The sequence below is a fragment of the Variovorax sp. BGA-UO-ETr-C22 genome (assembly GCF_059567965.1).
The window spans coordinates 1-54935 of the sequence record NZ_JCAQPA010000007.1; the positions used below are offsets into that span (position 1 = coordinate 1).

Consider the following 54935-nt stretch of genomic DNA (forward strand, 5'->3'; position numbering starts at 1 on the left):
GGAGGTCACAGAACAAGGCAAGACATACACTTATCCACAGTCGACCATTGCTGCGTCGGCTTCCACCCCTGGCTCACGATTCAAGCGGCGCGGTGGCTCAGTTCTACTTCGGCGCGGACAATCTTGAATTTCCAGAACCAGCGGCGGGAGCCCGACGCAGAGACTTCCAGGTAGAGGCCACCTGAATCGGTGTAGCGCGCCTGCTTCCGCTCGGGCGGACAGGTGGCATTCCGGCACTCGGCATCGGTCAATGGCATGAGGCTACCTCCAGGGGTGGGGGTACAAAACTGCCATCCCTGGGGGTTCAGGCGGCTTGTACCCCCTTTTGTACCCCCTCTTGGCGCTGGCAGCCACCAGATTTCAGTGTATGCCTCCGGACGCGATTCGCCCAGCTTCCCAATGAAAAAGGGCGTCCGGTGGATGAAACCGGACGCCCTTGGACGTTTTGTTGGTCGGTGTGAAAGGATTCGAACCTTCGACCCCTTGCACCCCATGCAAGTGCGCTACCAGGCTGCGCCACACACCGAAGCTCTCGATTATAGCGGGCTAAATTCAGTGTCCGACAGTCAGAAGCTCACGAATTTCAAAGAGTTCGCGGCGAAGGTGCAACAACTGCGACAGATCGACGCTCTGTGCAGCCGCCGCGGGCCCCGGTTCCTCGTGCACGGCAGCGTCGAATTCCTCCTGGCCGATCTCGATGGCCTCCAGGCCTTCGAGCGGCACTTCGCCTGCCTTGCGGCGGTCGCGCTCGCCCTGCGTGAGTTCCTGCAGCTTGTTGCGCGCACCGCTGATGGTGAAGCCCTGGTCGTAGAGCAGGTCGCGGATGCGGCGGATCATCAGCACCTCGTGGTGCTGGTAATAGCGGCGGTTGCCGCGCCGCTTCATCGGGCGAAGCTGCGTGAACTCCTGCTCCCAATAGCGCAGCACATGCGGCTTCACGCCGCAGAGCTCGCCGACCTCACCGATGGTGAAGTAGCGTTTGACGGGAATCGGCGGGAGCGTTTTCTCCATTGAAATCAAGACTGTGCGCGGGAAACCTCATAGATTACTCTACGCGGACGCACAGCACCAAGCACTATTCCGCGCCCAGGCTCCACTCGACTTCGGAAGTGCCGCCCTGCGGCTCGACGCTGCCCTGGATCTGCTCCTTGAGCTTGGCACTCGCATGGAAAGTGGCCACGCGGCGCTCGCCGATCGGAATGGCTTCGCCGGTGCGCGGGTTGCGCCCGGGTCGGGGCGCCTTCACGCGGATCTGGAAGTTGCCGAAGCCCGAGATCTTCACGTCCGTGCCTTCGATCAGGCTGCTGGCCACGAGCTCGAAGAACGCCTCCACCATGTCCTTCGATTCACGCTTGTTCAGGCCAATCTGCTCGAACAGCAGGTCGGCCAGGTGCGCCTTGGTGAGCGCCGGCGTTTCGAGGGCTTCGAGCGTGAATTCGGCGGCGTTCATCTTCATCCTCTCAAGCGGCCGCCCAGGGTGGCGCCCAGTTGTTCGACGATTGCACGGACAGCGGGTTCGACCTGCTCGTCCGTCAGCGTGGCGGCATCGCTCTGGAAGGTCAGGCGCACGGCCATGCTCTTCTCGCCCGGTGCCAGCGCACCCGGCGCTGCCACGGCGCCTTCGCGCAGGGGCTGCGGACGGTAGATGTCGAACAGCGTCGCATCGCGTAGCAGGCCCGAGGCGGACGCGCCCGCGCGGATGGCCTGCATCAGTGCGTCGTGCGACACCGCTTCGGCCACGACCACCGCGATGTCGCGCTCGACGGCCTGGTGCTTGGGCACCGGCTGCGCCACGGGCACGCGCCGCGCCGTGACGGCGTCGAGGTCGAGTTCGAACAGCACGGGCGCCTGGGTGAAGTCCCACTTCTGGCGCCAGCGCGGATGCAGCTCGCCGATGAAGCCGATGGCCTGGCCGTCGAGCAGCACGCGGGCCGAACGGCCGGGGTGCAGCGCGGGGTGCTCGGCCGCTTCGAAGGTCGGCACGCGCGGCGCGAGCAGCGCTTCGACATCACCCTTGACGTCGTAGAAATCGACACGCTGCGGCTTGCCGTCCCAGCGCGATGCCTCGGCATCGCCCCAGGCCAGGCCTGCCACGCGCATGGGCTGGTTCACGCCGCGCACGGTGCTGTCGGTGGTGACAACGCTGTCGTCGCGCAGGAACACGCGGCCCAGCTCGAACACGCGCACACGCGGTGCCTTGCGGTCGAGGTTGAACTTGAGCACCTGCAGCAGCGAGCCGAGCAGCGACGAGCGCATCACGCTCATCTGGCTGGCGATGGGGTTCAGCAGCTTGACCGGGTTGGCGTTGCCCGCCAGGTCCTGCTCCCAGTGCGCTTCGACAAAGCTGAAGTTGATGGTTTCCTGGTAACCCAGCGCTGCAACGCTGCGACGCACCGCGAAGCGGCTGCGCTGCACCTCGGGGCGCACGCGGGCCGTGATGGGCGCGAGCGGCGCGGTGGTCGGCAGGTTGTTGAAGCCGATCAGGCGCGCCACTTCTTCGATCAGGTCTTCCTCGATCAGCAGGTCGAAGCGGTGCGGCGGCGGCGTGACGGTCAGCGTGCCTTCGCCTTCGGTGATTTCGAAACCGAGGCGGTGGAGTGCGTCGGCGCATTGCGCCTGCGTCAGCGGCATGCCGATGACGCGCGCGGCGCGGGCCACGCGCAGCGTGACGGGTGCGGCTTCGGGCAGGCGCAAGGTCTGGTCGTCCATCTTGCCGGCTTCGCCGCCGCAGATCTCGACGACCAGTTGCGTGATGCGTTCGATGATCTGCACGGTGCGGCTCGGGTCGACGCCGCGCTCGTAGCGGTGGCCGGCGTCGGTCGAGAAGTTGAAGCGGCGCGAACGGCCCTGCACGGCCTCGGGCCACCAGAACGCGGCCTCGACGTAGATGTTGCGCGTGTCGTCGGTCACCGAGGTGGCGTCGCCGCCCATGATGCCGGCGAGCGACTCGACCTCGCGGTCGTCGGCGATCACGCCGACCTTTTCGTCGACGGTGATCGTCGTGCCGTTGAGCAGCTTGAGCTGTTCGCCCACCTTGCCCCAGCGCACCGTGAGGCCGCCGTGGATCTTGTCGAGGTCGAAGATGTGGCTGGGCTGGCCGTACTCGAACATCACGTAGTTCGAGATGTCGACCAGCGGCGTCACGCTGCGCTGGCCGCAGCGCGCGAGGCGCTCGACCATCCACGCGGGCGTGGCGACCTTGGTGTTCACGCCGCGCACGATGCGGCCCGAGAAGCGGCCGCACAGGTCAGGCGCCTCGACCTTGACGGGCAGCACATCGGAGAACGACGTGGCCACGGGTGCAATGGCCGGCGTCTTCAGCGGTGCGCCGGTGAGTGCGGCGAGTTCGCGCGCCACGCCGTACACGCTGAGGCCGTGCGCCAGGTTCGGCGTGAGCTTGAGCGTGAGCAGTGCGTCGTCGAGCTTGAGCACGTCGCGCACGTCGGCGCCGATGGGGGCGTCGGCGTCGAGTTCGAGCAGGCCGCCGTGGTCTTCGCTCAGCTTCAGCTCGCGCGCCGAGCACAGCATGCCCTGGCTCTCGACGCCGCGCAGCTTGCCCAGCTTGATGAGGAAGGGCTTGCCGTCTTCACCCGGCGGCAGTTCGGCACCGACGAGGGCGCACGGCACCTTGATGCCGACGCGCGCATTGGGCGCACCGCACACGATGTTCAGCAAGGCGCCCTGCCCCACGTCGACCTGGCACACACGCAGGCGATCGGCATTCGGGTGCTGCACGGCTTCCTTGATTTCGCCGACCACGATGCGCGTGAAAGGCGGCGCCACCGGACGGCGCTCTTCGACTTCGAAGCCGCCCATGGTGAGCGTTTCGGCCAGTGCGGCGCTGTCGAGGGGCGGGTTGCAGAACTCGCGCAGCCAGGATTCCGGGAATTGCATCTCTTCGATCTCGATCTGGTTTTTCTATCTGTGGAAAGGACGTGCTTACTGGAACTGCGAGAGAAAACGCAGGTCGCCGTCGAAGAACAGGCGCAGGTCGTTCACGCCGTAGCGCAGCATGGTGAGCCGGTCGGGGCCCATGCCGAAGGCAAAGCCGATGTAGCGCTCCGGGTCGAGGCCCATGTTGCGCACCACGTTCGGGTGCACCTGGCCCGAGCCGGCGACTTCGAGCCAGCGGCCGGCCAGCGGGCCGCTCGCGAACTGGATGTCGATTTCGGCGCTGGGCTCGGTGAACGGGAAGAAGCTCGGGCGGAAACGCAGCACGAGGTCGTCGCGCTCGAAGAAGGTGCGGCAGAAGTCGGTGAAGACGACCTTCAGGTCCTTGAAGCTGACGTTCTCGCCGAGCCACAGGCCTTCGCACTGGTGGAACATGGGCGAGTGGGTGGCATCGCTGTCGACACGGTAGGTGCGCCCGGGCGCGATCACGCGAATCTCGGGCGCCTTCACGGTGCCGGTGGTGTCGGCGGCAGCCGCGGCGAACTCGGCCGCGTACTTCTTGGTGTGCTGGTGGGCGTAGCGCACCTGCATCGGGCTGGTGTGCGGACGCAGGTTGTAGGGAATGCCGTCGTCGCCCTTGAGGTCGACGTAGAAGGTGTCCTGCATCGAACGCGCCGGGTGGTTCGGCGGGTTGTTGAGCGAGGTGAAGCTGTGCCAGTCGCTCTCGATCTCGGGGCCGTCGGCCACGTCGAAACCCATGCTCGAGAAGATCTCCTCGATGCGCTCCAGGGTACGGCTCACGGGGTGCAGTCCGCCGCCGGCGCGGTGGCGCCCGGGCAGGCTCACGTCGAGCGCTTCGGCGCGCAATTGCAGCGAGAGTTCTTCGTCGGCGAGTTGCTGGCGGCGATCGGTCAGTGCGGCCTCGATGGCCTGCTTGCCGACGTTGATCGCGGCGCCGCGGGACTTCTTCTCTTCGACACTCAGCGCGGCCATGCCCTTCATCAGCTCGGTGATGCGGCCCGACTTGCCAAGGAACTGGGCCTTGGCGTTTTCGAGCTCTGCGGGCGTTTTCGCTTCGGCGAAGGCGGTGCGTGCGGTGTCGACCAGGGAGTCCAACTCGTTCATAGCAACAAAAATCTTCGAGGGGAAATAAAAAAGAGCTGGAGCCTTTTCAAGCGCCAGCCCTTGAGCCGTGGGCGCAAGAAGCCGTCCGGAGACGGCAACCTGCTGTGCAAAATCAAGCAGCCAGCTTGGCCTTGACCTGCTCCACGATGCCGGCAAAAGCGGCCTTGTCGTGCACGGCGATGTCCGCAAGCATCTTGCGGTCGATCTCGATACCGGCCTTGCGGATGCCGTTGGCGAACTGGCTGTAGGTCAGGCCCAGTTCACGCGAGGCGGCGTTGATACGCGCGATCCACAGCTGACGGAACACGCGCTTCTTGGTACGGCGGTCACGGTAGGCATATTGCCCAGCCTTCATCACCGCCTGTTTGGCGACGCGGAAGACATTACCGCGGCGACCGCGGAAACCCTTGGCGAGTGCGAGAACTTTCTTGTGGCGGGCGCGAGCCGTTACACCACGTTTGACGCGAGGCATGTGTGTACTCCTTGTTCGTCTGAGTTAAATGCCACGACCGGGCAGCATGGCGGCGACAGAAACCATGTTGGTCTCATGCACTGCGACTGCACCACGCAGGTGACGCTTGTTCTTGGTGGTCTTCTTCGTCAAGATGTGACGCTTGAAGGCTTGACCGCGCTTGACGGTGCCACCGGGACGAACGCGGAAACGTTTTTTCGCGCTGCTCTTGGTCTTCATTTTGGGCATGTGAATGCTCCTTTAGTTTGTGCTCGTGAGGCGCCGCGGATACTCCACGGACTTGTTGGCCCCGAGACACTTCTTTATCTCGCCCCCGCCTGCACTTCTTTCGAAATGCGGGCCAGGGCGAAATCCCTTCAAAACCCGTCTACTGCAAATGCCTCAGGCGGTTGCCGTGGGCGCTGCTGCCGGCGCAGCATCTGCTGCCGGCTTCGGCGCCGCGCCGCCAACCTTCTTGCGGCCCGGAGCGATCATCATGATCATCTGACGGCCTTCCAGCTTCGGGAACTGCTCGACCATGATCGTGTCGCCCAGTTCGTCGCGAATGCGCTGCAGCAGAGCCAGACCGAGCTCCTGGTGCGTGATCTCGCGGCCGCGGAAGCGCAGCGTGATCTTGCATTTGTCGCCCTCTTCAAGAAAGCGCCTGATGTTGCGCATCTTGATGTTGTAGTCGCCATCGTCGGTACCGGGCCGGAACTTGATTTCCTTGACCTCGATGACCTTCTGCTTCGACTTCGCCTCGGCTGCCTTTTTCTGCTCGTGGTACTTGAACTTTCCGTACTCGATCAGGCGGCACACGGGCGGATTGGCCGCAGCAACGACCTCCACCAGATCCACGTCAGCCTCACCCGCAAGGCGCAAGGCTTCGGAAAGGCTCATGACACCCAATGGCTCGTTTTCCGGGCCGACCAGGCGGACTTCCGGGGCCATGATTTCCCGGTTCAGGCGGTGTTGGCGTTCCTCGCGGTGGCGGCGGTCGCGAAATGCAGTAGCGATGGTCAGAATCCTTCAAAGTTTGCTACAAAATCTGTAGCGATCGCCGCTCAGTCTTCGCGGACAGGCGGCACGAGATGGCAGAGAAACATATGGGGTGTTTCAGAGACAAATCAACGCTTGTCAGCAACGTCCTGGACGAGCCGTTGCGTGAACGATTCGAGGGACATTGCACCGAGGTCTTGATTGCCCCGGGCGCGCACTGCGACGGCACCTGCTTCCTTTTCCTTGTCACCCACGACGAGGATGTAAGGGAGCTTTTGCAACGAATGCTTCCGTATTTTATACGTAATCTTTTCGTTGTGCAGATCCAGCTGAACTCTAAGCCCTTGATTTTGCAGCGTTTTCGCAACTTGCGCAGCGTAGTCGGCCTGTCCTTCGCTGATATTGAGCACCGCCACCTGCACCGGAGCGAGCCATGCGGGCATGGCGCCTGAGTGGTGTTCGATGAGCATGCCGATGAAGCGCTCGAGGCTGCCGACGATGGCGCGGTGCAGCATCACCGGGTGGGCGCGACCGCTCGATTCCGTGACGTACTCGCCGCCCAGGCGCTCGGCCGTGTTGAAGTCGACCTGCATCGTGCCGCACTGCCAGTGGCGGCCGATGGCGTCGCGCAGCGTGTACTCGATCTTCGGGCCGTAGAAGGCGCCGTCGCCGGGCGAGATGACGAAGTCCACGCCCGAGCGGCGCAGCGACTCCATCACCGCGTGCTCGGCCTTGTCCCACAGTTCGTCGGAGCCCACGCGGTTTTCGGGCCGCGTCGCGACCTTGTAGAGGATGTCCGTGAAGCCGAAGTCGGCATAGACCTTCTGCAGCTGTGCCGTGTAGGCGATGCATTCGTCGAGGATCTGGTCTTCCGTGCAGAAGATGTGGCCGTCGTCCTGCGTGAAGCCGCGCACGCGCATGATGCCGTGCAGGGCGCCGCTGGGTTCATTGCGGTGGCACTGGCCGAACTCGCCGTAGCGCAACGGCAGGTCGCGGTAGCTGCGCAGGTCGCTCTTGAAGATCAGCACGTGGCCCGGGCAGTTCATCGGTTTGAGCGCGTATTCGCGCTTCTCCGACTCCGTCGTGAACATGTTGTCGCGGTAGTTCTGCCAGTGGCCCGTCTTCTCCCACAGGCTCTTGTCCAGGATCTGCGGGCCCTTCACTTCCCAGTAGCCCGTGTCGCGGTAGATGCCGCGCATGTACTGCTCGACCTGCTGCCAGACCGCCCAGCCCTTGGGGTGCCAGAACACCACGCCCGGCGCCACTTCGTCGATGTGGAACAGGTCGAGTTCCTTGCCCAGCTTGCGGTGGTCGCGCTTCTCGGCTTCCTCGATGCGCTGGATGTACTGGTCGAGCTGCTTCTTGTCGGCCCAGGCCGTGCCGTAGATGCGCTGCAGCTGCTCGTTCTTGGCGTCGCCGCGCCAGTAGGCGCCGGCCAGCTTCGTGAGCTTGAAGACCTTCAGGAAGCGCGTGTTCGGCACGTGCGGGCCGCGGCACATGTCGACGTATTCCTGGTGGTAGTACAGGCCCATGGCCTGCTCGTCGGGCATGTCTTCGACGAGGCGCAGCTTGTAGTCCTCGCCGCGCGACTTGAAGACCTCGATGACTTCCGCGCGCGGCGTCATCTTCTTGACCACGTCGTAGTCCTGCGCGATCAGCTCGCGCATGCGCGCCTCGATGGCGGCCATGTCCTCGGGCGTGAAGGGACGCTCGAACGAGATGTCGTAGTAGAAGCCTTCGTCGATCACCGGCCCGATCACCATCTTGGCCGTCGGGTACAGCTGCTTCACCGCATGGCCGACCAGGTGGGCCGTCGAGTGGCGGATGATCTCCAGACCCTCGTCGTCCTTGGGCGTGATGATCTGCAGCTTGGCATCGCGGTCGATGATGTCGCTGGCATCGACGAGCTTGCCGTCGATCTTGCCGGCCACCGTCATCTTGGCGAGGCCAGGGCCGATGGACTGGGCCACTTCGGCCACCGAAACCGGGCCGGGGAACTCGCGGCGCGAGTTGTCGGGGAGCGTGATCTGGATCATGTGAAAACCTCGGGGAGAAAAACAAAAAAGCGCGGTGGATGCCGCGCTTTGCTTGGTTGGTGCGCTGGAAAAACCAGCGAGCGCGGGGCTACCGGCCCTTTCCTTCGAAGAAGAAAAAGCCGCTGAATCCTTGCGGGGTAGTTCGCGGTGTCATAACCAAGGTGCCTTTCTCGCTCTTGTTGAGTGCAGAGTGGGCGATTCTAGCCGCTGCCCGCTTCAGCCGCGCGCCTCGAACAGGAGGCTGGAAACGCACTGCCCGACCAGCCCGTCGCGGTCGTGCAGCTGCCCGACGGCATAGCCCGTGCCCATCGGGCCCGCAAGCGTGAGGGCGTCGACCAGCATCCAATCGCCGCGCGGCGTCCGCCGCAGGTTGATCGTCAGGTCGGCATTGACGAAACCCAGCCGCGCCGGATGCGCCCACTGCGAGATGCCCGCCACGAGATCGGCCGCCGAAGCCACCTGGGCCAGCGGCGATGCGGCCTCGGCGTCGACCAGCGGCCGGCCCAGGCGCAACCATGCGGCAGCCGGGCCGGGCTCGAGGATCTGCCCGCGTGCCATGCGCACGTCCACGCCGGCAAAGAACGGGCTCATGCGGGACGCCGCCGCGGGAATGGGCGCGCCCTCTTCCGGCGGCGCGAACGTCGCGGCGACGAAGGCGTCCGCGGCCGGCAGTGCGGGCGTCTGCCCGCTGCGCAGCAACAAGGCGGTGCACCGCAGCATGGACTTGCCGTCCTGGACCATGTCGAACGCCACCGTGCGCGCCTTGGCGCCGTCGCGCAGCAGGGTGAATTCGAGCGTGATCGGCGCCCGGCTCGCCGGGCGCCAGAAATCGAAGCTCAACCGCGCCACCTCGCGGCCACGGCTTGCCTCGTGCGCCTGGAGCGCGCGCACGAGCAGCGCGGCGGTCGCGCTGCCCTGCAGAGCATCGGCGGACCACGGGCCGATGGCCGCCTCGGTGGGCACGAAGCGTTCGCCGTCGCTGACGAACACCGGGTCGCCGATAGGTGTCGTCATGGGCTGCACCTGCATGCTCACGACGCCGCGGCCGCCACGTTCTTGAGGCCGAGCACTTCGATCGGCTCGATCGAGGGCGGCCCGGCGAACAGCTCGGGCGCCTGTGCCATCAGGGCCTGGGCGATCGGGCCGGTCAGGTGGGCCTGGCGGCCGGCTTCGTCCTCGAACGCGTCGAACACACCGAAGGTGCTGGGCGACAGCCGCAGCGCAAACCAGATCGGCGTGGTCTTTTCCTCGCGCGCCATGGCCAGGCCGGCCTCGAGGAATTGCTGGACGGCGGCTTCCTTGCCGGGCTTGGCTTCGAGGCGGGCGAACAGTGCGAACTTGATCATGGGACATCTCCTGGGGTGGACAACAACGGCGCACGAGATTGCGCGGCGCTGGCATGGACTCTAGGCAAGCCCCGCCCTCTGGACCATTGGCTTTTTTGACATCTTTGGTATCGTTATTGCCATGAAACTCGATGTCCTCGCCCTCGACGGCGTGTTCGACTCCGGCCTGGCCACGGTGCTCGACGTCTTCACCACCGCGAACGAACTCGCCGCCATGCTGCAGCTCGACGTGGCGCCTTTCGACGTCACCATCGTGGGCACCCGCAAGCGCGTGCGCACCGCCCAGGGTTTCACCGTGCCGGTGACGCACACGCTGGCCGACACCGGCGCCGCCACCGACTGGCTCGTCGTCCCAGCGCTCGGCTGCAAGATGCCCGAGACGCTGGAGCCCGCCCTGCAACGCGCCGACGTCCGCGATGCCTGCGCGGCACTGCGCGCGCGCGCCGAAGACGGCGGCTGCATCGCCGCCGCGTGCATCGGCACCTTCGTGCTGGCGGAAGCCGGCGTGCTCGCGGGCCACAAGGCGACCACCACCTGGTGGCTGGCCACCCTCTTCCGGCAGCGCTACCCGGCGGTGCTGCTCGACGATTCGCGCATGCTGGTCAGTTCGGGGCCGCTCGTGACGGCGGGCGCGGCGCTGAGCCACGTCGACATGGCGCTGTGGCTGGTGCGCCAGGCCAGCCCCGAACTCGCGGCGCTGGTCGCGCGCTACCTCATCGTGGACTCGCGCCCCTCGCAGTCGGCCTACGTGATCTCCGACCACCTCTCGCATGCCGACCCGCTGGTAGAGCGCTTCGAACGCTGGGCGCGCGGGCGGCTGGCCGAGGGTTTCTCGCTCGACGAGGCGGCGCAGGCCGCGGGCACCAGCAAGCGCACGCTGGCCCGGCGCATGCAGCAGGTGCTGGGCAAGAGCCCGTTGTCGTACGTGCAGGACCTGCGCGTCGAACGCGCCGTGCACCTGCTCAAGACCAGCAACAAGAGCCTCGAGCAGATCGCGGGCATGGTCGGCTACGCGGACGGCGTCACCTTGCGCACGCTGCTGCGCCAGCGGCTGGGGCGCGGCGTGCGCGAGGTGCGTCTCGAAGCCTGAGCCTCGCCCGTCGAGCGCCCACGAAAAAGCCCGGCACGAGGCCGGGCTTGGGGGGCGACAGCGCCACGCGCCGTCACTCAGCGATCAACGAAGGCAGCTCAGTGGAACTGTTCTTCTTCGGTCGAACCGGTCAGCGCCTTCACGCTGGACGAGCCGCCCTGGATCACGGTGGTCACATCGTCGAAGTAGCCGGCGCCGACTTCCTGCTGGTGCGACACGAAGGTGTAGCCCTTGTCGCGTGCGGCGAACTCGGGTTCCTGCACCATGTTCACGTAGTGCTTCATGCCTTCGCCGTTGGCATACGCGTGGGCGAACTGGAAGGTGTTGAACCAGTTGATGTGGATGCCGGCCAGCGTGATGAACTGGTACTTGTAGCCCAGCGCCGACAGGTCTTCCTGGAACGAGGCGATCTGCTTGTCGTCCAGGTTCTTCTTCCAGTTGAACGACGGCGAGCAGTTGTACGACAGCAGCTTGCCGGGGCAGGCGGCGTGCACGGCTTGCGCGAATTCACGGGCGAAGCCGATGTCCGGCACGCCGGTTTCGCACCACACCAGGTCGGCGTACGGGGCGTAGGCGACGCCGCGGCTGATGGCTTGCTCCAGGCCGTTCTTGACGCGGTAAAAGCCTTCTTGCGTGCGCTCGCCGGTCAGGAAAGGCTTGTCGTTGGCGTCGTGGTCGGACGTGATCAGGTTCGCGGCTTCCGCATCGGTGCGGGCCAGGACGATGGTCGACACGCCCATGACGTCGGCGGCGAAACGCGCCGAGATCAGCTTCTCGCAGGCTTCCTGCGTCGGCACGAGCACCTTGCCGCCCATGTGACCGCACTTCTTGACGGCGGCCAGCTGGTCTTCGAAGTGCACGCCGGCAGCGCCCGACGCGATCATGTTCTTCATCAGTTCGAAGGCGTTCAGCACGCCGCCGAAGCCGGCTTCCGCGTCCGCGACGATCGGCAGGAAGTAGTCGATGAATTCCTTGTCGCCCGGGTTGATGCCGCGGCCCCACTGGATTTCGTCGGCGCGCTTGAAGGTGTTGTTGATGCGACGGACCATCGTCGGCACCGAGTCGTAGGCGTACAGCGACTGGTCGGGGTACATCGTTTCCGAGGTGTTGCCGTCGGCGGCGACTTGCCAGCCCGACAGGTACACGGCTTCGAGGCCAGCCTTGGCTTGCTGCATGGCTTGGCCAGCAGAGATCGCGCCGAAGGCGTTCACGTAGCCCTTCTTGGCACCGCCGTTGATCTTGGCCCAGAGCTTTTCAGCGCCGCGCTTGGCCAGCGTGTGCTCGATGGGGAGCGAACCGCGCAGGCGAACCACGTCGGCCGCGCTGTAGCCGCGCTTCACGCCCTTCCAGCGCGGGTTGGTGGCCCAGTCCTTTTCGAGGGCAGCAATTTGCTGTTCGCGGCTCAGTTGTTCGTTCAGGGTCTGGGGCATGGTCACTCCGTGAGGTTGATTGAAGGTTGGCGTTGCGGCCGTGGGGTTACTGTAATCCGATTGCGGACTCTTATGTCTTATAGAAGACATATTTTTGAACCAACAAAATCAACAACTTACAAAGATATTTCTCAATGAGAAATTATTTTTCTCATATCGAGAAAAAATATTGCGGCGCAGCAGTTCGAGTTTTCGCGATGCGGAATCACTCTTTCGGTTGTGAAAACGAACGCGCTTTGGCCGCGATGTCCGCCGCATGCGCGATCCAGTCGCCGCTGTCGATCACCCGACGGCCCGCGATGCGCGTCGGATGGATCTCGTAGACCAGGCAGTCGATCGATTGCGCGCCCACCGTCACGCGCACATTGCGCCGGATGTACTCGCCCGAATCGTCGTCGGCTACTTCCTCGAGCCGGTCGAGTTCGCGCTCGACCTCCGGTGCGATGCGATAGACCTCGCCCTTCACGTACCCTGCGCCGCCGAGCACCACGCCCGGGTACGCGCCCAGGTCGTACAGCGTGCCGGCGATGAAGGCCTCGCCGACGAACACTGGCGCCGGTCGGTAGCGCGCGATGTCGTTGCGCCCGCCGCGCCGCAGCGTGCCGTAGACAAGAACGTGGGGCATCATCGAATCCATCCGATCAACAACCAGCGCCCAGTCTATTGAACCCCGCCGCTTCCACCTCCGGCCGCCTCGTGGCCTACGGCTGCCTGGCCTTGAGCATGTCGCTCGTCGGCATCTACGTCGCCCTCTCCAAGCCGCTGGTGGCAGCCTTCCCCGTGCTGCTGCTGGCGTGGCTGCGCTTCGGCATCGCGGCCCTCGCGATGCCGCACTGGCTCCAGCGCACGCCCGAGGAACCACCCATGAGCGCACGCACGCGCGGGCTCGTGTTCCTCGAGTCCTTCCTCGGCAACTTCCTGTTCTCGATCTGCATGCTGTTCGGCGTGAGCCTCACCAGCGCGGTGTCGGCGGGCGTGATCATGGCGTCGATCCCCGCGGTGGTCGCGGTGGCCAGCTGGCTCTTCCTGCGCGAGCGCATCACGGTGCGCATCGGCCTGGCCATTGCCTGCGCGGCACTGGGCATCGGCCTGCTCGCGTTCACGCCGACGCATGCACCGACCGCCACCGGCAGCACGGCCGGTGCGCCGTCGATGCCCTGGCTGGGCAACCTGCTCGTGTTCTGCGCGGTGCTCTGCGAGGCCGCCTATGCGGTGATCGGCAAGTCGCTCACCGGCAAGCTGGGGCCCAAGCGCATCGCGTCGCTCATCAACCTGTGGGGCTTCGTGCTGTCGATGCCCTTCGGCATCTGGTTCGCGCTGCAGTTCGACTTCACCGCCGTGCGCTTCGGCACCTGGGCGCTGCTGGTCGTCTACGCACTGGCCGCCAGCATCTGGACCGTGTGGCTGTGGATGACCGGACTTCGCCACGTACCAGCGGCACAAGCGGGTGTCTTCACTGTGCTGCTGCCCGTCAGCGCGGCCCTCGTGGGCGTGCTCGTGCTCGGGGAAAACCTCACTTCGCCGCAGCTGCTTGCGTTCGCGATCGCCCTCGTGGGCGTGGTGCTGGCGACGTGGCCGGGGCGACGAACGTGAACAACGTCCCTTCTCCCCTCTGAAAAAACAACAGCTCCCAATGAAAAAAGCGCTTTTTCCCTTGGAAACGCGTTTTTTCTCATTTAGCATCCGCATTGCCACTGGAGACGCAAGTTTTTCATTGGTGAACGTTCAACCAAAAAAGGAAATCAACCATGGCAACTGCAAAGAAGGCTCCGGCCAAGAAAGCTCCGGCAAAGAAGGCCGCTCCCGCAAAGAAGGCTGCGGCTCCTGCAAAGAAGGCCGCACCGGCCAAGAAGGCAGCGGCGCCCGCCAAGAAGGCTGCTCCTGCAAAGAAGGCTGCACCGGCGAAGAAGGCTCCTGCAAAGAAGGCCGCTCCCGCCAAGAAGCGCACCCCCAACGCTGCGTTCATGAAGGCCCTGACCCCCAGCCCGGCCCTGGCCGCTGTGGTCGGTTCGACGCCTCTGCCGCGCACCGCTGTGGTGAGCAAGCTGTGGGACTACATCAAGAAGAACAACCTGCAAGACAAGGCCAACAAGCGCAACATCAACGCCGACGCCAAGCTGAAGGAAATCTTCGGCAAGGCCCAGGTTTCGATGTTCGAACTGGCTGCGCTGATTGGCAAGCACGTCAAGTAAGCGTTCGGGGGCCTCGTGCTCCTGAGTCAAAAAGCCCGCGTCATGCGGGCTTTTTTTTCGCCTGCAGCAAGCCCTCGCCCGCCTCGAAGAAGCGCGCGGGCGTGCAGCCGAAGTGCTTGCGGAAGGCCTCGATGAAGGCGCTCACCGAGCTGTAGCCCACCGTCAGCGCCACCGCCGTCACTGGCTCGCGCAGGCTCAGCAACTCCACGGCCTTCAGCAAACGCGCCTGCTGGCGCCATTGCGTGAAGCTCAGCCCGGTCTCGGCCGCGAAGCGGCGCGTGAGCGTGCGACGGGCCATGCCGATGCGATCGGCCCAGTCGTCGATGCCGTCGGCCAGCGCCGGTTCGTCTGCCAGCGCACGCGCCATCGCCACCAGCCGCGGGTCCTGCGGCATGGGCAGATGCAGCGACTCGCGCCCGCCGGCCGCCAGTTCGTCGACCAGCACGCCCACCAATCGCGCGCGGCGGGGCTCCAGCAGTGCGTCGGAGGGCGCCAGCGACATCAGCCGCGCCACCAGCTCTCGCACCAGTGGCGTGGCGGCAAAGACATGCGACCCCTCCGGCAAGGCCTGCGCCACCGACGCATCGATGTGCAGGTGCCATCCCGCCGTGGCCCCGAAGCTCTGCGCGGCATGGGCGCAGCGCGGCGCGATCCAGCCGATCCATCCTGGCGGCTGCACCCAGCGCCCAGCAGGCGTCTCGATGACCTGCAGGCCTTCGCGCAACGCGAACAGCTGGCCGGTCTCGTGTGCGTGGCAGCCCGTGACGCGCGGTGCCTCGTGCGCGTAGCGCCAGAGCGTGGCAGGCAATTCAGCCGCCATGGCTGGCCCGCACGCGGTATCGATTGGCCCCGCGCCGCAAGCCGGGGACAGCCCTGCTGCCTAGCATCGGATGCACCTCCACCCGACTCACCAAGGACCCGCCATGAAAGCGCAAGACATCATTCCCGACGGACAGGACTTCACCGTCATCGACGGCCACACCGTGCGCAAGGGCTCGGTCGGCGCCTTCCTCGCCAATGCGCGCGTGCTCGAAGACCCGAACGCCACGGCCGACGAACGCCGCGTCGCCCGCGACGACCTCGCGGCGCTGATTCCCACGCTCGACGCGCTCGGCCTGTTCGACGTCTTCGAACTGCGCTCGCCCGCGCTGCGCGACGAGGTGGCCCGCCATCGCGTGACGCTCAGCCCTGCGCCTGCTGCTTCGCCGCGCGCGTGATCAACGCCAGCGTGCCGCGCGTGGTGATCACTTCGGGGTCGAGCGGGATCTCGATCAGCGTGCCCGTGTCGGCCGCCAGCGCGCGCAGCAGCGCGGCCTCGAACTGCGCCGTCTCGGTGACGCGCTCGGCCGCGTAGCCGTAGGCGCGCGCCAGGCCGCAGAAGTCGGGGTTGCGCAGCGCGGTGCCGCTGGTGCGCTCGGGGTACTCGCGCTCCTGGTGCATGCGGATCGTGCCGAACATGCCGTTGTTGAGCAGCACGACGATGCTCTTGCCGCCGTGCTGCGAGGCCGTGGCCAGCTCCTGCCCGTTCATCAGAAAGTCGCCGTCGCCCGCGATGGTGAAGGCCACGCGCCCGGTGGCGATGCTCACGGCAATGCCGGCCGGCACGCCGTAGCCCATCGCGCCGCTGGTGGGCGCCAGCTGCGTCTTGGCGCCCTTGGCGAGTCCGTGGTAGCGGAAGTAGCGGTGCACCCAGCTCGCGAAGTTGCCGGCGCCGTTGGTGATGGCCGCATCCGCTGGCAGGTGCTTCTGCAGCAGCGCCACCACAGCGGCCATGTCGACCGCACCGCGCGGCGTCTCGGCCGGCATGCCGGCGAGCGCCTGCGGCTGCAGCCAGGCTTCGTAGTCCGCGTGAAGCTGCTGCGTCCAGGCCTCCCACGACAGCGAGGGCGGCGCGCTCAGCACCTCGAGGCTGCGCGCCGCGGCGCTCATGCCGGCGTTGATCGCCAGGTCGGCCTGGTAGACGCGGTTCAGTTCTTCGGCGCTCGCGTGGATGTGCACCAGCGTCTGCTTGGCCTTCGGCGCTTCGAGCAGCGTGTAGCCGCCGGTCGTCATCTCGCCCAGGCGCGGGCCGATGGCCAGGACCAGGTCGGCATCCTTCACGTGCTGCGCGAGCTTCGGGTTGATGGCAATGCCCACGTCGCCCGCGTACTGCGGGTGGTGGTTGTCGAAGGTGTCCTGGAAGCGGAAGGCGTTCGTCACCGGCAGACGCCAGTTCTCGGCGAAGCGCTGCAGCGCCTGCGCGGCCTGCGGCGTCCAGCCGCCGCCGCCGGCGATCAGCAGCGGGCGCTGCGACTTCAGCAGCAGCTCGCGCAGCGTGCGCAGCGCGCCCGGGTCGCTCCACGGCTGGACCGCCTCCACGCGCGCCAGCGGCCGTGCCGCCGTCTCGGTGCGCAGCATGTCCTCGGGCAGCACCAGCACGACCGGGCCCGGCCGGCCGTTCATCGCGGTGGCGAAGGCGCGCGCGATGTATTCGGGAATGCGGTCGGCGTCGTCGATGCGCTCCACGCGCTTGGCAAAGCCCTTGGTGCTCGGTCCGAAGAAGCTGGCGTAGTCCACTTCCTGGAAGGCCTCGCGGTCGCGGAAGTCGCTGCCGACGTCGCCCACGAACAGCACCATCGGCGTCGAATCCTGGAACGCGTTGTGCACGCCGATCGAGGCGTTGGTCGCGCCCGGCCCGCGCGTCACGAAGCACACGCCCGGGCGCCCCGTGAGCTTGCCGTGCGCCTCGGCCATGAAGGCCGCGCCGCCCTCCTGCCGGTTCACCACGAAGCGTGCGCGGTCGCGGTACGCATGGAAGCCGTCGAGCACCGCCAGGAAGCTCTCGCCCGGCACGCCGAAGGCGAGTTGCATGCCCTGTTCGACCAGGCACTCGACGATCAGGTGGCCCGCGGGTTGTGATGTACTCATGGAAAGTTCGAACCTCAGTTGCAAATGTCTCCGGCGATTATGTGTGCCTGCCTTCCACGCCTTGTCTTAATTCCCCAATTGGTTAAATTCGCGTCATGAAGGCCCCCAAGGACTCTTTGCCCGAAACGCTCGAGCCGCGCTCGCGCGACGCCGACCGCTCGCAACTGGCCATCCTCGCCTCGGCGCGCGACGAGTTCGCCGCACGCGGCCTGGCCGGTGCGCGCATGGACAGCATCGCCGAGCGCGCGGGCCTGAACAAGCGCCTCATCTACTACTACTTCGGCAGCAAGGACGACCTGTTCCTGGCCGTGCTGGAGCGCGTGTACGCCGACATCCGCGCCGCCGAGCAGCGCCTGCACCTGGACGAGATCGAGCCCGTCGAGGCGATCCGCCAGCTGGTGTCGTTCACCTGGCACTACTACCTGGAGCACCCCGAGTTCATCACGCTGCTCAACAGCGAGAACCTGCACGGCGCGGCGCACCTGAAGCGTTCCGACCGCATCCAGGAGATGAACTCGCCGCTGGTGCAGCTGCTCGACACCGTGCTGGAGCGCGGCAAGAAGGACAACCTCTTTCGCGCCGGCGTCGACCCGGTGCAGCTGTACATCTCGATCGCCTCGCTGTGCTACTTCTACCTCTCGAACAACCACACGCTGTCGGCCATCTTCGGGCGTGACCTGCGTGCCCCCAAGGCGATGGCGCAACGCCTCTCGCACATGACCGACCTCGTGCTGGGCTACGTCCTGCACTGAGCCTTCGGGCGCTGCAGGCACCCTTTTCCACGCCCCCGGGTTTTCACCAAGCAGCGTCGGTTGACGCTGCGGCGCAGCCGTTCCTACAATTCACTAATTCACTCAATGGTGAATTGATGACTCAAGAACTGCGGCCCGACCGCGCGGAGACAACCTTGAAGCAACTTGCACGCACCACCCTCCTGGCCTCGCTGACCTGCCTGGCCGCCCTGCTGCCGGGCCTGGCCGCAGCGCAGAACGGCTACCCCACCAAGCCGATCCGCGTGATCGTTCCGTTCGCCGCCGGCAGCACGACGGACATCATTGCCCGCGCCATCGCCGACAAGATGGGCACCAGCATGGGCCAGGCGCTGATCATCGAGAACCGCGGCGGCGCCAGCGGCACCATCGGCCAGCAGGCGGTGGCCACGGCCGCGCCCGACGGCTACACGGTGATGATCCATTCGTCGTCGCACACGGTGAGCCCGTCGACCTTCGCCAAGCTGCCCTTCGACACGGTGCACGACTTCGCGGGCGTCACGCCGATCTCGTCGCTGCCCAACGCGCTGGTCATCTCGCCCAGCAAGAACATCAAGACCCTGCCGCAGCTGCTGGCCGCCGCGCGCGCCAAGCCCGGCAGCATGAACTTCGCCTCGGCCGGCCAGGGCAGCGCCACGCACCTGAACGCCGAGAAGTTCAAGATGGCCGCGAAGATCGACGCGACCAACATCCCGTTCAAGGGATCGGGCGAGGCCGTCACCGAAGTGCTCTCGGGCCGCGTCGACTACTACTTCTCGCCCATCGCGCCCGTCATCGGCCAGATCAAGGAAGGCCAGCTGCTGGCGCTGGCCGTGGGCTCGCCCAAGCGCGCCGCCGCCCTGCCCGACGTGCCCACCACCACCGAGGCCGGCGTGCCCGGCTCCGAGTTCAACTTCTGGATCGGCATGATGGCGCCCGCCAAGACCCCGCGCGACGTCGTCAACCGCCTGCACGACGAGGTGGTCAAGGCCCTGGCCACGCCCGAGGTGAAGGAGCGTTTCCTCAAGCTGGGCGCCGACGCCTGGACGCTCAAGCCCGAGCAGTTCGACGCCTACATCAAGGACGAGATCACCAGCAACGCGCAGCTCGTGAAGGCCGCCGGCCTCGCGGTCCAGCAGTAACAGCAGACACGCCGAGGTCTCGCGCCGCGTCGTGCACGCGGGGCAGCCCGGCCTGCCCCCGGCGTTGCCACGCGCCACGCCGATCGAAGCCCCTTTCTCTTTTCCCCTGCATCTCCCCAAGGAACCCACGATGGCCATCCAACGTCTCGGAATCATCATGCACGGCGTCACCGGACGCATGGGCATGAACCAGCACCTGATCCGCTCCATCTGCGCCATCCGCGCCCAGGGCGGCGTGACGCTGTCGAACGGCGACAAGGTCATGCCCGACCCGATCCTCATCGGCCGCAACGCCGAGAAGATGGAAGCGCTCGCCAAGACCCACAACATCGCGCGCTGGGGCACCGACCTCGACCAGGCGCTCGCGAACAAGGACGACACCGTCTTCTTCGACGCCGGCACCACGCAGATGCGCCCCACGCTGCTGGCCAAGGCCATCCGCGCCGGCAAGCACGTGTACTGCGAGAAGCCGATCGCCACCAACCTCAACGAGGCCGTCGAGATCGCCCGCCTGGCCGACGAAGCCGGCAAGGCCACGGGCCTGAAGCACGGCGCGGTGCAGGACAAGCTCTTCCTGCCCGGCCTGCGCAAGCTCGACATGCTGCGCCGCGCGGGCTTCTTCGGCCGCATGCTCAGCGTTCGCCTGGAGTTCGGCTACTGGGTGTTCGAGGGCGACCTGCAGCCCATCCAGCGCCCGAGCTGGAACTACCGCAAGGAAGACGGCGGCGGCATGATCCTGGACATGATGTGCCACTGGCGCTACGTGCTGGACAACCTGTTCGGCGAGGTGAAGTCGGTGTCGTGCATCGGCGCCACGCACATCCCCACGCGCTGGGACGAAGCCGGCAAGCCCTACGAGGCCACCGCCGACGACGCGGCCTATGCCACCTGCGAACTCACGGGCCACAACGGCGAGCCGGTGATCGCGCAGCTCAACATGAGCTGGGCCACGCGCGTGCGCCGTGACGACCTCGTGACCTTCCACGTCGACGGCACCGACGGCTCGGCAGTGGCCGGCCTGTCGAGCTGCCGCGCCCAGTCGCGCGTGGCCACGCCGCGCCCGGTGTGGAACCCCGACGAGAAGCAGACGATGAACTTCTTCGACCAGTGGCAGGAAATTCCGGACTCGCAGGTCTACGACAACGGCTTCAAGATCCAGTGGGAACACTTCATCCGCCACGTGGTGGAAGACGCGCCCTACAAGTGGACGCTGCCCGAAGGCGCCAAGGGCGTGCAGCTGGTCGAAGCCGCGCTCGCGTCCTGGCAGGAGCGCCGCTGGATCGACGTGCCGCAGCTGAAGGTCTGAGGAAGAAGAAGACAAAGCCATGGCACTGTCGCTGACCCTCCCCACCGCGAGCGGCGCACTCGCGCCCTACGCCCTGCGCGGCACCGCGCCGGTCAAGCCCGAAGCGGGCGTCAAGTTCAACCGCATCGCCTACTCGGCCGCCCACGTCGTGGCCGACCCGCTCGCCGCCATCGATCCGTGGCTGCAATGCGCCGTCGACTGGGACACCACCATCGCCTACCGCCGCCACCTGTTCTCGCTGGGCCTGGGCGTGGCCGAGGCCATGGACACCGCGCAGCGCGGCATGGGCCTCGACTGGCCCACGTCGCTCGAACTGATCCGCCGCTCGCTCGATGCAGCGAAGGACGTGCCCGGCGCGCTCGTCGCCTCGGGCTGTGGCACCGACCACCTGAACATCGACGACGTGAAGAGCGTCGACGACGTGATCCGCGGCTACGAGGAGCAGATGGCCGCCATCGAGGCGCTCGGCGGCAAGCTGATCGTGATGGCGAGCCGCGCACTGGCCCGCGTGGCGAAGAGCCCCGCCGACTACGAGCGCGTGTACGACCGCATCCTGAGCCAGGCGAAGCAGCCCGTGGTGCTGCACTGGCTGGGCGACATGTTCGACCCGGCGCTCGCGGGCTACTGGGGCACGAAGGATGTCGATGCGGCGATGGACACCGCCATCGGCATCATCGCGGCGCACCCCGAAAAGGTCGACGGCATCAAGATCTCGCTGCTCGACAAGGACAAGGAAATCGCCATGCGCCGCCGCCTCCCGAAGGGCGTGCGCATGTACACGGGCGACGACTTCAACTACGCCGAGCTGATCGCCGGCGACGGCTTCGGCAGCGAGCCGACGCATGGCAAGAGCGATGCGCTGCTGGGCATCTTCGACGCCATCGCGCCCGCCGCGAGTGCCGCGCTGGGCGCACTGGCCCAGGGCAACAGCGAGAAGTTCCACGCGATCCTCGGCCCCACGGTGCCGCTGTCGCGCCACATCTTTGCGGCGCCCACGCGCTTCTACAAGACGGGCGTGGTGTTCATGGCCTGGCTCAACGGCCACCAGAAGCACTTCACGATGGTGGGCGGGCAGCAGAGCACGCGCTCGCTGCAGCACTTCGCTGAACTCTTCCGTCTCGCGGATGCAGCCAACCTGCTGGAGCAGCCGGAACTCGCGGTGCGGCGCATGAAGACGCTGCTGGCGCTGCACGGCGTGGAAGGCTGATGGCGACCATGCGCGATTTCTCGAAGAACCACGACTGGCTGTCGATCAACACGGCGACCATCCGCAAGCAGTCGGGCGCCGAGGTGCCGCTGGACCGCCTCATCGACCAGTGCGCCGAACGCGGCATCCGCGCCATCAGCCCATGGCGCGACCAGGTTGCGGCCGTCGGGCTCGACAAGGTGGCCAAGCAGTTGAAGGCGCACGGCATCGGCCTCTCGGGCTACTGCCGCGGCGGCTTCTTTCCCGCGCCCGACGCGGCCGGCCTGACGGCCGCGCTCGACGACAACCGCCGCGCCATCGACGAAGCGAAGACGCTGGACGCGCCCTGTCTTGTGCTCGTGGTCGGCGCCCTGCCCGGTGCGCTCGACGGCAAGGCGGCGTACAAGGACATCAGCCGCGCGCGCAATGAAGTGCGCGACGGCATCGCCGCCTCGCTCGACTACGCGCGCGAGGTCGGCATGCCGCTGGCCATCGAGCCCCTGCACCCGATGCAGGCGGCCGACCGCGCCTGCATCAACACACTCGAGCACGCGCTCGACCTGTGCGACGAACTCGATGCGGGCAAGACCGGCATGCTCGGCGTGGCGCTCGACATCTATCACGTGTGGTGGGACCCGAAGCTGCAGCAACAGATCGCTCGTGCCGGCCGCGAACGGCTGCTGGCGTACCACGTCTGCGACTGGCTCACGCCGACGCGCGACCTGCTCTCCGATCGCGGGATGATGGGTGACGGGGTTGTCGAGCTGAAGAAGATCCGCGGGTGGGTCGAGGATGCAGGCTTTGCGGGTTTCAGCGAGGTCGAGATCTTCTCGAACCTCGACTGGTGGCAGCGCCCCGGCGCCGAGACGCTCGACGTCTGCATCGAACGACACCGCAGCGCGGTCTGATCGATCCGGCCGAAGCGAAAGGCAGCCGCTTGTGCTGCAATCCGCCCCATGGCTGACCCCACCCTCGACGACCTGCGCCGCTACGCCGTCGCGCGCACCCTCTTCACGCCGACGACACTCCCCGCCGCCATCCGCAAGCTCGGCTTCGTGCAGGCCGACCCGATCCGCGCGCCCGCGCGGGCGCAAGACCTCACGCTGCGCCACCGCGTGAAGGACTACCGCGCGGGCGATCTCGAAAGCTGTTACGCGCGGCTCGCGATCGAGGAAGACTGCCTCGTCAACTACGGATTCCTGCCGCGCGAGCACCTGGCGCTGATGCATCCGCGCGAGGCCAAGAAAGCCTGGGACGCCGACACGCGCCGCAAGGCCGCCGACGTGCTGGCCTATGTGCGCGAGCACGGGCCGGTGCATCCGCGCCAGGTCGAGCAGCACTTCGCGCATGGCCGCATCCAGAACTACTGGGGCGGCTCCAGCAATGCGACCACGCACCTGCTCGACGGCATGCACTACCGCGGCCTGCTGCGCGTGGTGCGGCGCGACAGCGGCACGCGGGTCTACGAGGCCGTGAGCCATCCGCCCGCCGACGACAGCCCCGCAGGGCGCGCACAGCGCGCGGCGGCGCTCATCGAACTGGTGGTGCGCAAGTACGCGCCGCTGCCGGCCACGAGCCTGACCTACCTCGTGCGCCTGCTCGGCTATGGCGCCCCGCACCTGGCCGCGCAGACGCAGGCGGCGCTGCGGCTGGCGCGCGAGGAGCTGGCCAGTTGCCGCATCGACGGCACGACCTGGTACTGGCCTGCCGACGAGAACCCCGTCTCGCGCCGCCATGCACCCGACGACGCGGTGCGGCTGCTCGCGCCCTTCGACCCGGTGGTGTGGGACCGCCGCCGCTTCGAGCTGCTGTGGGGCTGGACGTACAAGTTCGAGGCCTACACGCCCGCGCCGAAACGGCAGTTCGGCTACTACGCGCTGCCGATGCTGTGGCACGACCGCGTGATCGGCTGGGCCAATGTGAGCGCGCCCGAAGGCCGCCTGCAGCCGGCCTTCGGTTATGCCGACGCGAAGAAGCCGCACGGCGCGCCCTTCCGCGCGGGCCTTGACGACGAACTGCACCGCATGACGCAGTTCCTCGCGGGCCGCTGACGCGGCCTTTTATAATCGCCCGCCTCAGCCAGCCGCCCGCGCCCGCCGCGAGCCCGCCAGCCGTCTTCGAAGGAACGAAGACGCAGCAGCCCGAGCGACGACACCCCCCGTCGTCGCCCCCGGCCACTGCCCCCACGACGCCGTAGACACACAACACCAGCCGGATGCGCTTTCCTTTCGGAATGCGCCACGGCACGCGCTCGTTCGTTTCCGTTTTTTTCGATCGCACCCGAGAAGCCATGGCGCGCCTGACCGCGCCGCAGCCACTCCCCCGCCCTAGACACGTCCGACACAGGACACAGGAGAAGCTGCACATGACACTCAAGAATCGTCGCCCCGGAACGCCGCGCACGCGGCGGGGCTATGCCACGCTCGCGGTCACCGCCGTGGCGCTCGCCGCCAGCGCACACGCCCACGCGCAAGAAGCCGCTGCTGCCGAAACGCGGCAGGCGCTGCCCACAGTCACCGTCTCGGGCGATGCCGGCGAGACCGCCACCGGCCCCGTGACGGGCTTCGTCGCCAGGCGCGGCAGCACGGCCACCAAGACCGACACGCCGCTGATCGAGACGCCGCAGGCCATCTCGGTCGTCACGCGCGACCAGATCGAAGCCCAGGGCGCGCTCACCCTGCGCGAGACCACCAACTACACGGCCGGCGTGGTGTCGAGCTACTTCGACAGCCGCGTGGATTCGTTCAAGGCCCGCGGTGGCGACGCCGTGCAGTACCTCGACGGCCTGCAACGCACCTACGGCACCTACAACGCCAGCCGGCCCGACCCGTACATGCTGGAGCGCGTGGAGCTGCTGCGCGGCCCTTCGTCGGTACTCTACGGCCAGGGCGGCATCGGCGGCGTGCTCAACCTCGTGTCGAAGCGTCCGCAGGCCGAGACGCAGCGCGAGGTGCAGCTGCAGCTGGGCAACAACGCGCGCAAGCAGATCGCCGCCGATTTCACCGGCTCGCTCGACCCCGAGAGCAAGTGGATGTACCGCCTCGTGGCCGTGAACCGCGACAGCGGCACGCAGGTCGACCACGTGTCGGACGACCGCATCGCGATCGCCCCCTCGCTCACCTGGCGCCCGAACGCCGACACCTCGCTCACGCTGCAGGCGTCCTACCAGAAGGACAAGAGCGGCTCGCTGATCGGCTTCTTCCCTTGGCAGGGCACGCTGCTGCCCTCGCTGTACGGCCGCATCCCGACCTCGACCTTCACCGGCGAGCCGGGCTTCGACCGCTTCGACACGCGCAGCACCTCGCTGGGCTACCTGTTCAGCCACCGCCTCAACGACACCTGGACGGTGCGCCAGAACCTGCGCTCGACCGAGAGCAAGGTCTGGTACAACACCTCGTACACCAGCTTCACGGCCAACCGCCTCACGGGCCGTCCGGCGCGCCCGGTGTTCAACGCCGACCAGCGCACCATCGAACGCGACCTGAGCAGCGACATCAACGGCGGCAAGATGCTGCTGCTCGACAACCAGGCCGAGGCGCACTTCAGGACCGGCGAGGTCGAGCACACGCTGCTGCTGGGCGCCGACTTCCAGCGCAACACCACCTCCAAACTCTCGGGCCGCGGCCGTGCGGGCGCGCTCGACGTGTACGCGCCGGTGTACGGCAACTACACGGCGCCGACCAGCTACACGCGCGCACCCGAGGTGGTGCAGAAGCAGGCCGGCCTGTACGTGCAGGACCAGGTCAAGTACGGCCGCTGGATCGGCCTGCTGGGCCTGCGCCATGACAAGGCCACCACCGACACCGAAGGCCGCCCCGCCGCGGCGGCCGACGACAAGGCCACCACCAAGCGCGCCGGCCTGGTCTACCTGGCCGACGGCGGCTGGGCGCCGTACCTGAGCTATGCCGAATCGTTCCTGCCGCTGGGCGGCGTCGACACGTCGAACAACCCCTTCAAGCCGCAGCGCGGCAAGCAGTGGGAAGCCGGCGTGAAGTGGGAGCCCGCGGGCCAGCGCACCTCGTTCATGGCGGCCGTGTACGACCTGCGCGACACCAACCGCAAGACCCCCGACCCGACCAACCCGCTCAACAGCGTGCAGCTCGGCGAAGTGCACGTGAAGGGCCTGGAGCTGGAGTACAAGGGCAGCATCGCGCGCGACTGGGACTGGATCGCCTCGTACGCCTACACCGACGCACGCGTGTCGAAGAGCAACGGCTCCGACCTGGGCAAGCGCATCTCGGGCGTGCCCAAGCACACGGCCTCGGCCTGGGTGACCAAGCGCTTCTCGATCGGCGGCCTGCACGGCTTCTCGGCCGGCGGCGGCGTGCGCTACCTGGGCAAGTCGTACGACGGCATGGACAACAACCCCGCGCCCGCGGTCACGCTGTTCGATGCGATGTTCGCGTGGGACAACGGTCCGCTGCGCCTGGCACTCAACGTCGCCAACCTGACCGACAAGGTGCAGATCACCACCTGCCTGGCGCGCGGCGATTGCTTCTACGGCCAGCGCCGTACCCTGACCGCGAGCGCGACGTACCGCTTCTGAAGAAAATCCCCGCGCGGGCGAAGGTCTGGCGCGCGGGTGACAACCCCGCGCTGCACGGGGCTTCTAGAATCGCGCCGTCGTCCGGTTCGCCGGACGGCAAGCGTTCTCAGGGCGGGGTGCAATTCCCCACCGGCGGTGATGGCAACGAAAGTTGCACAAGCCCGCGAGCGCCTCGGGCCTGCCACAGGTCCGAGGGTCAGCAGATTTCGGTGCGATTCCGAAGCCGACGGTCACAGTCCGGATGAAAGAGAGCGCGAAATGCGGGCATGCCCGCGCGCCTTGCTTTGCTCTTTTTGGGCAAGCCGGCGCGCGAGCGGGCCTGTGGTTTCGTGCGCCCTGATTCAGGAAACCTGCTTTCAAGAGGCACACCATGAGTCAGATCAACGACCTTCCCCTTTCTGCCGTCACCGCGTCGGGTTCGCCGCGCGGCCAGCGCATCGCATTCGTCGAGGCGCAATGGCATTCCGACATCGTCCACCAGGCACGCGACGCCTTTCTCGAAGAGATGGCGCGGCTCGGCGTGGCGCGCGAGCTCATCGACATCTTCGATGTGCCCGGCGCCTTCGAGATTCCGCTGCACGCCAAGCGCCTGGCCAACTCGGGCAAGTACGCGGCCATCATCGGCTGCGCGCTGGTGGTGGACGGCGGCATCTACCGCCACGAGTTCGTCGCCAACACCGTCGTCAGCACGCTGATGTCGCTGCAGCTGGAAACCGACGTGCCGATCTTCTCGGCCGTGCTCACGCCGCACCACTTCCACGAGCACGTGGAGCACCGCAAGTACTTCCACCGCCACTTTGCGATCAAGGGCACGGAAGTGGCCGAGGCCTGCTTCAAGACGCTCGAGGCGCTGGACAAGGTCGACGCGCTGCTTGCAGCCTGAGCGGGTTGGCAAGAGGCGCACGCCTGCAGTAACCTGCGCGGATGGCCTCTCCATCCGCCCCGGCGGTCGCAGCAGCAGCCGCCGACCGCTACACCCTCTATGGGGCGCCCGGCTCGGGCGCCACGCCCATCCACGCCGCGCTGACGCTGATCGGCGCGCAGGTCGACACGGTCGACATCGCCCCCTGGGAGGGCGAGTCCGAACGCGAGCGGCTGACCGGCGTCAACCCGATGCAGCAGGTGCCCGCGCTCGTGCTGCCTTCGGGCGAAGTCATGACCGAGAGCGCGGCCATCCTCATCTGGCTGGGCGACCGCTATCCCGAGGCCGGGCTCTGCCCCGCGCCCGGCGACCCGCGTCGCGCGCAGTACCTGCGCTGGATGGTCTACCTGCCGGCCTCGATCTATTCGATGTTCTGGGTGCGCGACGAGCCTTCGCGCCTCGCGGCCGATGCCGCCGCGCAGGCCGTGGTGCTCGAGCGCACGGCCGCGCGCATCGCGCACTGCTGGCACCTCATGGACACGCAGATCGACGAACCTTCGCCCTACCTGCTCGGCGACAAGCTCAGCATGCTCGACCTGTACGTGACCGTGGTGTCGCGCTGGACGCCGACCCGCCGGCGCTTCTACCGCGTGGCGCCGCGCATGGCGCGCGTGGTGCGGCGCGTGGACGCCGACCCACGGCTGGCGGCGTTCTGGGCGGCGCGCTTTCCGTTCTCGATGGATGCGGACGAAGAGACAAGCTGAGGCCCGTTCTTCTCTTCTCATAATCGACGCCATGACCGCACGCACACCGACCACTGCCTACCCGATGACGATCTACCACAAGCCCAACTGCAGCACGTCGCGCAACGTGCTGGGCTTGATCCGCGAAAGCGGCGTGGAGCCCGAGATCGTCCTGTACCTGGAAACGCCGCCCTCGAAGAAGAAGCTGCGCGAGCTGGCGAAGGCCATGGGCCTGACAGCGCGCGACCTGCTGCGCACGAAGGAAGCGCCCTACGAAGAACTGAAGCTGGCGGACGAGAAATTGACGGACGACCAGCTGTTCGACGCGATCGTCGAGCACCCGATCCTGTTGCAGCGGCCCATCGTCGTGTCGCCGCGCGGCACGCTCATGTGCCGCCCGTGGGAGCGCGTGCGCGAGATCCTGCCCGCTTAAATCGGTGGATCTTCGGGCTGCTGCGCCAGCCCCCACGCGACATGCTCGCGCACCAGCTCGCTCGGATGCTCGGCGCGCGTGGCCAGCGCTTCCTTCGCGCCGACCTCGCCTGAGCGCACCGCATTGCCCAGCGCCACCGCGATGTTGCGCAGCCAGCGTTCGTGGCCGATGCGGCGGATCGGGCTGCCTTCGGTGCGGCGCAAAAAATCTTCTTCGCTCCACGCGAACAGCTCGGCCAGCGTGCGGCCCGTGAGCCCCTCGCGCGCGTCGAAGTCGGGCAGCGTGCTCTTCTTCGCGAACTTGTTCCAGGGGCAGATCAGCTGGCAGTCGTCGCAGCCGTAGATGCGGTTGGCCATCAGCGGGCGCAGCTCCACCGGAATGGCGCCGGCGTGCTCGATCGTCAGGTACGAGATGCAGCGGCGCGCATCGAGCCGCTGCGGCGCGACGATGGCGCGCGTCGGGCACACGTCGATGCAGGCGCTGCAGCTGCCGCAGTGCGCGCTGACGGGCTCGCTCGGCGGCAGCGCCATGTCGACGTAGATTTCGCCCAGGAAGAACATCGAGCCCGCGTCGCGGTCGAGCACCAGCGTGTGCTTGCCGCGCCAGCCCTGGCCGCTGCGCGAGGCCAGCTCGGCCTCGAGCACCGGTGCCGAATCGGTGAAGGCGCGGTGGCCGAACGGGCCGACCTCTTCGGCGATCTTCTCGGCCAGTTTGGCCAGGCGGTTGCGCAGCACCTTGTGATAGTCGCGGCCCCGCGCGTACAGCGACACGATGGCCTCGCCGGGCCGGCGCAGCCGGTCGAACTCGATGGCCTGCCACTCGGCGTCGGTGTCGCGCGGCAGGTAGTCCATGCGCGCGGTGATCACGCTCACCGTGCCCGGCACCAGCTCCGCGGGCCGCGCGCGGCGGGTGCCGTGCGTTGCCATGTATTGCATTTCTCCATGGAACCCATGGGCCAGCCATTGCATCAGACCGTCTTCGGCGCTCGACAGATCGACGCCCGCGATTCCGATTTGGGAGAATCCGAGTTCCCGGGCCAAGGCCTGAATACGAGCAACGAGTGGATGGCTGACGATCACTTGCCGATTGTAGAAACGCGCACCCTGCGCTGGCAGGGCGAAGACGACACCGACGCGCTGGCGCGCGCGCTCGCCGCATCGCCCGCGTTGCGCGACGCATTCATCGCGCTGCAGGGCGACCTGGGCGCCGGCAAGACCACCTTCGTGCGCCACCTGCTGCGCGCGCTCGGCATCACCGGGCGCATCAAGAGCCCCACCTACGCGGTGGTCGAGCCGCACGAGGCGCCGGACGGGCTGGCCATCTACCACTTCGACTTCTACCGCTTCGCCGATCCGCGCGAATGGGACGACGCGGGCTTCCGCGACATCTTCGCGGGCCCGGGCCTCAAGCTGGCCGAGTGGCCGGAAAACGCCGCGGGGCGCACCCCACCTGCCGACCTAGCTATTAAAATAGAAGCAATGACCGACGACACCCGCAGCGTGACCCTCCTGGCGAACACCCCTCGCGGCAGCGATCTGCTGGCGTGCCTGGCCGCATGAAGGCGACCGGCCTGAAACGGCGCGTGCTGCTGCAAGGCGGCAGCATCGCGCTGATGCTGGGCGTGCACCAGATCGCGCGCGGCGCCAGCATCCTCGCCGTGCGCGTGTGGCCCGCCGCCGACTACACCCGCGTGACCATCGAATCCGATGCCCGCCTCAACTCGCAGCAGCTCGTGGTGGGCAGCCCGCCCCGGCTGGCCGTGGACATCGAGGGCATCGACCTGAACACCGAGCTGCGCGACCTGGTCGGCAAGATCAAGCCGGGCGACCCGTACATCAACGGCCTGCGCATCGGGCAGAACGCACCGAAGGTGGTGCGCATCGTGTTCGACCTGAAGCAGACCGTGCGTCCGCAGGTGTTCTCGCTGGCGCCCGTGGCCGCCTACAAGCACCGGCTGGTGCTCGACCTGTACCCCGAGCAGGCCATCGACCCGATGGAAGCGCTGATTGCCGAACGGCTGCGCGATGCACCCAAGAACGGCAGCACCACCGCCCCTCCCAGCAACGGCCCCGTCGTCGCCACCGCCCCGCCCGCCCCCGCCGCACCGTCGCCGGCCCCCGCGCCCGTGCGCCCCGCCATGCCGCCCGGCGACCCGCTGGGCGACCTGATGGCGCAGCAGGCCGCGCGCCCCGCGCCCTCCGGCCCCGCACCAGCCTTGCCGCCCGGCGGTATGCCGCTGCCGCCGGCACCGCCGCCCGTGGTGGCCGCGGCGCCCCCGGCCCGGCCCGTGACGCCGCCCGGTCCGCCGCCGCGCGCCACGGCCAGCCGCACCGACCGCATCATCATCGTCGCGCTCGACCCCGGCCACGGCGGTGAAGACCCCGGCGCCATCGGCCCGAACGGCACGCGCGAGAAAGACATCGTGCTGCAGGTGGCGCACCGCCTGCGCGAGCGCATCAATGCGGCCAGCGTCAACGGCAGCCCGATGCGCGCCTTTCTCACGCGCGACGCCGACTTCTTCGTGCCGCTGGGCGTGCGCGTGCAGAAGGCGCGGCGCGTGCAGGCCGACCTGTTCGTGAGCATCCACGCCGACGCCTTCACCACGCCCGCCGCGCGCGGCGCCAGCGTGTTCGCGCTGAGCCAGAGCGGCGCCTCCAGCAGCGCCGCGCGCTGGCTGGCCAACAAGGAGAACGACGCCGACAAGGTCGGCGGCGTGAACGTGGGCAACCACGAGGCGCAGGTGCAGCGCGCGCTGCTCGACATGAGCACCACCGCGCAGATCAACGACAGCCTGAAGCTCGGCGGCGCGATGCTCGGCGAAATCAAGGGCATCGGCGCGCGGCTGCACAAGGCGCAGGTCGAGCAGGCCGGCTTCGCGGTGCTGAAGGCGCCCGACATCCCGAGCGTGCTGGTCGAGACCGCCTTCATCAGCAACCCCGAGGAAGAAGCCAATCTGCGCCGCGCCGACTACCAGGAGAACCTGGCCGACGCGCTGATGCGCGGCATCCAGCGCTACTTCGCGCAGAACCCGCCGCTCGCGCGCAGCCGGCAGCTCTGATCTAGAGGCCCGCCACGCGGGCGACCCACGCGGCCGCATAGAGGCCGACGCCGAAGACCGCGTGCGTCACCACGCTCTGGAACCGCGCCATCGCCGGGCGCGGCGTGCGGCGCGCCGCAAAGCCCGCCCCCATCGCCGGCTGCATCACGCAGAACGGCAGGAGCACGGTGCCGATGCCGACGATCAACGCAGGCACCAGCGTCGGCTGGCGCGCCCATGCCAATCCCCAGCCCGCGAGCAGCACGGCCGCGAATGCGATGCCGAGCAGGTAGTGCGCGCTCCAGCCGATGACGCCCTCGCCCGCCACGCGCGGCGACTTGCCGATGGGGTCGTGAAAGAAGCGCCCGCGCGTCAGGTGCACGAGCCAGCGGCCCACGAGCGCGTAGTCCAGCGAGGGAATGCCGAACAGGCGCTGGCGCAGCACGGCCCACAGGTCCATCACCACGGTCGCGCCGGCGCCGATCCACAGCGTGCGCAACGCGCATTCGACGGCCTCAGACATGGCCACGCTCCTGCCCCGGTGCGCGCGCCGCGATCATCCAGCAGGCCGCGACAAAGCGCACGTCGTCGCCCTGCACATAGGGCGCGAAGGCGGCATGCAGCGTCTCGACGACCTGCGCGCGCGTCGCGGCATCCACCTCCTGCAGGACCAGGCCGACCGGCCCGAGCCGCGTGAAGTAGTCGGCCAGCGCCGTCGCGGGGAACGCGCATTCGACCTCGAAGGGCTGGATGTCGACCTCGCCCCATCCGCTCGCCGCGAGGATGCCCGCGACCCGCGCGCGGTCGGCAAACGCGAACTGGCCCGGTGCGTTCGGCTGGCGCGGCGGCAGGCCGGGCAGCAGCGGCGCGGCGGCGCGCTCGGCCGTGGTCATGAACGGGTTGTCAGCCCCGCCGCGCCAGGCGATGCAGCGCAGGGCCGCACCGTCGGTCGACGCGTGCCGCAGGTTCGTGAAGGCCCGCACCGGGTCGTCGAAGAACATCACGCCCAGGCGCGAGATGACCGTGTCGAACGCGGCCGGCTCGAAGGCATGGCCCTGCACGTCGGCGCAGACGAAGCGGGCCGACGGGAGCACCTCGCGCGCGGCGCGGGCCTTCGCTGCTTCGATCATCGGCGCCGAGATGTCGACGCCGAGGCATTGCCCTGTTGCGCCGAGTTGCCGCGCCACGGCGAGCGTCGTGCGGCCGGTGCCGCAACCCACGTCGAGCACGCGGCGGGCGCCCACGGCGCGCACCGCGTCGCTCAGCCGCGCTTCGAGCGGCTGGAACATCGCGTCGAGCACGGCCTGCGTCCGGACCCAGGCGCTGCCGGCGTGGCCGTTCCACAAGGCGGCCTGTTCGGCATTGGCGGGAGATGTGTCGTCCATGATCGTTTTCCTTCAGGTGCCTTCAAGCGGCGAGAGCTAGACTGTGCCAATTCAAGTCGACTTGAAGTCAAGAGGGGGCCGGCACATGGACATTTCGGAAGTCGCGCAACGCGCCGGTGTTCCCGCCTCGACGCTGCGCTTCTATGAAGAAAAAGGGCTGATCGCCTCGACCGGCCGGCACGGCCTGCGCCGAGTGTTCGCGCCCGAGGTGCTGGAGCGGCTGGCGCTCATCGCGCTGGGGCGCGCCGCCGGTTTCTCGCTGGAGGAAATCGGCCACATGTTCTCGCCCGAAGGCAAGCCGCGCATCGACCGGCAGGTGCTCGCGGACAAGGCGCAGGACCTCGATCGCACGATCCGCCAGCTCACGGCGATGCGCGACGGCCTGCGGCATGCGGCGGTCTGCCCTGCGCCCAGCCACATGGAATGCCCCACCTTCCGCCGCATCCTGCGGGCCGCGTCGTCGGGTGCGCTGGAAGCCCCGAAGAAGAAGGCGCCGAAGCCGCGAACCCCCTAGCCACACGTGCTTTCAGGCGTTGCGTTCCGCAACACGCGCCCCTGCGCACAGGCAAGCGCGGCAGGCTCCTACACCGCGAAATGCATACTTTTGACCATGATGAGCCATCACTCTCGAAAGGTGGACCTCATGTTGAAGACACGTCTCTGGATCGCCGCTGCAGCTGCCACTTCGGTCATGACGCTGGCAGGTTGTGCGAGCGGTCCGAACCAGAACCTCGGCACCGGCATTGGCGCACTCGGCGGCGCGGCGGTGGGCCATGCGATCGGCGGCAACACGGGCAGCACGCTCGGCGGCGCGGCCATCGGCGGCATCATCGGCAACCAGGTGGGCCGCAACGTCGACGAGCGCAACTACTACAACCAGCAACGCTACCCGCGCGGCAGTGGCTACTACCCGGACAACGGGCCGCGCTACTGATTGATCCTTTCAACCCTCAACGAAAAAACGCGCCCTCCGGCGCGTTTTTTCTTGGGGCGAACCGGGAGCGGCTCAGGCCTGCGATGCCGCCGCCCGCGCCTTCTCGGCCTTCGAGGCGCGCCACGCGCCGAAGATGGCCAGCAGGCCGGGCACGAAGATCAGCGCCCAGATGATCTTGTCCAGGTGCTGGCGCACGAACGGCAGGTTGCCGAAGAAGTAGCCCGCGGTGGCAATGCCCAGCACCCAGATGAGCGCACCGCCCACGTTGTAGGCCGTGAACTTCGCGCGGTTCATCTCGGCCACGCCGGCCACGAAGGGTGCGAAGGTGCGAATGAAGGGCATGAAGCGCGCCAGCACGATGGTGATGCCGCCGTAGCGTTCGTAGAAGCTGTGGGCCTGGTCGAAGGCCTTGCGGTTGAAGAAGCGCGAGTTCTCCCACTGGAACACCTTGGGCCCGAAGTAGCGCCCGATCGAGTAGTTGCACTGGTCGCCCAGGATGGCCGCCGCGATCAGGATGCCGCAGGCCAGCGGAAAACTCATGAGCCCCACGCCGCACAGCGCGCCGACGATGAACAGCAGCGAGTCGCCCGGCAGGAACGGCATGACCACCGCGCCGGTCTCGACGAACACGATCAGGAACAGCAGCGCATAGACCCAGGGGCCGTAGGCGACCACGAAGGCCTCGAGGTGTTTGTCGACGTGAAGGATGAAGTCGACGAGAAAGCTGATGATTTCCATGGGCGCGGATTATCCTTGTTGGCATGCCGCACCTTTTCCGAATCACCCCATGATCCAGATCCGCGAAGCCCTCGATACCGACTGGCCCAGCCTCTGGGCCGTTCTCGAACCGACGTTCCGCCGCGGCGACACCTACACCTACCCGCCCGATGTGACGGAAGAACAGGCCCGCCACTCGTGGATGAAGGTGCCCACCCAGGTCTTCGTGGCCTGCAACGACGAAGGCGCCGTGCTCGGCACCTATGTGATCCGCCCCAACCAGCCCGGCCAGGGCGCGCACGTGAGCAACTGCGGGTACGTGGTGTCCGAAGCGGCGCGCGGCCTGGGCGTGGCCTCGGCGCTGTGCGAACACTCGCAGCAGCAGGCCCTGCGCATGGGCTTCCTCGCGATGCAGTTCAACTTCGTCGTCTCCACCAACGAGCGCGCGGTGCGGCTGTGGCAGCACATGGGCTTCGCCATCGTCGGCACCTTGCCGGGCGCATTCAGGCATCCGCAGCTGGGCTTCGTGGACGCCTTCGTCATGTACAAGCAGCTGCAGCCTTTCCCCGGCGCGGCATGAAGAAGATCGAGCCCCGGCTCCTGCAGGCCTTCGTGGCCGTGGCCCGCGAGGGCTCGGTGTCGCGCGGCGCGCAGCGGCTGTTCCTCACGCAGCCGGCCGTGAGCCTGCAGCTCAAGGAACTGGGCGCGCTGGTCGAGCTGGAGCTGTTCCAGCGCACGCCCACCGGCCTGCTGCTCACGCGCGACGGCGCGGCGCTGCTCAACCATGCCGAACATGCGCTCGAGAGCCTGAACGATTTCGCGGTGGCCGCCGAGCGGCTCAAGGGCGGCGTGCGCGGCTCGCTGCGCATCGGCACCATCCTCGACCCCGACTTCACGCGGCTCAGCCCCTTCCTCACCGAACTGGTGGCGCTGGCGCCCGAGCTCGAGACCGAGCTGCACCAGGGCACGAGCGGCGACGTGCTGGCCCAACTGCTGAACAAGGAGCTGGACATCGGCTTCTACCTCGGCGACCCCGAGGCCACCGACCTGCCGCAGGCCAGCGCCGCCTCACGGCGCCACGACGGCGAACTGTTCCATTCGCAGGTGCTGGCGCGCTTCAACTACCAGGTGATCGGCCCGAGCGGCTGGGCGCCCCAGGTGCTGGGCCGCGACTGGCCCGAGCTGGCGTATCTGCCGTGGGTGCTGGCACCGGCGACCTCCTCGCATTCGCGGCTGCTGGCGCCGGTGCTGCAGGCCCACAAGCTGGTGTTGAAGAAAGCCGCGCAGGCCGACCAGGAGATGTCGATGCTGGCGCTGGTGCGCGCCGGCGTGGGCATTTCGCTGGCGCGCGACGCGCTGGCGCTGCAGGCCAGCCAGCGCGACGGCCTGGTCATTGCCGACCGCGTGAGCATCGGCTGCGACCTGCGCTTTGTCTGCCTGGCCGGCGCGCGCAAGCGGCCGGAAGTGGACTGCGCATGGCAGGCGCTGTCGCGCGTCTGGCGACAGGCCTTCTGAACGGCTAGGCGCGCGCCCGGCCGTCGAGCACGGCCGCCGGCGCCGCCGCCGCCCCACTCTTCTTCGCCACGCGCCAGCCCTTCGGCATCAGCGCCAGCATCAGCGCGGCCAGCAGCGCCGCGCTGCCCAGCGTGTACAGCCCCGCGGCCGAGCCGCCGTGGTTCTGCTCCACGTAGGTCCGCAGGTTGGGCGCCACGAAGCCGCCCAGGTTGCCGATGGAGTTGACCAGCGCAATGCCCGTGGCAATGCCCAGGCCCGACAGCCGCTCCGACAGGAAGGCATAGAAGATCGGCGTGCCCGACAGGTAGGTCGACGCGCCGATGGACAGCGCCGCGATCGCGAAGATCGGCGAGCCGTGCGCCGACAGGCACACGCACACGCCGAAGATCGTGTACAGCGTGGCCACAGTGACGCGGCGGCGGTCGTGGTGGCGGTCGGACCAGCGCGTGACGAAGTACACGACGAACAGCGCCAGCAGCCACGGGATGCTGGTGACGAAGCCGACCAGGAGGCCAATCTTCTGGCCCAGGATCTGCCCCACCTGGGTCGGGAGATAGAAGATGAGGCCGTAGGCCGCGATCTGCACGATGAAGAAGTTCAGCGCGAAGAACATGACCCGCGGATTGCACAGCGTCTGCCACACGGTCTGCGGGCTGTCGGCCGACTTTTCTGCCGCTTCCTGGTCGAGCACGGCCTGCAGCGCGTTCTGCTGCGCGCTCGTGAGCCAGGGCGCGTTGTGCGGCCGGTCGACGATGACGAAGAAGGCCACGATGCCCACCACCACGGCCATCAGGCCCTCGATGAGGAACATCCACTCCCAGCCCTTGAGGCCGCCGATGCCGTTCATGTCGAGCAGCGCACCGGAGATCGGCCCGCCGATGACGAGCGCGCCCGCAAAGCCGAACAGCAGGATGCCGTTGGCCTGCGCACGCACCTTGGCCGGGAACCAGTAGGTCAGCGTGAGCAGCACGCCGGGGTAGAAGCCCGCCTCCGCGATGCCGAGCAGGAAGCGCAGCACGTAGAAGGAGGTCTCGGTGGTCGCGAACATCATGGCCGAGGCCACGAGCCCCCAGGTGACCATGATCCGGCACAGCCAGATGCGCGGGCCGACGCGCGACAGGATCACGTTGCTCGGCACTTCGAAGATCGCGTAGCTCACGAAGAAGATACCGGCGCCGAGCGCGAAGGCGCTGTTGCTCAGGCCGGTGTCGATCTGCAGCGCCTGCTTGGCGAAGCCGACGTTCACGCGGTCGAGGATCGACATGATGTACATGACGATCAGCATGGGCAGCAGGCGCCAGCGCGCCTTGTGGATGGCGCCTGTGACCAGCTCGCCGTAGGGACTCGTGGTTGTCATTGTTGTTGTCTCCTGAATAGGTATGTCTGTCTGGAAGGCGCTGAGGCTAGCCCCTTGCGACCGCGCCGTGGACGGGGTTCGTCACCGAGCCCAATCCGTCGATCTCGACCGAGACCACGTCGCCGCGCTTCAGGAAGCGCGGCGGCTTCAGGCCCAGGCCGACGCCGGCGGGCGTGCCGGTGAGGATCAGGTCGCCGGGTTCCAGCGTGATGGCGCGCGAGAGGTAGGCGATGAGGAAGGCGACCGAGAAGATCATTTCGCTGGTGTTGGACGACTGCACGGCCTCGCCGTTGACGAGGCAGCGGATGCCCAGCGATTGCACGTCGGTCACTTCGTCGCGCGTGACGACGGTGGGCGCGAGCGGGCAGAAGCCGTCGAGCGACTTGCCGCGCACCCATTGCGCCTCACCCAGTTGCACGTCACGCGCGCTCACGTCGTTGGCAGCCACGTAGCCGAACACATGCGAGAGCGCATCCGCTTCGCTCACGCCCTGTGCGCGTGTGCCGATGACGACGCCGAGTTCGGCTTCCCAATCGACCTTCTCGGTGAAGCCTTCGGGCCAGGTGATCGCGTCGCCATCGGCCGCCAGCGTGTTGCTGAACTTGGCGAAGACGACGGGCTTCTCGGGGATGGCCAGGCCGGTCTCGATGCAATGGTCGCGGTAGTTGGCGCCGATGCAAATGATGTTTCTCGGTGCGAACGGCAGCGTGGGCTTGACGTCGGCGAGGGGGATCGGCTGGCCTGCGTCGCGCCAGGGCTGGCCTTCGACGATGTCCTGCATGCGGGCCGCATCGACGGGCTGCAGTGCGCCGTCCTTGATGTAGCCCACGCGGGGGCCCTGCGGCGTTTGAACGCTCATCCACTTCATGTCTGACTCCTTCTTCTGATTTAAAAAATTCTGGGTGCGGGGGCGGGTTCATTCAGGGCGTGTGCACAGGCCACCGGGTACTTCCCTCCGCGAATGTCCCCCGGGGCTTCGCCCCTCCTCCTTGATTTCGCTGCGGGAAGCACCCAGTGTCCTGAGCACGATGGGCGCGGTCGTTGTGCGGGCCGATCAACATGTGCTCTGAACACGCTCACGTCGATGGGGTGCCTTGCGCAGCGAAACCAAGGAGGAGGCCGCAGGCCGGGGGACATTCGCGGAGCAAGGCACCCCGTCGGCGGGAGCGTCGCCCTGAACAAAAGTCCTCAGTGATTCCGACGCGGAATCCCCGCCGTCTGCGCCACCCGCTGGTACTTGGTCGCCGGCTTCAGCACCATGCCTTCGGACAGCGTGTCCACCATCGCGCGCTGGATCTCCTGCCATGGCGTCTGGCTCGCGGGAATCGGGTAGCCGCCCTTCGCCTCGAGGTCGCGGGCGCGCGCTTGCAGCACCGCGTCGTCGACGAGCATGTTGACGGTGCGTTCCTTCAGATCCACGCGCACCTTGTCGCCGGTCTGCAGCAGCGCCAGGCCCGCGCCTGCGGCGGCTTCGGGCGAGGCGTTGAGGATCGACGGCGAGCCCGAGGTGCCCGACTGCCGGCCGTCGCCGATGCAGGGCAAGGCCGACACGCCGCTCTTGAGCAGGTGCGACGGCGCGCGCATGTTGACCACTTCCGACGAACCCGGGTGCCCGATGGGGCCGACGCCGCGCATGAACAGGATGCAGCTCGCGTCGATGTCCAGCGACGGGTCTTCGATGCGGGCTTCGAAATCTTCGGGGCCGTCGAACACGATGGCGCGGCCCACGAAGGCGTCGAGGTCGCCGGCCTGGCTCAGGTAGCGCGCGCGGAACTCGTCGGAGATCACGCTGGTCTTCATGATCGCGCTGTCGAACAGGTTGCCCGACATCACGAGGAAGCCGGCGTTCTCGCGCAGCGGCTGGTCGAAGGGGCGGATGACGTCGGCGTCTTTCACGGGCGCGTCGGCGCAGTTGATGGCCAGGGTGTGGCCGTTGACGGTGCGCGCGTCGGTGCGGATCAGGCCGTGGCGGTGCAGCTCCGCGACCACGGCGGGCACGCCGCCCGCGCGGTAGAACTCTTCGCCGAGGTACTTGCCGGCGGGTTGCATGTCGAGCAGCAGCGGCACATCGAGGCCGACCGTTTCCCAGTCCTGGATGTTGAGTTCGACGCCCGCGTGCTTGGCGATGGCGATGAGGTGGATGGGCGCGTTGGTCGAGCCGCCGATGGCCGAGTTGACGACGATCGCGTTCTCGAAGGCCGAGCGCGTGAGGATGTCGGAGGGCTTGAGGTCTTCGCGCACCATGTCGACGATGCGCCGGCCGGTTTCGTAGGCCATCTGGCCGCGCTCGCGGTACGGCGCGGGAATGGCCGCGCAGCCGGGCAGGCTCATGCCGAGGGCTTCGGCCAGCGCGTTCATGGTCGAGGCCGTGCCCATCACGTTGCAGTGGCCGGCCGAGGGCACGGTGGAGCCCACGAGGTCGATGTAGCCGGGGAAGTCGATGCTGCCCTTGGCGAACAGCTCGCGCGCCTTGAACAGCGTGGTGCCGGTGCCGGTGCGCTGGCCTTCGTGCCAGCCGTTGAGCATGGGGCCGCCCGACAGCACGATGGCGGGGATGTTGGCGGTGGCTGCGGCCATCAGCGCGGCGGGCGTGGTCTTGTCGCAGCCGGTGGTCAGCACCACGCCGTCGATCGGGTAGCCGGTGAGGATCTCGACGAGCCCCAGGTAGGCCAGGTTGCGGTCGAGCGCGGCCGTGGGGCGGCGGCCGTTCTCCTGGATCGGGTGCATCGGGAATTCCATCGCGATGCCGCCCATTTCGCGGATGCCTTCGCGCACCCGCAGCGACAGCTCGCGGTGGTGGCGGTTGCAGGGCGTGAGGTCGGAGCCGCTTTGCGCGATGCCGATGATCGGCTTGCCCGATTGCAGCTCTTCGCGGGTGAGGCCGTAGTTCAGGAACCAGGCCAGGTGCAGGACCGAGAGTTCGCTGTGTTCGGGGTTGTTGAACCAGGCGGCGGAGCGCAGGGGGCGGGGTGTCGTCATGGCGTCGGCTTTCAGGGTGGTCGGCGAACGCGCGCGGCGGCCCCCTGCGCGGCATGGCGGTGGGCCATGGCGGTGTATTGGGTGTCTCCGGTGCGTTCTTGTTGTGCGAATACGTTGGCGAGAGGGAGCTTAGGTTTTCGCCTTCGCCAAAGCCAATGAGATCGGTTGAGGATCGGTATAAGCGCGCCAAATACACCGCCCAGACACCGCGATACCCCGCCAACCGCCCGGTCTGCGCCCCGCTTTTAGAATGTTTCCGGTGAGTGCCCTACCCTCCTCCCTCCCCCCCGCCGAACGCCGCCCGATCCGTGAACTCCCCGACGAGCTGATCAGCCAGATCGCCGCCGGTGAAATGGTCGAGCGCCCCGCCTCGGTGGTGCGCGAACTGCTCGACAACGCGCTGGACGCCGGCGCGCGCCAGATCACCGTGCGGCTGGCCTCGGGCGGCGTGCGGCTGATCTCGGTCGAAGACGACGGCCTGGGCATTCCGCGCGAGGAACTCACGGTGGCGCTGCGTCGCCACGCCACCAGCAAGATCGCGAGCCTGAGCGACCTCGAAACGGTCGGCACCATGGGCTTTCGCGGCGAGGCGCTCGCGGCCATCAACGCGATTGCCGAACTCAGCATCCTCTCGCGCTTCACCGGCGCCGACAGCGCCTTCGTGCTCGACGGCGGCACGGGCGAGCTGCGGCCGGTGGCGCGCTCGGTGGGCACCACGGTCGAGGTGCGCGAGCTGTTCTTTGCCACGCCCGCGCGACGCAAGTTTTTGAAGACCGACGCCACCGAGCTGGCCCACTGCATCGAGGCCGTGCGCCGCCATGCGCTGGCGCGGCCCGAGGTGGGCTTCTCGGTCTGGCACGACGGCAAGTTGATCGAACAGTGGCGTGCCGCCGCCACGCCCGAGCAGCGGCTGGCCGATGCGCTGAGCGACGACTTCGTGTCGCAAAGCGTCTCCGTGCTGCGCGAAGGCGGCCCGGTGCGCGTGGTCGGCCGTGCCGGCATTCCCGATGCGGCGCGCTCGCGCAACGACCAGCAGTTCTTCTACGTCAACGGCCGCTTCGTGCGCGACAAGGTGCTGTCGCACGCGGTGCGCAGCGCCTACGAAGACGTGCTGCACGGCCAGCGCCAGCCGGTGTACGTGCTGTACCTGGAGATCGACCCGGCGCGCGTCGACGTCAACGTGCACCCGACCAAGATCGAGGTGCGCTTCCGTGACGGGCGCGAGGTGCACCAGGCGGTGCGCCACGCCATCGAGGACGCGCTGGCCGCGCCGCGCGCCGGCGATGCGCTGGCACCGGCCGACGCGCCGCCGCAGCCCTTCTTCAAGCAGACCCCGCTGCCGCCGAGCGCGAGCTGGTCGCAGCCTGCGATCCCGTTCCAGGCGCGCGAGCGCGGTGCCGGCGACTTCGAGGCGATGTGGCCGCGGCGCACCGAGGAACAGGGGCATGCGCCGGTCACGGCCCCGTCGCAGTGGCAGACCGAAGCGCCGGCGATGTCGTTCCGCGCGCCGGTCGGGCTGCCGGACGGCGAAGCGCCCGCCCCTGCCCCTGTCATGAACCAGGACGCCTGGCCGCTGGGCCGCGCGCTGGCCCAGCTGCAGGGCATCTACATCCTGGCCGAGAACAGCCAGGGCCTCGTGATCGTCGACATGCACGCGGCGCACGAGCGCATCGTCTACGAGCGGCTCAAGACCCAGCTCGACGGCGCGGCCATCACGAGCCAGCCGCTGCTGATCCCGGCCACCTTCGCGGCCACACCGCAGGAAGTGGCCACGGCCGAGGCCTGCGCCGAGGTGCTGCCCACGCTGGGGCTGGAGATCACGCCCTTCTCGGCCCGCACGCTGGCGGTGCGCGCCGTGCCCGGCACGCTGGCCGACGGCGACCCGGTGGAGCTGGCGCGCAGCGTGCTCGCCGAACTGGGCCAGCACGACGCGAGCACCGTGGTGCAGCGTGCGCAGAACGAGCTGCTGTCGACCATGGCCTGCCACGGCGCGGTGCGCGCCAACCGCAAGCTCACCATCGACGAGATGAACGCCCTGCTGCGCCAGATGGAAGCCACCGAGCGCTCCGACCAGTGCAACCACGGCCGGCCGACCTGGCGCCAGCTGTCGATCCGCGAGCTCGATTCGCTGTTCATGCGCGGGCGCTGAGCCTCAAGGTTTCGCGTCATCGGCGGCCACGCCGACATGCCGCAGCGTGACGGCAGCCAGCACCGCCAGGATTGCGATGCTGACGGCGCTGGTGGCTGCGGCGGCATTCAGTCCTGCGAGGAAGGCGGCTTGCGCCTGTTCGAGCACGCCAGCGGGCAACTCGTGTGTGACCGCTGTAGCGCCGGCCAGGCTGTCCGATACCGCGCGTTGAAGGTTCACCGCCATGCCATCGATCGGGTCGCCCATTCGCGTGCGATACACCGCCGTCGTCAGGCTGCCCAGCGTGGCGATGCCCACGGCCAGGCCCAGCTCCTGCACCGTTTCGGACAAGGCCGAGGCCGATCCCGCCTTCTCGGGCGGCGCGGCGCCCACGACCAGGTCGGTCCCCAGCGCGGCGATGGTGCCCAGGCCGAGGTACACGAGCGAGAACGCGGCCGTGACCCACGCGATGCCATGCGGCGTGCGATCGACCTGGCTCAGCACCAGGTAGCCCACGACCGACAACCCCAGCGCCCCCGCCATCACATGGCCCGGCCGGATGCGCCGCGCGAGCAGCGGCGCCGTGATGCCTGCGACCAGCATCGCGAGCGCCGGCGGCCCCATCCACAACCCGGCCGCAAGCGGTGACAGGCCCGCCACCAGCTGCAGGTACTGGGTCACCAGCAGCATCGTGCCGCCGACACCGACCAGCCCCACCAGCAGCACGACGAGCGCGACGCTGAAGGCCCGGCTGGCGAACAGGCCGAGGTCGATCAGCGGATGGCGCAGCCGCCGTTGCCGCCGGACGAACCCCAGCGCGAACGCCAGCCCGCCGACGAGCGCCAGCACGGCACCGACGCCGATCCCGTCCTTCGCGACCTGCTTGATGCCGTAGACCACCGGCAGCAAGGCAAGCAGCGACAGCGCGACGCTGGGCAGATCGAGCCGCCCCTGCTGCGGCGCGCGGTACTCCGGCAGCAGGAGCGGCGCGGCCACCAGCAGCAGCCCGATCACCGGCAGCGCGACGAGAAAGGCCGCGTCCCAGCCGTGGTGCGCGAGCAGCACGCCGCCCACCACCGGCCCGGCCGCCATGCCCAGCGCGAACATGGTCGCCCACAGCCCGATCGCCAGCGCGCGCTGGTGCGGGTGCAGGAACATGTTGCTGATCAGTGCCAGCGTCGACGGCATCAGCGTCGCACCCGCCACGCCGAGCACGGCACGCGCGGCGATCAGCTGGGCAGCGCTGGTCGAGCAGGCCGCCATGACCGACGCGGCCCCGAACGCCGCCGCGCCCACCATGAGCAGCTTGCGCCGCCCGATGCGGTCGCCCAGCGTGCCCATCGTGACGAGGAAGCCGGCAATCATGAAACCGTAGGCATCGACGATCCACAGCGCCTGCGCGCTCGTGGGGCGCAGGTCCAGGGCCAGCGCAGGCAGGGCCAGGTGCAGCAGCGTGAGGTCGAGCCCGAGCAGCAGGGTCGGCAGCGCCAGCAGGGCGAGCCCGGTCCATTCGCGGGCGCCGGCGCGGCCGTCGCGCCTCGCGGCGGGTGGGCTGTCGGAAAGGGAAAGTGAATCGCAAGGTGCGGTCAAAAGGGGCCTCCGGGTGCGCGTTCGGGTTGCGGAAGCCCCATCTTCAGGACAATATCATCACATTACAATTTAAGCGTTTATCCTATTACTGGAGATAACAGGCTTGATCGAACGCAGCCTCAGCCGCACCAAGAACGAGCTGTCGGAGTTCCTGACCCGGCACCGCCGCAAACTCACGCCCGCCGATGTCGGCCTGCCCTCGCAGGGGCGGCGCCGCACGCCCGGCCTGCGGCGCGAAGAAGTCGCGGTGATGGCCGGCGTGGGGCTCACCTGGTACACCTGGTTCGAACAGGGGCGCGAGATCCAGGTGTCGCAGAAATTCCTGCTCGGCGTGGCGCATGCCCTGAAGCTGGACGACGCCGAGTGCAGCCACCTGTTCCTGCTGGCCCACAAGCGCCCGCCGCCGCCGGAGGCCCATCAGCAGGCGTCGGTCACGCCCCACATCCAGCAGCTGATGGACGAGCTGCCCACCCGCCCTGCCTATGTGTTCAACCTGCGCTGGGACGTCGTGGCCTGGAACGCCGCGGCCGACGCGCTGTTCGGCTTCAGCGCGCGGGAGCGCGAGGCGCGCAACCTCCTTCGCATGGTGTTCACCGACCCCGAGCTGCGCCGGCGCCTGCCCGCCTGGCGCGACGATGCGCCCGGGCTGCTGGCGCAATTCCGATACGACTTCGCCATTGCGCCCGACGATCCGGCCATGCGGGGCCTGGTCGCGGACCTGAAAGCGTTCTCGCCCGACTTCCGCCGCTGGTGGGACACCCCCGACAGCGCGCCCGCCCGGCGCGGCCTCGGATGCGTACAGACGGCCGACAGCGGACCGTTGGAGTTTCACCACGAAACCTTGGTGGTCGACATGCACCGTCACCTGCGGATGGTGGTGTATTTCGTGCAGCCGGCACCGGGCTGAACACCGGGGCCTGTGCGGCAGATAAGCGCCATCAGCGCCCATTTCGAGGGTTTTCGAGGGTTTTGTGGCGTCATCCACGATGCGGGCACGCACGTTGCATGGTCTCGTGCCAGGCGCCGGCGAGCGCTGCACAGGGGGAGCTGACACGCGATGCCGACGCGTTTCAGAAAGCAAGCAGATGAACTTTCGGCCGACTTTCGCTGTCCCTCCACCCCATGATCAAACGCTGGCCCCTCCTCGCGTCCATCTTTTCGCTCTGTGCCCTCCTGGCAGCCGGCTGTTCGACCCTCGACGAACGCCAGCGCGAATGGATCTTCCAGCCCAGCGACCGCAGCTGGGGCAATTCGGCCCAGATGACCGAAGGCATGCAGGATGTCTGGATCGACTTCCAGTCGTCCATCACCGGTGAACCGGCGCGCCTGCACGGCCTGTGGCTCGGCGGCGCCCCCGAAACCACCGAGACCCCCGTGCTGCTGTACCTGCATGGTGCGCGCTACAACGTGGCCGGTTCGGCGCCGCGCATCCAGCGCATGCACGAGCTGGGCTTCTCGGTGCTGGCCATCGACTACCGCGGTTTCGGCAAGAGCTCAAAGGGCCTGCCCTCGGAAGCCTCGGCCCGCGAAGACGCCCGCGCCGCCTGGACCTGGTTGGCCGCACGCCATCCGCGCCAGCACCGTTACATCTTCGGCCACTCGCTGGGCGGAGCCATCGGCATCGACCTGGCGGCCACGGTGAACGACGAGAGCGGCACCATCGTCGAGAGCACCTTCACCTCCATCGCCGACGTGGCCAGCAGCTTCAAGTGGGGCTGGCTGCCCTTCGGCCCGTTCATCACGCAGCGCTTCGAGGCGATTCGCACTGTCAAGGACATCGGCGCGCCGCTGCTCGTGGTGCACGGCACCGCCGACAGCCTGATCAACCCGACGCTCGGGCGCAAGCTGTACGACGCGGCCACGGTGCCCAAGATGTTCGTGCTGGTCGAGGGCGGCTCGCACCACAACACCAACTCGGTGGGCGCGACGCAGTACCGCGCGGCGCTGTCGCAGCTGTTTCGCATGAAGCCCGAGGACAGCAGCACCGTGGCCGACAGCCGGCCGCAGCCGCGGCTGGTGTCGCCGCGGCCTGCACAGCCCTCATTGCCTTCCGCTGCGCTGTCGCCGCAAGAGGTGCGGGGCGAGGCGCACACGCCCGCCCCCGCCGCCATCTAAACCGGCTTCTTCAACCGGTTCCGTTCCCGCGTCAGGCCGAGGCCAGGTCGAACGGCAGCTGGCGCAAGGGCTTGCCCGTCAGCCGCGCCACGGCGTTGGCGAAGGCAGGCGCGAGCGGCGGCAGGCCCGGTTCCCCCATCCCCTTGGGCGCATCGGCACTCGGCACGATGTGCACGTCGAACTCGGGCACCTGCGTGATGCGCGCCACGCTGAAGTCGCCGAAGTTGCCCTGCTGCACGACGCCGTCCTTCAGCGTGATGGCACTGCCCTGCAGGCAGGTCGACAGCCCCATCACCGCCGCGCCCTGCACCTGCGCTTCCACGCTGCGCGGGTTCACCGCCAGGTTGCAGTGCACGCCCGAGGTCACGCGGTGCAGCACCGGCTGGCCGTCCTTCACCGACGCTTCGACGACATAGGCCACCACCGACTCGAAGGACTCGTGCACGGCCACGCCCCAGGCGCGGCCTTCGGCCAGCTTCTTCTTGCCGTAGCCGCTCTTGTCGACCGCCAATTGCAGCGCGGCGCGGTGGCGCGGGTGCTTGTCGCCGAAGAGGCTCATGCGGTAGGCCACCGGGTCTTGCTTGGTCGTGCGGGCGATCTCGTCGATCAGCGTCTCCATCACGAAGGCCGTGTGCGTGGAGCCCACGCTGCGCCACCACAGCACCGGCACGTTGACCTGCGGGTGATGCACCGTGAGGCGCATCGGCACGGGGTACGGATCGCGCATGCCCTCCACCGCGGTGGCGTCGATGCCCTCCTTGACCATGGAGCCGGCGAACACCGTGCCCGCGGTGATCGACTGGCCCACGATCACGTGGTCCCACGCGAGGATCTTGCCGCGTTCGTCGAAGCCGATGCGGGCGCGATGCAGATGCATGGGGCGGTAGTAGCCGCCCTTGATGTCGTCCTCGCGGCTCCACAGCAGGCGCACCGGTGCGTCTTTCAGGCCGGCGGTGCGCGCGGCCTTGGCGATCTCGCAGGCCTCGACGACGAAGTCGCTCGAGCCCACGAAGCGCCGGCCGAAGCCGCCGCCCGCCATCTGCACGTTCACCTTCACCTGCGCGGGATCGAGCTTCAGCGTGCGCGCCGCTGCCTGGCCGTCGAGGTCGGCGGACTGCGTGCCAACCCACAGCTCGGCGCGACCGTCCGACAGCTTCACGGTGCAGTTCTCCGGCTCCATGGGCGCGTGGGCCAGGTAGGGAAACACGAACTCGGCCTCGAGCTTGTGCGGCGCGCCGGCCAGCGGCGCCATGTCGGCGTCGAACTTGCGATTGCCGGGGCGGCCGGCCAGTTCGCGGTACTGCGCCAGCTGCTTGTCGCTGTCGACCTTCTCCACCGCGTCGGTGTTCCACTGCAGCTTGAGCGCGTCGCGGCCCAGCTTGGCGGGCCAGTAGCCGTCGGCCACCACGGCCACGCCTTCGGCGCCGCGGTCCAGCGGAATGCGCAGCACGGCCTTCACGCCCTTGACGGCGCGCGCGGCGCTGTCGTCCACCGAGGCCAGGCGGGCGCCGAACACGGGCGGATGCGCCACCACGGCCGTGAGCTGGCCGGGCTGCTTCACGTCGATGCCGAAGTCCTGTCGCCCGCTGCTCTTGGCGCGTGCGTCCAGGCGCGTGGTCGGGCGGCCGATGATCCGGAAGTCCTTCGGGCTCTTCAGCGTGACCGTCTCGGGCACCGGCAGCGCCATGGCCGCTTCGGCCAGCTCGCCGTAGCCCGCCTTGCGCCCGCCCGGGCCGATCACCGTGCCGGCCTGTGTGCGCAGCGTGGCCACGTCGACCTTCCAGCGCTGCGCCGCGGCCGACAGCAGCATGGCCCGCGCACGCGCGCCCAGTTCGCGGTACTGCGTGTAGCTGTTCTTGATCGAGTTGGAACCGCCCGTCAGGTGCATGCCGAACAGCGGGTCAGCGTAGGCGGCATCGTTGGTGCCGCTGCGGCTGCGCACCAGGGCCCAGTCGGCATCGAGCTCTTCGGCCAGGATCATCGGCAGGCCGGTCTGCACGCCCTGACCGAACTCGAGGCGGTTGATGGTGACCGTGACCTCGCCGTTGGGCGCGATCTGCACGAAGGCCGAGGGCTGTTGCGTCGGCTTGAGCGCGCCGCCGGCCTTGGCCGGGCCGTCGGCCTGCGCCATCGCCATGTGAGGGAAAGCGCCGAGCACGAGGCCGCCGGCGCCGGCCATCTTCAGGAAGCTGCGGCGCGGCAGCGTGGCGGCCGCGTCGGCGTCATCGGTTGCAGGCAGGGCCATCAGGCGCTGCAGCGCGCGCGGCAGATCGTTGTAGTCGATGTTGGGCAGCATGTCGTCGGCTCCTTCAGGCGAGGGTCTTGGCCGCATCGGCCACGGCGGCCCGGATGCGGGCGTAGGTGCCGCAGCGGCAGATGTTGCCGGCCATGGCCGAGTCGATCTCGTCGGTGCTGGGCTGCTTGCCCTTGGGCAGCGACTGCAGAAAGGCGGTCGCGCTCATGATCTGGCCGCTCTGGCAGTAACCGCACTGCGCGACGTCGTGCTTGACCCACGCGGCATGCACGGCCGCGCCCACGCGGTCGTTGCCGCCGGTCACGGCTTCGATGGTGGTGATCTTCTTGCCCTCGGCCGCCGCGATCGGCGTGATGCACGAGCGGATGGCCTGGCCGTCCATGTGCACGGTGCAGGCGCCGCACAGCGCCGCGCCGCAGCCGAACTTGGTGCCGGTCATGCCCAGCGTGTCGCGCAGGGCCCAGAGGATGGGGGTGCCGGGGTCGGCGTCGACCGTGTGGTCACGGCCGTTGACGTGGAGCGCGCTCATGTGGGTTTTCTCCGTGGGTGGGTTGAAACGATCTTGTTCACTTGGCGCCGTCGAGCACCCATTGCGCGAGCGCCTGCAGGTCCGCGTCGGGAACCTGGGCTTGCGCGGGCATGGGCATCGCGCCCCACTTGCCCGAGCTGCCGGCCTTCATGCTGGCGGCCAGCTGCGCGGCCGTGCCCTTGCCGTCGCCGTAGCGCGCGCCGATCTCTTTCCAGGAAGGGCCCACCACCTTCACGGCGGCTTGGTGGCAGGCCACGCACGCGTACTTCTGCGCCAGCGCGGTGCTGGCGAAGGCGGGCGCGGACCCGGCCATGCTCGCGCCGATGGCCAGTGCGGCCACGAGCGAGGCAGTGATGCGATGCGGATGTCGTTCGTCGTGGGTCATTTCTTTTTTCATCATCGTGGAGGGGAAAGCACGGTCCTCGCGCCGCGCGCGGCAGGACTTCACGGCGGCCAGTGTCCGACGAAGCGCCCACGGCCACTTGCCCAATCCGCGCGCGTTCTTGCCTGAAACAACGAGACTGCGCCAAAAACGCCAAGCGCATGAGATGCGCCCGCTAGACTTTGCGCAAGCACCCGAAAGGATTCAGATGGAAGTGCTACAGCCGACGCAGCCAGACGATTCGGCCGTCCTCGGTGCCCTGGCCACGGCCGTCGGGCGCATTGCCCGAAACGACGGCGACCACGCCACCGCCATTCCCGAACTCTCGCTGCACCGCCGCAGCGCCGCGACCGAGCCCGTGCATTGCATCTACGGCTTCGGCCTGGGCATCACCGTCGGCGGACAGAAGCGCGCGGCGCTCGGCGACGAGATCTATGAATACGGCGCCGGGCAGTCGCTGCTGATCACGGCCGACCTGCCCGTGGTGGCGCACGTCACCCGTGCCAGCGCGGCGCAGCCCTTCCTGGGCCTCATGATCCGGCTCGACCCGCGCGCCATCGTGCAGGTGGCGACCGAGATGGCGCTGCCCCCGCCGTCCAGGGAGCCCCACAACCAGCGCGCCCTGTCGCTGGGCGCGCTCGACGCGACGCTGCTGGGCACCGTCACGCGGCTCGTCGAGCTGCTGGCCGAGCCCCAACTCGTTTCGCAGCTCGCGCCGCTGCTGCAGAAGGAAATCGTCGTGCGCCTGCTCGCCGGGCGCCACGGCCCGCAGCTGCAGCGCCTCATGACCGTCGGCTCGCCCAGCCAGCAGGTGGCGCAGAGCCTGGCGTGGCTCAAGATGAATTTCAGGAAGCCCGTGCAGGCGGACGAGCTGGCCGCGTCCGCGCACATGAGCCCGTCGACCTACCGCCAGCACTTCCGCGCCGTGACCGGCATGAGCCCGATGCAGTACCTGAAGCAGTTGCGCCTGCAGGAAGCGCGGCAGCTGATGCTGAACCAGAACATCGATGCCGGCACCGCCGGCGTGCGCGTGGGCTACGAAAGCGCCTCGCAGTTCAGCCGCGAGTACGCACGCCTGTTCGGTGCGCCGCCGCTGCGCGACATCCGGCGGATGCGGGACGCGACCGCCGTCGCCTGACGCACGGCGTCGCGGGCAAGCCCCGCGCAGCCGCCCGGCGTCCGAGACAAGCCCCGTGCAGCGGCCCGGGGCGTGCCATTTGCTACCCTCGACGCATGCCCCCCGCTTCCCCTGTTCCCCCGCGCTACATCGCGCTCGCCGGCCCCACCGCGTCCGGCAAGACCGCCGTGGCCCTGGCCGTGGCCCGGCTGCAGCCGGTCGAGATCGTCAGCGTCGACTCGGCGCTGGTCTACCGCGGCATGGACATCGGCACCGCCAAGCCCACCGCCGCCGAGCAGGCCGCGGTGCCGCACCACCTGATCGACATCCTCGACGCGCGCGACAGCTACAGCGCCGCCGCCTTCGTGGCCGACGCCACCCGGCTCATCGACGCCATCCGCGCGCGCGGCGCGCTGCCGCTGCTGGTGGGCGGCACCATGCTGTATTTCAAGGCACTGTTCGACGGCATCGACGCCATGCCCGCCGCCGACCCGGCCGTGCGCGCGCGCCTCGATGCCGAAGCCGCCGCGCTCGGCTGGCCCGCCATGCATGCGCGACTCGCACAGGTCGACCCCGTCACCGCCGCGCGGCTCGCACCGCAGGACAGCCAGCGCATCCAGCGCGCGCTCGAGGTGTGGGAAAGCAGCGGCCAGCCGCTGTCGAGCTTCCATGCGAGCGACACCAAGGCCGCCAAGGCCGTCGATGGCGGCGTGCTCGTGTCGCTCGAACCCGAAGACCGCGCCTGGCTGCACGGGCGCATCGCCGAGCGCTTCGACGCCATGCTCGCAGCCGGTTTTCTCGACGAGGTGAAGGCGCTGCGCGCGCGCGGCGACCTGTCGCCCGACCTGCCCTCGATGCGCTGCGTCGGCTACCGCCAGGCCTGGGAGATGCTCGACGCCTGCGGCGACGCACCGCCCGACGCCAAGGCGCTGGGCGAGTTGCGCGAGCGCGGCATCGCCGCCACGCGCCAGCTCGCCAAGCGGCAGATCACCTGGCTGCGCAGCATGCCGCAGCGCACCGTGATCGCCTGCGACGCGCCCGACGCGGTGCAGGCCGCTGTGCAGCACATCGCGCAGATCGCACGCGGGGCGGCGCCCGCATGACCTTGCACCTCTCCAACCTCGGCAAGCACTACGGCGACGCGCCCGTCTTCGAACACGTGAGCCTGCAGGTCGCGCCCGGCGAGTTCGTCGCCATCGTGGGCGAATCGGGCGTGGGCAAGTCGACCCTGCTCAACTGCATGGCCGGCCTCGACACTTGGGACGAAGGCAGCGTGTCGCACGACGGCACCGACATCGGCGCGCTCGATGGCGAGGCCCGCGCGCTGTGGAGGCGCCAGCACGTGGGCTTCGTGTTCCAGGCCTTCCACGTGCTGCCGCACCTCGACGTGGCACAGAACGTGTCGCTGCCGCTGATGCTCTTGGGCCGCCCGCGCGAAGACGCGCGCGTGGCCCACATGCTCGAAGCCGTCGGCCTGCCCGGCATGGGCGCGCGGCTGCCGCAGACGCTGTCGGGCGGCCAACTGCAGCGCGTGGCCATCGCCCGCGCGCTGGTGCACCGGCCCGCGCTGCTGCTCGCCGACGAACCCACCGGCAACCTCGACCCGTCCACCGCCGCGAAGGTGATGGACCTGCTGATCGGCCAGACGCGCGAGCACGGCGCCTCGCTGGTGCTGGTCACGCACTCGGAGAGCGCCGCGGGGCGGGCGGACCGGTTGCTGCACCTGACGGTGAGCGGTATCAGGGCCTGAGAAGAATCAGCCGATCAGCGACGCGTAGCGCGACAGGTCGACGTTCCCGCCGCTGATCACGATGCCCACGCGCTGGCCTTCGATGGCCTTCGCCGCCGCGATGGCGCCCGCGAACGCGAGGCACCCCGTCGGCTCCACCACCATCTTCATGCGCTCGGCGAAGAAGCGCATCGCCTCGACGAGCTGCTCGTCGGAGACGGTGAAGATGTCGTCGACATCCCTTTTGATGATGCCGAAGGTGTATTCGCCCAGGTGCTGCGTCTGCGCACCGTCGGCGATGGTCTTGGGCGTTTCGATGTGCACGATCTTCCCGGCGCGCAGCGACTGCTGGCCGTCGTTGCCGGCCTCGGGCTCCACGCCGTAGACCTTGCAGGCGGGCGACAGCGCACGCGCCGACAACGCCGAACCCGACAGCAGCCCGCCGCCGCCGAGGCACACGAACAGGTGGTCGAGCGGGCCGGTCTCTTCGATGAGTTCCTTCACCGCCGTGCCCTGCCCCGTGAGCACATCGGGGTGGTCGTAGGGCAGAATCATCGTCATGCCGCGTTCCTGCGCGAGCCGCTTCGTCAGCGCCTCGCGGTCTTCGGTGAAGCGGTCGTACATCACCACTTCGGCGCCATAGCCCTTCGTGGCCGCGACCTTGGCGGCGGGCGCGTCCTTGGGCATGACGATCACGGCCGGCATCGACAGCAGACGCGCCGACAGCGCGATGGCCTGCGCGTGGTTGCCCGACGAGAAGGCGATCACGCCGCCCTGGCGTTGTGCCGCGTCGAACTTCGACAGCGCATTGAACGCACCGCGGAACTTGAACGCGCCCATGCGCTGGAAGTTCTCGCACTTGAAGAAGAACTGCGCGCCCCAGCGTTCATTGGCGGTGGTCGATTGCAGCACCGGCGTGCGGTGGGCATGGCCTTCGAGCCGCGCGGCCGCGGCGATGACGTCGTCGTAGGTAGGGAGTTGCATGGGTCGAGCTTAGCGGCGGCTTGCCGTTCCTTGCAGCCCCGATGGGTAAAAACCCGGGGATGCGCCCCGTCGCCGAAGTCCGTACTCTGTATACAGAGTTCAGAAAAGGCCCGTCATGCCCGCCCAGTTGCTCAGCATCGAAGTCGCCCCCGACCTCGTCGATCAGGTCTACCGTGCCCTGCTCGGCGCCATCAGCAGCGGCGCGCTCGCGCCGGGCGAGCGGCTCACGCAGGAGGACATCGCGGCGCGGCTCGCGGTGTCGCGCCAGCCGGTGCTGCAGGCGCTGCGGCTGCTCAAGAAGGACGGCTTCGTGCAGGACGCACCCGGGCGCGGCGTGCTGGTGGCGCCGCTGGAGGCCGAGGCGATGCGCAAGGTCTACCAAGTGCGCGGCGCGCTCGACGTGCTGGCCGCGCGGCTGGCGGCGCAACAGCGCTTTCGCATCGACCCCAAGCTCATCGAGCGCGGCCGGCGCGCGGCGCGCGGGCGCAATGTCGAAGCCATGATCGATGCCGACGTGGCCTTTCACCAGGCCATCTACGCCGCCTCGGGCAACCCGCTGATCGGCCAGAGCGCCGACCCGCACTGGCGCCATCTGCGCCGCGCGATGGGCGCGGTACTGCAGGCCGAGCCGCAGCGCGAGTCGCTGTGGGACGAGCACGAAGCCATTGCCGACGCCATTGCCGCCGGCGACGTCGAGCGCGCCGCGCGCCTGAGCGACGAGCACGTCTCGCGCGCCAGCGACGCGCTGGCCGAGCGGCTCGCGCAGCAGCTGGCACGCACGGCTGCATCCGCATCTGGAATCCCCACCAAAAAAGGAGACAAGGCATGAAGCTGACCCCCGAGCAACGCGCGCAGTTCGAGCGCGACGGCTACCTGTTCTTCCCCGGCCACTTCTCACCCGAAGAGACCAAGGTGCTGACCGAGGCGGTGCCCGACCTGTACAGCAAGCGCGCGGCCTTCAACGTGCGCGAGAAAGGCTCCGACGCCGTGCGCACGAACTTCGCGGCGCACCTCATCAGCGAGCCCTTCGCGCGGCTGGCGCGGCACCCGCGCATGGTCGAGCCGGTGATGGACCTGTTCGACGAAGCGGTCTACATGCACCAGTTCAAGATCAACGGCAAGATGGCCTTCGAGGGCGACGTGTGGCAGTGGCACCAGGACTACGGCACCTGGCTCAACGACGACCTGATGCCCACTGAGCGCGCGATGAACGTCGCCATCTTTCTGGACGAAGTGACCGAGCACAACGGCCCGCTGATGTTCATTCCGGGCAGCCACCGCAAGGGCGTGGTCGACGCAAAGCATGACCTCACGACCACCAGCTACCCGCTGTGGACGGTCGACAACGACCTGATCCGCCAGCTGGTCGACCGCGCCGGCGGCACGCAGGGCGGCATCGTCTCGCCCAAGGGGCCGGCCGGTTCGATGATCCTGTTCCACAGCTGCCTCGTGCATGCCTCGGGCAGCAACCTCTCGCCCTTCAACCGCGTGGCGGTGTACCTGAGCCTGTGCGCGGTCAGCAACCACATCCGCCGCCACCAGCGGCCCGAGTACATCGCGCACAGAAACTTCGCGCCCATCGAGGTGCTGCCCGACGACTGCCTGCTGACGCCCTACCCCGTCGAGGTGCCGTGGAAAGACGGCCTGCCCGAGAGCGCGCTGCGCACCTCGCCCGACGTCATCGAAACCGTGGAAGCCTGACCGCCATGAGCCTGCACACCCGCCTGCAACAACGCGCCGCCGAAGGCC

General features: G+C 68.2%; 56 protein-coding genes, 1 tRNA gene and 1 riboswitch (1 of these 58 running past the window's edge). Of the genes, 29 read left to right on the forward strand and 28 right to left on the reverse strand.

Annotated features, from left to right (window positions below; all coding sequences use genetic code 11):
* Positions 1-80: 80 nt before the first annotated feature.
* From AC57B8_RS04010 to AC57B8_RS04065, 12 genes are all read right to left on the reverse strand, one after another.
* The gene (locus AC57B8_RS04010) at positions 81-257 is read right to left on the reverse strand and encodes an Arm DNA-binding domain-containing protein (protein WP_496478744.1); all 177 of its coding nucleotides are present in this window, start codon (positions 255-257) and stop codon (positions 81-83) included.
* Between the two features lie 192 nt (positions 258-449).
* Positions 450-526: transfer RNA gene (locus tag AC57B8_RS04015), tRNA-Pro, on the reverse strand.
* A gap of 26 nt (positions 527-552) precedes the next feature.
* Positions 553-1011 (reverse strand): MerR family transcriptional regulator, encoded by a 459-nt coding sequence (locus AC57B8_RS04020; protein WP_095946954.1) that lies wholly within the window; start codon positions 1009-1011, stop codon positions 553-555.
* A 64-nt stretch (positions 1012-1075) separates the two neighbouring features.
* Entirely contained in the window at positions 1076-1450 is a 375-nt protein-coding gene (locus tag AC57B8_RS04025; RefSeq protein WP_095747662.1) for an integration host factor subunit alpha, read from the reverse strand.
* A gap of 2 nt (positions 1451-1452) precedes the next feature.
* Entirely contained in the window at positions 1453-3894 is a 2442-nt protein-coding gene (gene pheT, locus AC57B8_RS04030) for a phenylalanine--tRNA ligase subunit beta (RefSeq protein WP_496478745.1), read from the reverse strand.
* 45 nt (positions 3895-3939) lie between these two features.
* A complete protein-coding gene (gene pheS / locus AC57B8_RS04035; protein WP_496478746.1) occupies positions 3940-5016 on the reverse strand; it encodes a phenylalanine--tRNA ligase subunit alpha in 1077 nt (358 codons plus the stop codon).
* A 112-nt stretch (positions 5017-5128) separates the two neighbouring features.
* The gene (rplT, locus tag AC57B8_RS04040; protein WP_007832499.1) at positions 5129-5488 is read right to left on the reverse strand and encodes a 50S ribosomal protein L20; all 360 of its coding nucleotides are present in this window, start codon (positions 5486-5488) and stop codon (positions 5129-5131) included.
* 24 nt (positions 5489-5512) lie between these two features.
* The gene (gene rpmI / locus AC57B8_RS04045; RefSeq protein ID WP_007832497.1) at positions 5513-5716 is read right to left on the reverse strand and encodes a 50S ribosomal protein L35; all 204 of its coding nucleotides are present in this window, start codon (positions 5714-5716) and stop codon (positions 5513-5515) included.
* A 153-nt stretch (positions 5717-5869) separates the two neighbouring features.
* Positions 5870-6493, reverse strand: coding sequence for a translation initiation factor IF-3 (gene infC, locus AC57B8_RS04050; protein ID WP_082818065.1), 624 nt, complete (start codon positions 6491-6493; stop codon positions 5870-5872).
* A gap of 101 nt (positions 6494-6594) precedes the next feature.
* The gene (gene thrS / locus AC57B8_RS04055) at positions 6595-8502 is read right to left on the reverse strand and encodes a threonine--tRNA ligase (RefSeq protein WP_496478747.1); all 1908 of its coding nucleotides are present in this window, start codon (positions 8500-8502) and stop codon (positions 6595-6597) included.
* Between the two features lie 216 nt (positions 8503-8718).
* The gene (locus AC57B8_RS04060) at positions 8719-9516 is read right to left on the reverse strand and encodes a thioesterase family protein (RefSeq protein ID WP_496478748.1); all 798 of its coding nucleotides are present in this window, start codon (positions 9514-9516) and stop codon (positions 8719-8721) included.
* Positions 9517-9533: 17 nt separating this feature from the next.
* Positions 9534-9848 (reverse strand): putative quinol monooxygenase, encoded by a 315-nt coding sequence (locus AC57B8_RS04065; RefSeq protein ID WP_070061263.1) that lies wholly within the window; start codon positions 9846-9848, stop codon positions 9534-9536.
* Positions 9849-9969: 121 nt separating this feature from the next.
* Here AC57B8_RS04065 and AC57B8_RS04070 point away from each other — a divergent pair, with 121 nt between their 5' ends.
* Positions 9970-10938: a GlxA family transcriptional regulator gene (locus tag AC57B8_RS04070; RefSeq protein ID WP_159271180.1), complete on the forward strand. Its 969-nt coding sequence runs from the start codon at positions 9970-9972 to the stop codon at positions 10936-10938.
* 98 nt (positions 10939-11036) lie between these two features.
* On the opposite strand, the gene aceA is transcribed toward AC57B8_RS04070, so the two are convergent.
* Complete coding sequence (gene aceA / locus AC57B8_RS04075) at positions 11037-12368, reverse strand: isocitrate lyase (protein WP_056579731.1); 1332 nt, start codon at positions 12366-12368, stop codon at positions 11037-11039.
* 205 nt (positions 12369-12573) lie between these two features.
* Entirely contained in the window at positions 12574-12996 is a 423-nt protein-coding gene (locus AC57B8_RS04080; RefSeq protein WP_496478749.1) for a gamma-glutamylcyclotransferase family protein, read from the reverse strand.
* 35 nt (positions 12997-13031) lie between these two features.
* On the opposite strand from AC57B8_RS04080, the gene AC57B8_RS04085 reads away from it, so the two are divergent.
* The gene (locus AC57B8_RS04085) at positions 13032-13961 is read left to right on the forward strand and encodes a DMT family transporter (protein ID WP_496478750.1); all 930 of its coding nucleotides are present in this window, start codon (positions 13032-13034) and stop codon (positions 13959-13961) included.
* A 155-nt stretch (positions 13962-14116) separates the two neighbouring features.
* The gene (locus AC57B8_RS04090; RefSeq protein ID WP_062473465.1) at positions 14117-14560 is read left to right on the forward strand and encodes an SWIB/MDM2 domain-containing protein; all 444 of its coding nucleotides are present in this window, start codon (positions 14117-14119) and stop codon (positions 14558-14560) included.
* Positions 14561-14600: 40 nt separating this feature from the next.
* Here the strand turns inward: AC57B8_RS04090 and AC57B8_RS04095 are convergent, their stop codons facing one another.
* Entirely contained in the window at positions 14601-15368 is a 768-nt protein-coding gene (locus tag AC57B8_RS04095) for a helix-turn-helix domain-containing protein (RefSeq protein WP_496478751.1), read from the reverse strand.
* Positions 15369-15483: 115 nt separating this feature from the next.
* Here AC57B8_RS04095 and AC57B8_RS04100 point away from each other — a divergent pair, with 115 nt between their 5' ends.
* Entirely contained in the window at positions 15484-15777 is a 294-nt protein-coding gene (locus AC57B8_RS04100; RefSeq protein ID WP_062473468.1) for a hypothetical protein, read from the forward strand.
* On the opposite strand, the gene AC57B8_RS04105 is transcribed toward AC57B8_RS04100, so the two are convergent.
* Entirely contained in the window at positions 15743-17467 is a 1725-nt protein-coding gene (locus AC57B8_RS04105) for a thiamine pyrophosphate-binding protein (protein ID WP_496478752.1), read from the reverse strand. The genes AC57B8_RS04100 and AC57B8_RS04105 overlap by 35 nt on opposite strands.
* Before the next feature lie 95 nt (positions 17468-17562).
* On the opposite strand from AC57B8_RS04105, the gene AC57B8_RS04110 reads away from it, so the two are divergent.
* The 10 genes from AC57B8_RS04110 (at position 17563) to arsC (ending at position 28434) form a co-directional block, all read left to right on the forward strand.
* Entirely contained in the window at positions 17563-18219 is a 657-nt protein-coding gene (locus AC57B8_RS04110) for a TetR/AcrR family transcriptional regulator (RefSeq protein WP_095946946.1), read from the forward strand.
* A 155-nt stretch (positions 18220-18374) separates the two neighbouring features.
* Entirely contained in the window at positions 18375-19358 is a 984-nt protein-coding gene (locus AC57B8_RS04115) for a tripartite tricarboxylate transporter substrate binding protein (RefSeq protein ID WP_139706941.1), read from the forward strand.
* A 130-nt stretch (positions 19359-19488) separates the two neighbouring features.
* The gene (locus AC57B8_RS04120) at positions 19489-20664 is read left to right on the forward strand and encodes a Gfo/Idh/MocA family protein (protein WP_496478753.1); all 1176 of its coding nucleotides are present in this window, start codon (positions 19489-19491) and stop codon (positions 20662-20664) included.
* Between the two features lie 19 nt (positions 20665-20683).
* Positions 20684-21871: a dihydrodipicolinate synthase family protein gene (locus tag AC57B8_RS04125; RefSeq protein WP_496478754.1), complete on the forward strand. Its 1188-nt coding sequence runs from the start codon at positions 20684-20686 to the stop codon at positions 21869-21871.
* Between the two features lie 8 nt (positions 21872-21879).
* Positions 21880-22758 (forward strand): sugar phosphate isomerase/epimerase family protein, encoded by an 879-nt coding sequence (locus AC57B8_RS04130; RefSeq protein ID WP_496479111.1) that lies wholly within the window; start codon positions 21880-21882, stop codon positions 22756-22758.
* A gap of 48 nt (positions 22759-22806) precedes the next feature.
* On the forward strand, positions 22807-23901 hold the full coding sequence (locus tag AC57B8_RS04135; protein ID WP_496478755.1) for a DNA glycosylase AlkZ-like family protein: 1095 nt from the start codon (positions 22807-22809) through the stop codon (positions 23899-23901).
* Positions 23902-24215: 314 nt separating this feature from the next.
* Positions 24216-26396, forward strand: coding sequence for a TonB-dependent siderophore receptor (locus AC57B8_RS04140; RefSeq protein ID WP_496478756.1), 2181 nt, complete (start codon positions 24216-24218; stop codon positions 26394-26396).
* Positions 26397-26494: 98 nt separating this feature from the next.
* A riboswitch (FMN riboswitch) is annotated at positions 26495-26653 on the forward strand.
* 113 nt (positions 26654-26766) lie between these two features.
* Positions 26767-27279 carry a 6,7-dimethyl-8-ribityllumazine synthase gene (locus AC57B8_RS04145; RefSeq protein WP_070061276.1) on the forward strand — a complete coding sequence of 171 codons (513 nt, stop codon included), beginning with the start codon at positions 26767-26769 and terminating at the stop codon, positions 27277-27279.
* Between the two features lie 41 nt (positions 27280-27320).
* A complete protein-coding gene (locus AC57B8_RS04150; protein ID WP_062473484.1) occupies positions 27321-28022 on the forward strand; it encodes a glutathione S-transferase family protein in 702 nt (233 codons plus the stop codon).
* A gap of 31 nt (positions 28023-28053) precedes the next feature.
* The gene (gene arsC / locus AC57B8_RS04155; RefSeq protein ID WP_062473487.1) at positions 28054-28434 is read left to right on the forward strand and encodes an arsenate reductase (glutaredoxin); all 381 of its coding nucleotides are present in this window, start codon (positions 28054-28056) and stop codon (positions 28432-28434) included.
* Here arsC and queG read toward each other — a convergent pair.
* Positions 28431-29513: a tRNA epoxyqueuosine(34) reductase QueG gene (gene queG, locus AC57B8_RS04160; protein WP_496478757.1), complete on the reverse strand. Its 1083-nt coding sequence runs from the start codon at positions 29511-29513 to the stop codon at positions 28431-28433. The genes arsC and queG overlap by 4 nt on opposite strands.
* Here queG and tsaE point away from each other — a divergent pair.
* Positions 29499-29993 (forward strand): tRNA (adenosine(37)-N6)-threonylcarbamoyltransferase complex ATPase subunit type 1 TsaE, encoded by a 495-nt coding sequence (gene tsaE, locus AC57B8_RS04165; RefSeq protein ID WP_056579690.1) that lies wholly within the window; start codon positions 29499-29501, stop codon positions 29991-29993. The two genes, queG and tsaE, sit on opposite strands and share 15 nt — an antisense overlap.
* Positions 29990-31492, forward strand: coding sequence for an N-acetylmuramoyl-L-alanine amidase (locus AC57B8_RS04170; RefSeq protein ID WP_496478758.1), 1503 nt, complete (start codon positions 29990-29992; stop codon positions 31490-31492). Before tsaE ends, AC57B8_RS04170 begins: the two co-directional genes overlap by 4 nt.
* A gap of 1 nt (position 31493) precedes the next feature.
* Here AC57B8_RS04170 and AC57B8_RS04175 read toward each other — a convergent pair whose 3' ends face one another.
* Together AC57B8_RS04175 and AC57B8_RS04180 are read right to left on the reverse strand one after the other, a co-directional pair.
* A complete protein-coding gene (locus AC57B8_RS04175) occupies positions 31494-31994 on the reverse strand; it encodes a DUF2938 domain-containing protein (protein WP_496478759.1) in 501 nt (166 codons plus the stop codon).
* Complete coding sequence (locus tag AC57B8_RS04180) at positions 31987-32856, reverse strand: class I SAM-dependent methyltransferase (RefSeq protein WP_496478760.1); 870 nt, start codon at positions 32854-32856, stop codon at positions 31987-31989. Before AC57B8_RS04180 ends, AC57B8_RS04175 begins: the two co-directional genes overlap by 8 nt.
* Before the next feature lie 85 nt (positions 32857-32941).
* Between AC57B8_RS04180 and AC57B8_RS04185 the strand changes: the two genes are divergently transcribed.
* Together AC57B8_RS04185 and AC57B8_RS04190 are read left to right on the forward strand one after the other, a co-directional pair.
* Positions 32942-33370: a helix-turn-helix domain-containing protein gene (locus AC57B8_RS04185; RefSeq protein WP_159276157.1), complete on the forward strand. Its 429-nt coding sequence runs from the start codon at positions 32942-32944 to the stop codon at positions 33368-33370.
* Positions 33371-33499: 129 nt separating this feature from the next.
* Complete coding sequence (locus tag AC57B8_RS04190; protein WP_223301444.1) at positions 33500-33790, forward strand: YMGG-like glycine zipper-containing protein; 291 nt, start codon at positions 33500-33502, stop codon at positions 33788-33790.
* Positions 33791-33862: 72 nt separating this feature from the next.
* Here the strand turns inward: AC57B8_RS04190 and AC57B8_RS04195 are convergent, their stop codons facing one another.
* A complete protein-coding gene (locus AC57B8_RS04195; protein WP_062478522.1) occupies positions 33863-34528 on the reverse strand; it encodes a DedA family protein in 666 nt (221 codons plus the stop codon).
* Between the two features lie 49 nt (positions 34529-34577).
* On the opposite strand from AC57B8_RS04195, the gene AC57B8_RS04200 reads away from it, so the two are divergent.
* Complete coding sequence (locus tag AC57B8_RS04200; protein ID WP_496478761.1) at positions 34578-35087, forward strand: GNAT family N-acetyltransferase; 510 nt, start codon at positions 34578-34580, stop codon at positions 35085-35087.
* Positions 35084-36022, forward strand: coding sequence for a LysR family transcriptional regulator (locus tag AC57B8_RS04205; protein WP_496478762.1), 939 nt, complete (start codon positions 35084-35086; stop codon positions 36020-36022). The genes AC57B8_RS04200 and AC57B8_RS04205 overlap by 4 nt, the downstream gene beginning before the upstream one ends.
* A gap of 4 nt (positions 36023-36026) precedes the next feature.
* Here AC57B8_RS04205 and AC57B8_RS04210 read toward each other — a convergent pair whose 3' ends face one another.
* The 3 genes from AC57B8_RS04210 to AC57B8_RS04220 all read right to left on the reverse strand — a co-directional run bounded on the left by AC57B8_RS04210 (position 36027) and on the right by AC57B8_RS04220 (position 40358).
* Positions 36027-37379 (reverse strand): MFS transporter, encoded by a 1353-nt coding sequence (locus AC57B8_RS04210; RefSeq protein ID WP_082818212.1) that lies wholly within the window; start codon positions 37377-37379, stop codon positions 36027-36029.
* A gap of 46 nt (positions 37380-37425) precedes the next feature.
* On the reverse strand, positions 37426-38247 hold the full coding sequence (locus tag AC57B8_RS04215) for a fumarylacetoacetate hydrolase family protein (RefSeq protein ID WP_496478763.1): 822 nt from the start codon (positions 38245-38247) through the stop codon (positions 37426-37428).
* A gap of 320 nt (positions 38248-38567) precedes the next feature.
* On the reverse strand, positions 38568-40358 hold the full coding sequence (locus AC57B8_RS04220; protein ID WP_496478764.1) for an IlvD/Edd family dehydratase: 1791 nt from the start codon (positions 40356-40358) through the stop codon (positions 38568-38570).
* Positions 40359-40608: 250 nt separating this feature from the next.
* On the opposite strand from AC57B8_RS04220, the gene mutL reads away from it, so the two are divergent.
* Positions 40609-42507, forward strand: coding sequence for a DNA mismatch repair endonuclease MutL (gene mutL, locus AC57B8_RS04225; RefSeq protein ID WP_496478765.1), 1899 nt, complete (start codon positions 40609-40611; stop codon positions 42505-42507).
* 3 nt (positions 42508-42510) lie between these two features.
* On the opposite strand, the gene AC57B8_RS04230 is transcribed toward mutL, so the two are convergent.
* Entirely contained in the window at positions 42511-43980 is a 1470-nt protein-coding gene (locus AC57B8_RS04230) for an MFS transporter (RefSeq protein ID WP_496479112.1), read from the reverse strand.
* Between the two features lie 199 nt (positions 43981-44179).
* Here AC57B8_RS04230 and AC57B8_RS04235 point away from each other — a divergent pair, with 199 nt between their 5' ends.
* Positions 44180-44983, forward strand: a complete 804-nt coding sequence (locus AC57B8_RS04235) for a helix-turn-helix transcriptional regulator (protein WP_496478766.1) — start codon at positions 44180-44182, stop codon at positions 44981-44983.
* Positions 44984-45198: 215 nt separating this feature from the next.
* Positions 45199-46191, forward strand: a complete 993-nt coding sequence (locus AC57B8_RS04240; protein ID WP_175497121.1) for an alpha/beta hydrolase — start codon at positions 45199-45201, stop codon at positions 46189-46191.
* 31 nt (positions 46192-46222) lie between these two features.
* Here the strand turns inward: AC57B8_RS04240 and AC57B8_RS04245 are convergent, their stop codons facing one another.
* Genes AC57B8_RS04245 through AC57B8_RS04255 form a run of 3 tightly spaced genes read right to left on the reverse strand, consistent with a single transcriptional unit; the run spans position 46223 to position 49359 of the window.
* Positions 46223-48487, reverse strand: a complete 2265-nt coding sequence (locus AC57B8_RS04245; RefSeq protein ID WP_496478767.1) for a xanthine dehydrogenase family protein molybdopterin-binding subunit — start codon at positions 48485-48487, stop codon at positions 46223-46225.
* A gap of 13 nt (positions 48488-48500) precedes the next feature.
* Positions 48501-48974, reverse strand: coding sequence for a (2Fe-2S)-binding protein (locus tag AC57B8_RS04250; protein WP_070063074.1), 474 nt, complete (start codon positions 48972-48974; stop codon positions 48501-48503).
* A 37-nt stretch (positions 48975-49011) separates the two neighbouring features.
* Complete coding sequence (locus tag AC57B8_RS04255; protein WP_492682667.1) at positions 49012-49359, reverse strand: c-type cytochrome; 348 nt, start codon at positions 49357-49359, stop codon at positions 49012-49014.
* Positions 49360-49564: 205 nt separating this feature from the next.
* On the opposite strand from AC57B8_RS04255, the gene AC57B8_RS04260 reads away from it, so the two are divergent.
* From AC57B8_RS04260 to AC57B8_RS04270, 3 genes are all read left to right on the forward strand, one after another.
* The gene (locus AC57B8_RS04260) at positions 49565-50494 is read left to right on the forward strand and encodes an AraC family transcriptional regulator (protein WP_496478768.1); all 930 of its coding nucleotides are present in this window, start codon (positions 49565-49567) and stop codon (positions 50492-50494) included.
* A 95-nt stretch (positions 50495-50589) separates the two neighbouring features.
* Positions 50590-51576, forward strand: a complete 987-nt coding sequence (miaA, locus tag AC57B8_RS04265; RefSeq protein WP_496478769.1) for a tRNA (adenosine(37)-N6)-dimethylallyltransferase MiaA — start codon at positions 50590-50592, stop codon at positions 51574-51576.
* Positions 51573-52223 carry an ABC transporter ATP-binding protein gene (locus AC57B8_RS04270; RefSeq protein WP_496478770.1) on the forward strand — a complete coding sequence of 217 codons (651 nt, stop codon included), beginning with the start codon at positions 51573-51575 and terminating at the stop codon, positions 52221-52223. Before miaA ends, AC57B8_RS04270 begins: the two co-directional genes overlap by 4 nt.
* A 6-nt stretch (positions 52224-52229) precedes the next feature.
* On the opposite strand, the gene AC57B8_RS04275 is transcribed toward AC57B8_RS04270, so the two are convergent.
* Positions 52230-53186, reverse strand: coding sequence for a threo-3-hydroxy-L-aspartate ammonia-lyase (locus tag AC57B8_RS04275; RefSeq protein ID WP_496478771.1), 957 nt, complete (start codon positions 53184-53186; stop codon positions 52230-52232).
* 115 nt (positions 53187-53301) lie between these two features.
* Between AC57B8_RS04275 and AC57B8_RS04280 the strand changes: the two genes are divergently transcribed.
* The 3 genes in view from AC57B8_RS04280 to AC57B8_RS04290 are tightly spaced (at most 5 nt apart) and all read left to right on the forward strand, a layout consistent with a single transcriptional unit that may run on beyond the window.
* Positions 53302-54015 (forward strand): GntR family transcriptional regulator, encoded by a 714-nt coding sequence (locus AC57B8_RS04280; RefSeq protein ID WP_496478772.1) that lies wholly within the window; start codon positions 53302-53304, stop codon positions 54013-54015.
* Positions 54012-54887: a phytanoyl-CoA dioxygenase family protein gene (locus AC57B8_RS04285; protein WP_496478773.1), complete on the forward strand. Its 876-nt coding sequence runs from the start codon at positions 54012-54014 to the stop codon at positions 54885-54887. Before AC57B8_RS04280 ends, AC57B8_RS04285 begins: the two co-directional genes overlap by 4 nt.
* 5 nt (positions 54888-54892) lie before the next feature.
* Positions 54893-54935, forward strand: the start of a protein-coding gene (locus AC57B8_RS04290) for an NAD(P)H-dependent oxidoreductase (RefSeq protein ID WP_496478774.1). The gene runs 1319 nt beyond the window's last position; the window shows 43 of its 1362 coding nt (coding positions 1-43); it begins with the start codon at positions 54893-54895; its stop codon lies beyond the right edge, outside the window.

Excerpts from the sequence above, each read along its gene's own strand:
- AC57B8_RS04245 (WP_496478767.1), bottom strand. The coding sequence starts at position 48,487 with ATGCTGCCCAACATCGACTACAACGATCTGCCGCGCGCGCTGCAGCGC.
- AC57B8_RS04145 (WP_070061276.1), top strand. The coding sequence starts at position 26,767 with ATGAGTCAGATCAACGACCTTCCCCTTTCTGCCGTCACCGCGTCGGGT.
- AC57B8_RS04250 (WP_070063074.1), bottom strand. The coding sequence starts at position 48,974 with ATGAGCGCGCTCCACGTCAACGGCCGTGACCACACGGTCGACGCCGAC.
- AC57B8_RS04170 (WP_496478758.1), top strand. The coding sequence starts at position 29,990 with ATGAAGGCGACCGGCCTGAAACGGCGCGTGCTGCTGCAAGGCGGCAGC.
- AC57B8_RS04240 (WP_175497121.1), top strand. The coding sequence starts at position 45,199 with ATGATCAAACGCTGGCCCCTCCTCGCGTCCATCTTTTCGCTCTGTGCC.
- mutL (WP_496478765.1), top strand. The coding sequence starts at position 40,609 with ATGTTTCCGGTGAGTGCCCTACCCTCCTCCCTCCCCCCCGCCGAACGC.
- AC57B8_RS04215 (WP_496478763.1), bottom strand. The coding sequence starts at position 38,247 with ATGAAGTGGATGAGCGTTCAAACGCCGCAGGGCCCCCGCGTGGGCTAC.
- thrS (WP_496478747.1), bottom strand. The coding sequence starts at position 8,502 with ATGATCCAGATCACGCTCCCCGACAACTCGCGCCGCGAGTTCCCCGGC.
- AC57B8_RS04110 (WP_095946946.1), top strand. The coding sequence starts at position 17,563 with ATGAAGGCCCCCAAGGACTCTTTGCCCGAAACGCTCGAGCCGCGCTCG.
- arsC (WP_062473487.1), top strand. The coding sequence starts at position 28,054 with ATGACCGCACGCACACCGACCACTGCCTACCCGATGACGATCTACCAC.
- pheS (WP_496478746.1), bottom strand. The coding sequence starts at position 5,016 with ATGAACGAGTTGGACTCCCTGGTCGACACCGCACGCACCGCCTTCGCC.
- AC57B8_RS04140 (WP_496478756.1), top strand. The coding sequence starts at position 24,216 with ATGACACTCAAGAATCGTCGCCCCGGAACGCCGCGCACGCGGCGGGGC.
- AC57B8_RS04010 (WP_496478744.1), bottom strand. The coding sequence starts at position 257 with ATGCCATTGACCGATGCCGAGTGCCGGAATGCCACCTGTCCGCCCGAG.
- rplT (WP_007832499.1), bottom strand. The coding sequence starts at position 5,488 with ATGCCTCGCGTCAAACGTGGTGTAACGGCTCGCGCCCGCCACAAGAAA.
- AC57B8_RS04220 (WP_496478764.1), bottom strand. The coding sequence starts at position 40,358 with ATGACGACACCCCGCCCCCTGCGCTCCGCCGCCTGGTTCAACAACCCC.
- AC57B8_RS04060 (WP_496478748.1), bottom strand. The coding sequence starts at position 9,516 with ATGACGACACCTATCGGCGACCCGGTGTTCGTCAGCGACGGCGAACGC.
- AC57B8_RS04280 (WP_496478772.1), top strand. The coding sequence starts at position 53,302 with ATGCCCGCCCAGTTGCTCAGCATCGAAGTCGCCCCCGACCTCGTCGAT.
- AC57B8_RS04195 (WP_062478522.1), bottom strand. The coding sequence starts at position 34,528 with ATGGAAATCATCAGCTTTCTCGTCGACTTCATCCTTCACGTCGACAAA.
- pheT (WP_496478745.1), bottom strand. The coding sequence starts at position 3,894 with ATGCAATTCCCGGAATCCTGGCTGCGCGAGTTCTGCAACCCGCCCCTC.
- AC57B8_RS04105 (WP_496478752.1), bottom strand. The coding sequence starts at position 17,467 with ATGAGTACATCACAACCCGCGGGCCACCTGATCGTCGAGTGCCTGGTC.
- AC57B8_RS04255 (WP_492682667.1), bottom strand. The coding sequence starts at position 49,359 with ATGACCCACGACGAACGACATCCGCATCGCATCACTGCCTCGCTCGTG.
- AC57B8_RS04025 (WP_095747662.1), bottom strand. The coding sequence starts at position 1,450 with ATGAACGCCGCCGAATTCACGCTCGAAGCCCTCGAAACGCCGGCGCTC.
- AC57B8_RS04175 (WP_496478759.1), bottom strand. The coding sequence starts at position 31,994 with ATGTCTGAGGCCGTCGAATGCGCGTTGCGCACGCTGTGGATCGGCGCC.
- AC57B8_RS04090 (WP_062473465.1), top strand. The coding sequence starts at position 14,117 with ATGGCAACTGCAAAGAAGGCTCCGGCCAAGAAAGCTCCGGCAAAGAAG.
- AC57B8_RS04130 (WP_496479111.1), top strand. The coding sequence starts at position 21,880 with ATGCGCGATTTCTCGAAGAACCACGACTGGCTGTCGATCAACACGGCG.
- AC57B8_RS04150 (WP_062473484.1), top strand. The coding sequence starts at position 27,321 with ATGGCCTCTCCATCCGCCCCGGCGGTCGCAGCAGCAGCCGCCGACCGC.
- aceA (WP_056579731.1), bottom strand. The coding sequence starts at position 12,368 with ATGCCCCAGACCCTGAACGAACAACTGAGCCGCGAACAGCAAATTGCT.
- AC57B8_RS04120 (WP_496478753.1), top strand. The coding sequence starts at position 19,489 with ATGGCCATCCAACGTCTCGGAATCATCATGCACGGCGTCACCGGACGC.
- AC57B8_RS04185 (WP_159276157.1), top strand. The coding sequence starts at position 32,942 with ATGGACATTTCGGAAGTCGCGCAACGCGCCGGTGTTCCCGCCTCGACG.
- miaA (WP_496478769.1), top strand. The coding sequence starts at position 50,590 with ATGCCCCCCGCTTCCCCTGTTCCCCCGCGCTACATCGCGCTCGCCGGC.
- tsaE (WP_056579690.1), top strand. The coding sequence starts at position 29,499 with ATGGCTGACGATCACTTGCCGATTGTAGAAACGCGCACCCTGCGCTGG.
- AC57B8_RS04020 (WP_095946954.1), bottom strand. The coding sequence starts at position 1,011 with ATGGAGAAAACGCTCCCGCCGATTCCCGTCAAACGCTACTTCACCATC.
- rpmI (WP_007832497.1), bottom strand. The coding sequence starts at position 5,716 with ATGCCCAAAATGAAGACCAAGAGCAGCGCGAAAAAACGTTTCCGCGTT.
- AC57B8_RS04205 (WP_496478762.1), top strand. The coding sequence starts at position 35,084 with ATGAAGAAGATCGAGCCCCGGCTCCTGCAGGCCTTCGTGGCCGTGGCC.
- AC57B8_RS04200 (WP_496478761.1), top strand. The coding sequence starts at position 34,578 with ATGATCCAGATCCGCGAAGCCCTCGATACCGACTGGCCCAGCCTCTGG.
- AC57B8_RS04070 (WP_159271180.1), top strand. The coding sequence starts at position 9,970 with ATGAAACTCGATGTCCTCGCCCTCGACGGCGTGTTCGACTCCGGCCTG.
- AC57B8_RS04285 (WP_496478773.1), top strand. The coding sequence starts at position 54,012 with ATGAAGCTGACCCCCGAGCAACGCGCGCAGTTCGAGCGCGACGGCTAC.
- AC57B8_RS04065 (WP_070061263.1), bottom strand. The coding sequence starts at position 9,848 with ATGATCAAGTTCGCACTGTTCGCCCGCCTCGAAGCCAAGCCCGGCAAG.
- AC57B8_RS04100 (WP_062473468.1), top strand. The coding sequence starts at position 15,484 with ATGAAAGCGCAAGACATCATTCCCGACGGACAGGACTTCACCGTCATC.
- AC57B8_RS04125 (WP_496478754.1), top strand. The coding sequence starts at position 20,684 with ATGGCACTGTCGCTGACCCTCCCCACCGCGAGCGGCGCACTCGCGCCC.
- AC57B8_RS04180 (WP_496478760.1), bottom strand. The coding sequence starts at position 32,856 with ATGGACGACACATCTCCCGCCAATGCCGAACAGGCCGCCTTGTGGAAC.
- AC57B8_RS04275 (WP_496478771.1), bottom strand. The coding sequence starts at position 53,186 with ATGCAACTCCCTACCTACGACGACGTCATCGCCGCGGCCGCGCGGCTC.
- AC57B8_RS04080 (WP_496478749.1), bottom strand. The coding sequence starts at position 12,996 with ATGATGCCCCACGTTCTTGTCTACGGCACGCTGCGGCGCGGCGGGCGC.
- AC57B8_RS04135 (WP_496478755.1), top strand. The coding sequence starts at position 22,807 with ATGGCTGACCCCACCCTCGACGACCTGCGCCGCTACGCCGTCGCGCGC.
- AC57B8_RS04210 (WP_082818212.1), bottom strand. The coding sequence starts at position 37,379 with ATGACAACCACGAGTCCCTACGGCGAGCTGGTCACAGGCGCCATCCAC.
- AC57B8_RS04260 (WP_496478768.1), top strand. The coding sequence starts at position 49,565 with ATGGAAGTGCTACAGCCGACGCAGCCAGACGATTCGGCCGTCCTCGGT.
- AC57B8_RS04270 (WP_496478770.1), top strand. The coding sequence starts at position 51,573 with ATGACCTTGCACCTCTCCAACCTCGGCAAGCACTACGGCGACGCGCCC.
- AC57B8_RS04190 (WP_223301444.1), top strand. The coding sequence starts at position 33,500 with ATGTTGAAGACACGTCTCTGGATCGCCGCTGCAGCTGCCACTTCGGTC.